The sequence below is a fragment of the Chryseobacterium oryzae genome, assembly GCF_022811665.1.
In the GTDB taxonomy this organism is placed as follows: Bacteria; Bacteroidota; Bacteroidia; order Flavobacteriales; family Weeksellaceae; genus Chryseobacterium; species Chryseobacterium oryzae.
On sequence record NZ_CP094529.1, the window covers coordinates 2,652,892 to 2,710,562 of the forward strand.

Below are 57,671 nucleotides of genomic sequence, written 5' to 3' on the forward strand. Positions count from 1 at the left end.
TATATTATAGATTTTTGAGAATTGATATTGATCATTAAGTATCTCCCATCTGTAGAGCCATCGAGAATATTATTAAACCCGGCATCTTTATTTCCGGTGAGATCTGTTTTAATATATGACATCGTTTGATGTGATGATGTAGTAACAGTATAAAATCCATCAGCCGGAGTACCTGTTGTGTAGGTGTGATCAACCACATAGGAGTCTGAAGTTGTTGTATTTCCAGTACCAAAGTCATTTTTGTAAACTGGAGTTAATTCGGTTGGACAACCTGATTGTGCATAGGCAAAACAGCCTAATAATATCATTAAAAGAATAGATATTTTTTTCACTTTTTTAAATTATATTAATAAGCATTAGACATTAAGTTCTTTAACAACTGAAAATGTATATTTATCGGTTATAATTAACATTTTAATTAATTATACTCTCACGATGTCTTAATAATATTTTTTCTCTGTTATTAGAAAAAACCTACATTAATCTTAAACAACAAACAAAAGACAATCTCTTATATCAACTTGAGCATAACATAAAATGCTTTACATTGTATTTTATTAAACTTTTTAAACAAAAGCTATGCAATGCACAAAATTAACAATTTAAAAATAATAAAGGCTATTTTTTGAAATTAAATTACTAAAATTAATATATGAAATGAGATACCACATCATATTTAAATAAAATTTAACTTATGAATAAAATAAATTTAATGATAAGATACAATCATTAAAAACATAAAGAAATAATATCTATAAATCATTTACGAAAAATGTGGTAGATAAATTTAAAATTAATTATCAATACAAGTTTTTTTATCATTATAATAAAAAATAACTTCATCGGTAGAAGAGTCCCAATTAATGATATGATGACGAAATGAATTTCTAAACAGACCATCTACAGAATTTTTAGTAGATGATTGTATTAACACCGGCCCATTCTCCTGAATTTGCTCCTTAGACAAATCCGAAGGCATTACCAAAGCGATATGACCAGGCTTATGGACATCCTGATTTTGGGCACAGACCACAACAACATATCCTTCATTGGCTCTTTGTTGTGCTTCATATAGGATATTTTCATTGATACGGTGCCATCCAAAATCACTTGCCTGTTCAGAATTTAACCATTTGAACTGTGCATTAGCCAATAACTCCTGTCTATGTTCAGGTGGTCTTAAAATATATATTCCGCGACGTTTGCATGCGGCAGCTACAAAAGCACTGCAATGTGTTCTTATCCCGGATACTGCATTGGGATCATCAGGCTCTCCAGTTAACCAATTTACATGTTGCCCCGACTGCCATTTATGAAGAACACCCATATTTAAATAAAAGGTCTTTAAATCTTTTCCACAACTACTTACTTTTAAACTGTCCTGACCAAAACAAACAAAAGAAATAAGAATTAAAACAGTATAGATTATTTTTTTCATGGAAATATTTTTTAGAGTAATCGTTAAAGACATAAAGACAAAACTGTTGTAGCTGTTTGATGAAAAATTACTACAACAGTTAAATATAGAACTAGCACATTCTGTTTTAAATAATTTGCTATTTATTATCCAAAAAAAATGCTATCCAAAAATGGATAGCATTTATATTAATTGCTGTAACAGTAATTATTTCAATTCTACTTCAGCACCAGCTTCTTCAAGTTGTTTTTTAAGAGCTTCTGCTTCGTCTTTAGAGATACCAGTTTTGATTGGAGCAGGAGCACCATCTACGATATCTTTAGCTTCTTTAAGACCAGCACCAGTTAAATCTTTTACCAATTTAACGATAGCTAATTTAGAAGCACCTGCAGACTTAAGAATTACATCGAATTCAGTTTTTTCTTCAGCAGCATCACCTGCACCACCTGCAGCAACTACTACAGCAGCAGCAGCTGGCTCAATTCCGTACTCATCCTTAAGGATAGCAGCTAATTCGTTTACGTCTTTTACTGTTAAGTTTACTAGCGTTTCAGCTAAATTTTTTAAATCTGACATTGTTGTAATGTTTTTTGTTGATTATTTATTTAATTTTTTGAGTGTAATTATTCAGCAGCTGGAGCTTCTCCTTCTACAGCTGGAGTTTCTTCTACCGCAGGAGCAGCTTCTTCAGCTTTAGCTTCTACAGTTTCAGATTTGTTTTGAAGAGCAGAAACAACTCTCTGAATTGGAGACTGAAGCAATCCGATGATTTCACCGATCATTTCTTCTCTAGACTTAATGTTTGCAAGTGCACCTAAGTTCTCGTCACCAACATAGAAAGTTTCCTGAAGATAAGCAGACTTCAATGCTGGTTTCTCTTCTTTCTTTCTGAATCCTTGAATTAATTTTGCAGGAGCGTTTGCTGTTTCAGAAATTAAAATAGCAGAGTTTCCTTTAAAAGTAGGGAACATTTCAGAGTAATCTACTCCTTCCATTTGTTCCATTGCTTTTTGCAAAAGTGTATTTTTTACTACTTTTACTTTGATATTTTGCTTGAAAGCCTGTCTTCTGAAGTCAGAAGATTTAGCAGCGTTCAAACCTTCTAGATCTGCTACGTAAACTACTTTTGCATCCTGAAGCAAATCTTTGATCTCTTGTATTGCTACAACTTTTTGGTCTTTTGTCATTGTCTTAGGATTTATAATTAGTTAACAGATTTAGTATCGATTGCAATACCAGGACTCATTGTAGAAGACAAATAAATAGACTTCACGTAAGTTCCTTTAGCTGCAGTTGGTTTCATTTTGATTAAAGTAGAAATCAATTCCTGAGCATTTTCTTTGATTTTAGCAGCATCGAAAGATACTTTACCAATACCAGCGTGGATAATACCGTATTTGTCTACTTTGAAATCTATTTTACCAGCTTTCACTTCAGTTACTGCTTTACCAATTTCCATTGTTACAGTACCTGATTTTGGGTTTGGCATTAAACCTCTTGGTCCTAATACTCTACCCAATGGTCCTAATTTACCCATAACAGCCGGCATAGTAACGATAACGTCAACATCTGTCCAACCATCTTTTATTTTTTGTAAATACTCATCAAGACCTACATAATCAGCACCAGCTTCTTTAGCTTCTGCTTCTTTATCTGGAGTTACTAAAGCCAAAACTTTAACATCTTTACCAGTTCCGTGAGGAAGAGATACAACACCTCTTACCATTTGGTTTGCTTTTCTTGGATCTACTCCTAATCTTACAGCGATATCTACAGAAGCATCAAACTTTGCAGTATTTACTTCTTTTACAAGAGCTGCACCTTCTTCAAGGTTATAGATTCTTCCTTTTTCTACTTTGCTTAAAGCTTCCTTTTGCTTCTTAGTTAATTTTGCCATTTCTTTAAGTTTTAAGCGTTAAAAGTTGGTTTAGTTCCTGTTACTCTTAATCCCATAGATCTTGCAGTACCTGCAACCATAGAAACAGCAGACTCCATAGTGAAGCAGTTTAGGTCACTCATTTTATCTTCAGCGATCTTTTTTACCTGATCCCAAGATACAGCACCTACTTTGTTTCTGTTTGGTTCTCCGGATCCACCCTTGATTTTAGCCGCATCCATCAACTGGATTGCTGCAGGAGGAGTTTTAATTACGAATTCAAAAGATTTGTCTTCGTACACTGTAATTACTACAGGTAAAACTTGTCCTGGCTTATCTTGAGTTCTTCCGTTAAATTGTTTACAAAACTCCATGATGTTCACACCTGCAGAACCCAAAGCTGGACCTACTGGTGGAGAAGGGTTAGCTGCGCCACCTTTCACCTGAAGCTTTACCATTTTAAAGACTTTTTTAGCCATTTTTTATTTTTTAAATTTGAATAATTAATGAGTTTGGAAGCATTATTATTCAGCAGGTTATCCATTCTCACATTAGATAATCCTACTTTTCGGACTGCAAAATTATAAAATATTTTTGAAATAGCAAACGGAATGAGTTGATTTTTAGAAAGATTTACTTTTTATTTTTTCATAAATTTACTTACCAAACAATAATTTATGAAACATTACTTTATATTTTTGATGTTCATCTTTTCTTCAACATCATTTTTGAAGGCTCAGAATGAATTCATCACAGTATGGAAACCAAGCAATACCGGCATTATACCATCACAAAGTACTTCTACCCAAATCTATTTTCCTGGTGTGGGAAATAACTATACAATTTATTGGGAGGAAGTGGGATATCCTGCGCATAATGCAACAATTAACAATGTAACTTCTGCTCTTAATGTACCTTTGCTCATTGATTTTGGGAATGCTTTAAATCCCATTCCCACAAATGCCACTTATGAACTAAAAGTTAGGCAGGGCAGCGGAAATTTCCACAGAATATGCTTCTATGCTCCTACTCTTATTTACAGAGGAGACAGCCATAAAATTATCAATATAAAACAATGGGGAGATATTGCATGGTCTAGTATGGAAAGGGCTTTTCATTTTTGTAATAATATGGATGTGACCGCTACAGATTTGCCTAACCTTACACAACTAAACAATATGAATGGGATGTTTTTCGACTGCAATTCTTTAGTTGGAAATATCACATTTGGAAATTGGAATGTTTCTAATGTAACCAATTTCTCTCAATGCTTTACAAACACCTATTTATTTAACCAGCCTGTTAATAATTGGAATATGTCTAATGCTGTAAATATTTCATATATGTTTGGCGGGTGTAATTCATTTAATCAACCTGTAGGAGTTTGGGACACCTCAAATGTTCAGGATATGTCGGGAGTATTTTTCAATAATCTTATATTTAACCAACCTTTATCTAATTGGAATACCTCTAGAGTTACCAATATGTCTGCACTTTTCTCTGATACAGAAGTTTTTAACCAACCTATTGAGAATTGGGATACTTCTAAGGTTACCAATATGAGTTATCTTTTTTCTAGTAGTAAAATGTTTAACCAACCAATTCAGAATTGGGATACATCTAAAGTTACCAATATGCAGGCTATGTTTCTCAACACAGAATCATTTAATCAACCCATCAACAACTGGAATACATCTTTGGTTACCGATATGTCTGCTATGTTTAGGGAAACCGACAGCTTCAATCAGCCGATTTCTAACTGGAATACTTCATTGGTTACCAACATGAAAGATATGTTTGCCAATGCCGCAAAGTTCAATCAACCCATAGGCAACTGGAATACTTCACTTGTTACCGACATGAGCCATATGTTTTTTGGAGCATTGCTTTTTAATCAACCCATAGGAAGTTGGAATACCTCTAACGTTACCAATATGTTTTCTATGTTTAGTAATGCACCGGTATTTAACAGACCATTAACGAATTGGAACACTTCTTCTGTAAACGATATGAGAATGATGTTTAAACAAGCATCATCTTTCAACCAAAATTTAGGTTTTTTAAACTTGAGCTCCGTAGTGCAACTTACTTCAATGCTTGATCTTTCTGGTTTATCTTGCAGCAATTATAACTCAACCCTTCAAGGATGGTCTGCAAACAATCTAACACCTTCTAATTTATCTTTAGGCGCTTCGGGACTGAAATATTCTACAACACAAGCAACTGCATCACGAAATAATCTTATAACCAATAAAAGCTGGATTATAACAGGTGATTATTTCGATGCGGAATGTGATCCTCTTTCTACATCTGAAAGCACAAAAACTCAATTATCCCTTTATCCAAATCCGGTTAAAAATAAACTATTTTTCTCTGAGAAACTAACTGATATCGCAATTTTCACAATAGAGGGCAGACTCTTAATTAAAAAAGATAATGGAAATGATATTAATCTTTCTGAGTTACCGAATGGAATATACATTTTGAAAGCAGAAACCCAGACGAAAGAAAAGATAGTGAGTAAGATTATCAAAGATTAATTAATAGCACGAGAATTCTATTGAGATTGAAAAATTTGTTTCTTTTAGGCTGAAATTTCTTTATTAAAATATAGTGGTTTATAACTATAGGAATAATGTATTTAACTTGAGTACTGGATAAGATAGATTTTAAATTACTGATTTTAAAATACGTAATCATTATTTAAACGCAAAGGTAAACGAAGCAATATTTACTTTATCAAAGCTCTTTGTTTAGCTCTGCGTTTTATAAATACTAGTCTTGAATTCACGTTTTTAACTGAACTTCAAAAACCATGAAATTCAAGCAATAAAAAAACCGTTCATATTCTGAACGGTTTTTCTATTATTTATAAGTAAAAGTTATACTTTTTCTACTTGCATATAGCTTAATTCCATTGGAGTTTTTCTTCCGAAAATTAAAACTGAAACTTCAATTTTCTTTTTATCCTCAAGAATTTTTTCTACAGTTCCGTTGAAGCCGTTGAAAGGTCCATCAACAACCTTAACATTTTCACCTACTATGAACGGAATTTCTGCATCTGTAGCAAATTCAGAAAGTTCATCCATTCTGCCCAGCATTCTGTTAACCTCAGATTTTCTCATCGGTACAGGATCTCCTCCTTTAGTAAGGCTTAAGAAAGAAATAACACCAGGAATATTCTTAATGATGTGAGGAATTTCTCCCATTAAATCTGCTTCTACCATTAGATAACCAGGATAATATGGCTTTTCTTTTGGCACTTTTTTCCCATTTCTAAGCTGAATAACCTTTTCCATAGGAATAACTACCTGAGTTACATACTGCTCAAACCCTAAACGTTTGATTTCTGTCTCAATATAGTTTTTCACTTTATTTTCCTGTCCGCTGATCGCTTTCAGCACATACCATTTCAATTCGCTCATTATGGAAAATATCTTTTATTAGTTGAAGCTGTTGATCAAAATTCCTATAATGTTGCTGATTGCTTTAGAAAACAATTCATCAACTCCGAAAGTAAAAAGAGACAAAATTACAGTAGCTACAGTTACTACGATTGTAGAAGACTGCAAATCTGCCCATTTTGGCCATTCAACTTTATGTCTGAATTCGTTATAAGAACCTTTTAAAAAATCGACAAATGAACTCATAATTTATATTTGCACGGGCACAAGGATTCGAACCCTGATCAACGGTGTTGGAGACCGGTATCCTACCATTGGACGATGCCCGTAGATTAAAAGCTTCCGTAAGACTTTCCTTACGGAAGCTTTTTGTATTTTAATTAATTACTCGATGATTTCAGTAACCTGACCAGCACCTACTGTTCTACCACCTTCTCTGATCGCGAATCTAAGACCCTCGTTAAGAGCGATTGGTTGTAACAATTCTACTGTAATAGTTAAGTTATCACCAGGCATTACCATTTCTACACCTTCTGGTAAGAAGATCTCACCTGTAACGTCAGTAGTTCTTACATAGAACTGAGGACGGTATTTGTTGTGGAATGGAGTGTGACGTCCACCTTCTTCTTTAGAAAGGATATAAACCTCAGCTTTGAATTTTTTGTGTGGTTTAACAGAATCTTTCTTAGCGATAACCATACCTCTCTTGATGTCAGTTTTTTCAATACCTCTCAACAATAGACCTACGTTATCACCAGCTTCACCTCTGTCTAGGATTTTTCTGAACATCTCAACCCCTGTAATTGTAGAAGTTAATTTTTCATCACCCATACCAACGATATCAACTGGATCACCAGTATTGATAACACCAGCCTCGATTCTACCTGTTGCTACAGTACCTCTACCTGTAATAGAGAATACGTCTTCAATTGGCATCAAGAATGGCTTATCCTGATCTCTTACAGGCTGCTCGATCCAAGTATCAACTGCATCCATTAATTCTTCAACAGTTTTGAACCACTTATCATCAGAGTTACCTTCAGTTGCTGCAGTAAGAGCACCAAGAGCAGACCCTTGGATTACTGGAGAGTTATCTCCATCATATTCGTAAGTAGATAATAAATCTCTAAGTTCTAATTCAACAAGCTCTAAAAGCTCAGCATCATCCACCATATCCACTTTGTTCATGAAAACAACGATTCTTGGTACGTTTACCTGACGGCAAAGAAGGATGTGCTCTCTAGTTTGAGGCATTGGTCCATCAGTTGCAGCACATACTAAGATAGCTCCATCCATCTGAGCAGCACCAGTTACCATGTTCTTTACGTAATCCGCGTGACCTGGACAGTCAACGTGAGCATAGTGTCTGTTAGCAGTTTCGTACTCGATGTGAGCAGTATTAATAGTGATACCTCTTTCTTTTTCTTCTGGAGCAGAGTCAATCGCAGAGAAGTCTTTTTTCTCAGCAAGACCCTTACTAGCTAATACAGCAGAAATAGCTGCAGTAAGTGTAGTTTTACCATGGTCAACGTGACCAATAGTACCAATGTTCAAGTGTGGTTTGTTACGATTAAACGTTTCCTTTGCCATGATTTAAATTATTTATTTTATTGTTTTATTCAAATTTTCGGTGTGCAAATATAATGAATTTTTATATACCAAAATCTTTTTATCGAAAAAAGTTTAATATTCAAACCCAGTAAAGTTACAAACCTCATCATTTCTGTAAACAGAACTGCAAATTTAAACAAAAAATATGATAAAAAAAATTGCAGTTCTAAAATCAGTAATGATTTTCTTCACTATATGTTCTAATTAACTTCATTTTAACGATAATAAAAAACGTTTTAATAAAAATAATTCTAACAGGCCTATTATAAAGTGGTGCGAAATGGATGTAACTGCACCCAGTTTTTATTAGTTAATTTCATCATTCTAAATAATTTCAGATTTTTTGCTGCGGTTAAAAATCCAGAAAATAACAGGAAAAATAAGAAGGGTAAGAACCGTAGCCGTAATCAGCCCACCAATAATTACAATTGCCAAAGGTTTTTGAGATTCTGAGCCAATTCCCGTAGATAATGCCGCCGGCATAAGCCCTATGGATGCCATTAATGCAGTCATAATAACTGGTCTCGTACGCGATTTCACTCCATTTAAAATCGAATTGTCCAGCGACAGACCATTTTTAACATTCTGATGAAACTCTGTGATGAGAATTACGCCATTCTGTATGCAGATTCCGAGTAAAGCAATCATTCCAACACCTGCAGAAATTCCAAAATTCATGTGGGTGATGTGAAGTGCGATAATTCCCCCTATGAGAGCAAAAGGTACGTTTGCCAATACCAAAAGAGAATCTTTCATGTTCCCGAAAAGAATGAACAACAGAAAAAATATTCCCAAAATACTTATTGGAACCACCTGAGTAAGTCTTTTTGTTGCCCTTTGCTGGTTTTCAAACTGACCCGTCCAGCCAATTTTGTATCCTTCTGGTAAAGTTATTTTATCAACTTCTTTCTGCGCATCGGAAATTGTCCCGCCCAAATCTCGATCTCGGATGGAAAATTTTACTCCAATATATCTTTTGATATCATCGCGGTAAATGAAAGCAGCCCCGTTATTTTTCTCAATATTGGCAACTTCTTTCAGGGGAATCATGGTTCCGTCCTGTGTCGGAATCATTAATGATGCAATATCATTTTCGTCTTTTCTGTACTCTTCAGAATATCTCAGTCTTATTGGAAATTTTCTTTCTCCGTCATACATTTCGGAAGCAGTCTTTCCTCCAAAAGCCATCTCCAGAACAGTTTGTGCATCTTCGGGCATCACGCCGTATGCCGCCATTTTATTTCTGTCCCAAACTACATTTACTTCTGGCTGACCGATATTTTTAATAATTCCCGCATCTCGTACTCCATCTACATTTTTTATTGATTTTAAAACTTTTTCGGCCAACTCATCTAATGTCTGAAGATTATCACCATATATTTTAATTCCGTTTTCAGCTTTAAAACCGGCAACTGCTTCTGCAACGTTATCTGAAATGGGCTGTGAATAATTGAACGTTATTCCCTGATAGTTTCTTAGCTTTTTATCAATATCCTCAATGAGCTGTTCGTAATTAATTTTACGTTTCCACTCGTTTTTAGGTTTCAAATTAACGGCAAACTGTACAAATCCAAATCCATTGGGATCGGTTCCGTCATTACTTCGTCCTGTTTGAGACAAAACATCGGTAACTTCGGGAACACTCATAATATCTTTTTTCAAAATATCGGCTGTTTTTAGAGATTCTTTTAATGAAGAACTCATCGGCATTTCGGCAGTAATCCAAAGTGAGCCTTCATTAAGCTGCGGTAAAAATTCAGTTCCTAAAAATTTAGCAGAAAAAAGACTTACCACCATAAAGCCAATTGCAACCATTAAGCTGAGCTTTTTATTTTTGAATGTAAACTGAAACCCTCTTAAAACAATTCTATCCCAAAAATTAACAAATGGATTATTTTTTTCCCTTACGTTTTTATTTAAAAGCAAATGAGTAAGTACAGGAACCAATGTGAGGGTAAAGATAAGGGCTCCCATTAATGCAAAACCGAGTGTAAATGCTAATGGAGAAAACATTTTACCTTCCACTTTCTGAAACGAAAAAATGGGAATCAGCGAAGTAATAATAATTAATTTCGAAAAGAAAATTGCTTTCCCTAAGCCTGTTCCTGTCTGCTTAATCCAACCTGCTTTAGCTAATTTATTGAATCTTTCTTCACCATATTTTTTAGCTTTATGATCGAGCATTACAAAAATCCCTTCAACCATGACGACCGCTCCATCAATAATAATCCCGAAATCTACAGCTCCTAGAGATAAAAGATTGGCACTCATCCCTGCCATTTTTAAGCATAAAAAAGCGAAAAGCAAAGAGAGAGGAATGATGATGGAAACAATAAGTGTTGTTCTCCAGTCTGCCATAAAAATTAACACGATTACGGTTACTAAAACAATTCCTTCCAGCAAATTATGCATTACCGTTTCGGTAGTAAAGTCCATAAGATTGTCTCGATCGTAAAAAGTGACCATTTTTACATCTTTAGGAAGAATTTTTTCATTCAGCTCCTTTATCTTATCTTTCACACCAACCAGAACTTCTCTTGGGTTCTCCCCTTTTCTCATTACAACGATACCTTCTACGGTATCTTCATGTTTATTAAGTCCCGCTTGTCCCACTCTTGGTAAAGAACTTTCGTGCACTTCCGCCACATTTTTTACCAAAATAGGATTTCCGTTATCGTTATGAATAGTAATATTGCCAATATCATCCGCAGACTGCACGAGCCCGATTCCTCTCACTACATACGCCTGTCCGTTTTTCTCAATAATATCTCCACCTACATTCAGATTGCTTTTGGTAACAGCTTCATATACTTCGAGAGGTGTTAAGCCATATTTATCCAATGCTCTCGGGTCGGTACTCAACTCAAAAACTTTTTCCTGACCTCCAAAAACATTAATATCTGCTACTCCGGGAACTCCCCGAAGAGCTCGGTCTACCACCCAGTTTTGCAACGTTAAAAGCTCCCGAGAATCTTTTGTTTTGCTTTCTAAGGTATATCTGAAAATTTCTCCGGTCGGTCCATAAGGCGGCTGAACTTCAGGATCTATACCTTCCGGAAGACTTACATTTCGAAGTTGGTTATTCACCATATTTCTGGCAAATGTATCGTCTACGCCGTCATCAAAAAGAATTTTCACAATCGAAAGTCCGAACATTGTTGTGCTTCTCACACTGGTTTTTTTCTGAACCGGACTCATCGCCAATTCTATGGGAGTGGTAACAAAACGTTCCACTTCCTCTGCACTTCTGCCTTCCCATTGGGTAATAATAACAATTTGGGTATTGGTTACATCCGGAAAAGCTTCAATGGGCATATTTTTGAAACTTATGAATCCCGCGATCGCCAAAATACCAACCCAAATAAATGTGAAAGCCTTATTTTTAAGTGAAAACGAGATGATATTTTTTATAAACTTATTCATTTGAAAGATGTTTGGTATCAGATTTTAGTTTTGTTTTAAAAACTGATATTAATTGTATCTAATGATTAAAAATCAAAAAGAAAATGAAATTTTAAGCTGAATTATTTAATTAAAACCATATAAAAAGGCATTACAATTGGTAAAATATTAATTTTTCAATGATCTGTAAATTAAAAGCTGATTATTGGTAATTACATTTTCTCCTTCTTGAACGCCCTCTGAAATATAGGTGATATCTCCAGCCTGTTTCAAAACCTGAATTTCTTTGATTCTTACATCTGTTCTGGATTTAAAAACAACTACGTAATTTCGGTCATCATCAAAAATAACAGCCTTAGACGGAATAGAAAGTGCCATTTTATTTTCAGATTTTGAAACTTTTATTGTTGCCTTACTGTCGGGAATCAGTAAACCATTGGCATTATCCAATACCACTCTGGCCTGCATTGCATTGGTTTTTGGATCTATAATTTTGAATATTTTATCAATTTTACCATCAAAAATTTTATCGGGATAAGAAAGTGTAGATACCTGAGCCGGCATTCCTAAACTGATTTTATCTATATCCGATTCGTTAACATTCATGATTGCCCAAACATTTGTAGTATTGGCAACATCAAAAATATTTTCGCTCCGGTCGCTTCTCAACTGCATATCTTTATTGATGTCTTTATGGACAATATATCCGCTAATAGGTGCTAAAACGCTATAAATATTGCCATTTTTAACATTATAAACCGTACTTACCGCGCTTGCTCTCTGCAACTGATCCTGTGCTTTCTGAAGCTGGCTTTTAGCTTCCAAAACTTCTCGTTCTGTAGTAAGCTTTCCTTCATACATTTCTTTGGCAACCCGAACATTATTTTTAGCAACTACAAGATCTGTTTTCGCATCGCTAACATCTTTCTGGATTTCTGCCAATTCTGTACTTCTTATTGTTGCCAAAACCTGTCCTTTTTTAACATAATCTCCCAGCTCTACATTTACACTCATCACATTTCCTCCAACCAAAGGATAAACATCAATGTAAGAATTGGCATCAGCGGCAATTTTTCCGTAAAAACTGTAAAAATCTTCTATTTGGCTTTTTTCTACTTTTGCGGTAGAAATAGATTCCAACATAGTATTACTGAGTTCAAAACCTTTTGGATCAGGCATTTTTGCAATTTCCGGTTTTGAGCATGACCATAACAATAATGCTGAAATTAAGGATATCATTATTTTTTTCATTGTAGATAATTATTTTAGACGCAATACGTCTTAATTTTAAATATTAATAGAAAATTTTGGTTTGCACTAATTGCTTAAGTTTTTCGGCAGCCTGAATCAGTTCATTTTTCATGTCATAAATCTGAAGTGCTGTCTGGCGGTAGCTTTCCATAAAATCTGTAAATTCTATAAGACTCACATTTCCGTTTCTGAAATTTTTCAGCATTCCGTTATAAACCAGATCAAGATTATCCAAGTCGGTAGATTTTATTTCAGCAAGCTGGTCGAACTGGTTTTTCCACATTTGGTATGCAGCCTGAACTTTGGTCTCCAAATCAAGTTTTTGGAATTCGGCATTTTTTTGATTTTGCTTAATGGCATATTTGGCTTTCTCTACATTGCCTCTGTTGCTTTTCCAAAGAGGCAGAGGAATTGCTACTTTTAAATTAATTTCATTGTTAAAAGTTCCTGAAGCCTGATCGTATTCGGCTCCCACAGTAAGATCGGGAACATTTAAAGATTTTTGCCATAAGGCATATAATTGAGAATTTTCAATCAGTTTCAATCCAAAAAGATAATCTGCGTTGTTTTCTATCGCTTTTCTTTTAAGATCTTCTTCGTTGCCGAAAGGTTGTGATGCAAGAATTTCTTTAGCTTCGTTCTCCGAAATTTCGGGTTCTACACCTTCAGAAATTCCGGTAAGAACTTTCAGGTTCTGTTCGAATTCAAGAATATTTTTATTGATTTCAACTTTATCATTATTCAACTGAATCACAATACTTTGTAACCGAACCTCATCTTTCAGAGAAACATTTCCTTTTGCAGACTGAATTTTATACGCTTTCAGCAAATCATTCATATACCCAAGCTGCTTGTTGATATTTTCAAGTTTGAGTTTTTCGTAATAAAGATTATAATAATTCGTACGAAGCTGTGTACGCAATTCTACAAGAAGCTGAGAAAACTGAAGCTGTGCTAATTCTTTATTAGATTTTGCGAAGGCAATTTCATTCTTTTTTTTGCCTCCCATATAGATGAGCTGGCTCACTTCCAGTCCTTTTGCTTTATTAACATTTAAAAAACGTTTTCCTTCAGGGTTATATCCGTTGATGTAACCACTTATTTGGGGAAGTTCCCATATTTTAGCCTGCAAAACATCGGCATCTGCCATATTTATGCTGTACTGTTCCGCCAAAAGCTGAAGATTGTTTTGCTGAAAGGCATTTTCACACTCCAAAAGTGACATTTGCTGCTGTGCTGAAAACAAGGAAGATATCACCACCAACAGTCCTGCAATTTTGTTCATTTCTCTAAATTTTGAGACAAAAATGCCGTTATACGATTAAAAGCAACTTAAATGAACCTTAAAAAAATATTAAATTCTAAGATAAAGAACCATTGATGATTAGGTTTCTTTGGAAAAGTAAAAGATAATGCAGCAATTATAAAACTACTTATTGAAAACTATACTGAACTCGTTTTGATTGTCTGAAGGCGAAGTGTAAGTAATATCTGCACCGTGATATTCTAAAATTCTTTTTACAATTCTTAAACCCAAGCCGGAACCGGAAATATTCTGAGAATTATTTCCACGCATAAAGGCTTCGAAAAGTTTCGGCTGTTCTTCTTTAGAAATTGTCTTTCCTTCTGAATTTACCTGAATAAAAATTTGAGTATCTGTTTCTGTAATTAGAATTTTCGCTTCTGCATTGTCCGAATAAACGGCTGCATTTTTAAGCAAATTGATAAATACGATGGTGAGCAAAGAAGGAACTCCATTAATGGTTAAGAAAGCATTTTCTTCATTATTTTCAGAAATAAGGAAGTCCATTTTAAGCTCTGAATAGCTTTTTTTAACGGTTTCGAAAGACTCAAAAATAACTTCATCTATTCGTACTTCTTCATAAATGCTCTGTATATTTTCTTTATCGAATTTTGTAAGCAGCATTAAAGAATTGGTAAGATCGGAAAGCTGATAAACATCTTTCAGCATCTGTTTAAGAGAAGAAACTGTTTGCGGAGAATGCTCGCCAAATTTAATAAGATTTTCGAGCTGAAATGCCATTCTGGTAATGGGTGTACGAATTTCGTGAGAAGCACTTGCCGTAAAATCTTTCTGCGACTGAAAAACATCATTCAGTCTTACAATCATGGTATTAAAAGATTGTGCTAAAATGCTTATTTCATCATTCGACTGCTCTACGGGGATTTGAGTGGTTAGTTTATGAGCTGTAACTTCAGAAATTTCTTTATTCAAATCTTCCAAAGGCTGAAGAAATTTACCCATAAAATAATATGAGAAGAACCCGATAAGCAAGGTACATGTTATAAAGGCAGTAATTAAAAGATATTTAAGATACTCCAGTTTAGATTTCCCATTGGTATCGTAAGCACTCGTAAGAATATAATAATTTTCTCCATTTATTTTTTTCAGAGATGCATATACTTCGGGAATAGATTCTTCGGTGTAAATATCTTTTTTCTGGTCTAATTCTGTAAGCAGATTCTTATCCCAGGTTACTTTCTGATCTTTTATGGTACTGTAAATAAGCTCTTTATCACCATTAAAAATAAGAATCGTTTCATTTAAAAGAAAGTTATCTGAATTTTCATTAAAAAAGATAGGGGCTTCTTGTTCGAAATTTTTAGATTTCGAAATAAAATTGGTAGTAAATCCTAATCGTCTTACAAATCTTTCCTTGAATTCTTCCCTGCGGAAATCGTTGAAAGATATATAAATAATAATAAGTACAACCCCAAATAGCAACGAAAACGATACACTTAACGTAAGTGCAATCTTTCTTTTTAAAGACATTTACAACGGGTTTAAGTAATATCCAAATCCAGAACGTGTATGTATGAGTTTTACTTTATATTCTCTGTCTATTTTTTTTCGTAGAAAATTTATGTAAACCTCCACTGTATTGGTATTGGTATTAAAATTATGTTCCCAAACATTTTCTGTAATTTGCTGCTTAGAAACCGTTCTGCCCTGTGCTTCTGCAAGATATACCAAAAGCTGAAATTCTTTTAATGTTAAAGCAATCTCATTTCCTGAACGGAAAACTTTTTGCTCCGTTTTATTAATTATCAAATCATCAATCCTTATAATATCGGCATCCACACTTTCGGAAGGAACTTTTCTTCTTAATAAAGAATTAATGCGTAAAAGCAATTCTTCAAACTGAAAAGGCTTCACCAGATAATCGTCTGCAAGTCTTGTGAAAGCATCTTTCTTATCAGAAATATCTCCGTAAGCCGAAATAATAATGATGGGCGTATTTTTATCGAACGAACGAATGGTTTGGCAAACATCCAGCCCATTCATTTTGGGAACATTAATATCCAGTAAATACAAATCGTAAGAATTGTTTTTTATCTGCCGAAGAAAAGTTTCCCCATCATAAATTTTATCACAATTGAAATTATTGGATTCTAAAAACTTACTCAGTTCCGCGGAGAGAATTAAATCGTCTTCCAGTAAAAGAATATTCATGAATGAATTATTTATGACGAATTTACTGAATTTTAAATTGAATTTCCGAAATTTTAAATCTGATGAATGACATATATGTTTTCTAAAATCAAGCGTAATGCTGATATTCATCTAAAAATGTCTGAAAAATATCAGAACAAATATATGATTTTAAACATATTTTGTGCATATTTTAAGTAAATTATATTGAAAATAAGCTGTAGAATTAACTTGATATAAACAAAAAAAACATACTGAAAATCAGTATGTTAATTATTGAGCCAACTACGGGACTTGAACCCGTGACCTCTTCCTTACCAAGGAAGCACTCTACCGCTGAGCTAAGTCGGCAAAAACAAGAAAATCACACTAATTAGCGTGATTTTTGTTGAGCGGAAGACGGGGGTCGAACCCGCGACATTCAGCTTGGAAGGCTGACGCTCTACCAACTGAGCTACTTCCGCAATTTTGTTTCCAAAATTATTGGTAACGCTGTGCAAATTTAGGAAAATTCCTTTATTTATGCAACTTTTAAATAATATAAAATGTGGGGAGAGCAGGATTCGAACCTACGAAGCCGAAGCAACTGAGTTACAGTCAGTCCCATTTAGCCACTCTGGAATCTCCCCAGACATAATATATTAAATTGAGCTTCCAGAGGGATTCGAACCCACGACCCCGAGATTACAAATCACGTGCTCTGGCCAACTGAGCTATGGAAGCAATTTAACACTGTGAACTGAGGCTGTAAGAGAAATTCTACTCTACGCTACATCAGTAGTTAAAAAAATCACACTTTAAAATGTGATTTTTGAGCGGAAGACGGGGGTCGAACCCGCGACATTCAGCTTGGAAGGCTGACGCTCTACCAACTGAGCTACTTCCGCAATTTTGTTTCCAAAATTATTGGTAACGCTGTGCAAATTTAGGAAAATTCCTTTATTTATGCAACTTTTAAATAATATAAAATGTGGGGAGAGCAGGATTCGAACCTACGAAGCCGAAGCAACTGAGTTACAGTCAGTCCCATTTAGCCACTCTGGAATCTCCCCAGACATAATATATTAAATTGAGCTTCCAGAGGGATTCGAACCCACGACCCCGAGATTACAAATCACGTGCTCTGGCCAACTGAGCTATGGAAGCAATTTAAAAAAAAGAATTCAAAAGATCGCTGTTCCTTTTTTGCGTGTGCAAATATAGAACGGATTTTTTGAATTCTCAAACTTTTTATGAAGTTTTTTTACATTTTTTATGAAGCTAATTCTTTTTTCTTGATTAACAGTTTCTTAGCGGTATCTACACATAGATCTAAGCTCTCTTCGAAACTCGCACTAGTCTTTTTTACTACCATATCCTCTCCCGGAACCACCAAAATAAGCTCGGTTGTCTTATTGGCTTTATCTGTATTGTTTTCTACTTTTAAGAAAACTTTACACTCAATAATTTTATCATAAAATGTATCAAGTTTACTTACTTTTTTATCAACATGTGACTCAAGCGGTTCGTGTGGAGTTAAGCCGATTGCTTGTACTGAAATCTTCATAATTCTTCTTTTTTACTTGCTCTTGGATGAGCTTGATTAAACACTTTTTTCAACTGTTCAATATTGGCATTGGTATACACTTGTGTGCTTGCAAGACTTGAATGACCCAATATTTCTTTTACTTTTGATATCTCTGCCCCATTGTCTAAAACATGCGTCGCGAAGCTGTGTCTTAAAATATGAGGACTTTTTTTCTCTTTAGAAGTAACAAGACTAAGATACTTATTAACCACTACATAAACAAATTTTTCGGTGAGTTTTTTGCCCAGCCTGTTTACAAAAAATAAACTTTGGTATTCTTCCTTAGGCTTTCTTATTTGTAGATAAGACTTTAAGAGATTACTCAGCTTTTCTGAAATTGGCACATACCGTTCTTTGTTACCCTTTCCAATGATCTTCAACTCGTTTTTGTATAGATCTACACTCTCAAATTTCAAGCCACAAAGCTCTGCTTTTCTCATTCCGGTCTGGTAAAGCATCTCAATAATGCACTCATCCAGCAAGTTAGAAATAGAAAGAATATCATTACTCAGCATACTCATTTCATCCTGAGAAATAGGAATTTGTTTTTCTGGATAAAACTTTAACGAATTGATGGTTTCTAAAGGCGAAATTTCTATTTCACCAAGCCTCAAAAGGAAGGCATAAAAACTGCGAAGCGTAGATAATTTTCTATTGACAGTACGTTTTGAAACTCCTTTCTCATTAAGATCGACAATAAAATTTCTGATGATTTTCTTATCTGCTTTAATAATATTGTCTGATGATTCTGTTCTGAGATTAAACAAAATAAAATCATCCAAATCCCGACCATAACTTGTAACCGTATTTACAGAGTATCTTTTCTCGAACTGCAAATAATCTAAGAATTTATCTCGCATACTGTAAATATAAAACAAAAATCACTTCTTAAATAAATTATTTAAGAAGTGATTGTATAATTTGAAAAAAGAAATTTTAAGCCTGTTCTTCTTTGCTAAGATTTCTTTGCTTGTGAGCAGCTTTCAATCTAGCTTGTCTTAAAGTTACTGAAGGCTTGATAAACTGTTGTCTAGCTCTTAACTGACGAACTGTACCAGTTTTATCAAATTTTCTTTTATATTTTTTTAAAGCTCTGTCGATAGACTCTCCGTCTTTTACTGGAATTATTAACATATATTACATCTCATTTTGGATTGCAAAAATAAAAAATTAATTTGAAACTGCAAATATTATTTCAACAAAATAACAGTTATTAAATTTACAAATCTCAAATAGAGACTCCAAGAGTCTTTGCAAAGCTTAATTTTGAGGGATAATAAATGAAGTAATTTTTATATTTTATATTCTATAATTTATTTAGATTTGCAATTATTTTAAAATACTAAAAACCAAACCAATAAACCTAAAAACTTCATGAAAAAAAACACAATAACTTCCACTGTATTGAAGTGTTTTCACATTTAAAGACTTTACAATCAACCAGAAAATATTATATGTATTTCTCTAATTTCCATACCAGAAGAGAGATACATAGAGAAAATCAATACCTTAACAATCAACAAAAACAATATCCATGATGAAAAAACTACTTTCTTCCTTATTCATCATACTCAATCTTTTTATTTTCGCACAGGAAGACTGTGTTTCGGCAATTGCTGTCTGTGGGAATTCAAATATTAATTACACCCCATCGGGAATAGGAAATATCAATGAGTCTCTTGGCGGATGCCTTTCATACGAGAACCATTCTGTTTGGTACAAATTTACTATTGCAACCAGCGGAACGCTTACTTTTGACTTAATTCCAACAGGTCCTGTGGATTATGACTGGGCAATTTACGGTCCGAATGTCACCTGCAACAACAGAGGAACACCGATAAGATGTAATGCTTCGGCTGCGCTTACCAGCACGGGAATGAATATGACCAATACGAATACTTCGTCAGCCGCAGGAAGTACCAGTCCGTACTGTAAATACATGGATGTTGTTGCAGGGCAGACTTATTATTTATATGTAGATAACTGGTCTACAACTGTATATACATTTAATTTAACTTGGGGAGGAACAGCAACTTTCGTATCCCCTTTCACTAACCCCGCGATGGCACCCAATCCATTTATTCCGCCCGGCTCTCCCGGACCTAATGCGAATTCTCCAAGAGAAATTAATATCTGCGGAAACAATACTACATTTAATTTCAGCACATTAACTCCTGGAATTTTAAATAACAATCCTAATTTTATAGTTTACTATTACAATAGTGCCAACAATGCAGCAACCGGAACTAATCCTATAACAGCACCAACAACAGTAAATACTTCTACAACCTACTATTACACTATTAGTTATCAGGACATCAACAACCCTATAACTGCTGCAAATTCTTGTAAGCAGACTAATGCAATTATTTTTAAAGATAAGAGTTTAACTACTTCTATAACAGCTTCATCTACAAAACTATGCCCCGGAGGAAATATTACTTTAACCTCAAGTAACCCAACCGGAAATACTTGGTCTACAGGTGCAACCACTCCATCTATTAATGTAACTTCTCCAGGAACATATACTTTAACTTCAAGCAATGGTATTTGTACAAGCCCGCAAGCTTCAGTTGTTATTACACAGGATACCGATCCGAATCCTCAGATTTCGGGAAATTTAACTTTATGTGAAGCAACTTCAACAATTCTTACAGCTTCTTCAACAGGAACCGGGAATACATACACTTGGTCTAATGGCGCTACAACACCTTCCATAACAGTAACTACACCTGGAACATATAGTGTAATTGTAAAAACTCCCGCAAATTGCAGTTACACAAAATCTGTAACCGTAGTACAAGGTAATGTACCGGTGGTTCAAAACGCGAGTTTAACAATGTGTTCCAACAGTTCTTCAGCTATATTCGATCTTACTGCAGCTCAACCGCAAATGAGTTCAACCTCCGGAATAAATTTTTCATATTACCTTAATCAATCGGATGCTAATGCAGGAAATTCAAATACAATTTCTAATCCTACAGCTTATTCATCTGGAAACGGAGTTGTATATGTGAGAATCAGTACTTCTACTTGTGCTAAAGTCGCTCAAATTCAACTTAATATTACTCAATTAAGCACGCCAACCATAACAGCTTCTTCATCGAAGATATGTTTGGGAGGAAGCGTTATTTTAACTTCAAGCCAAGCAACGGGAAATGTTTGGTCCACAGGAGCAACAACCCAATCGATTACTGTTACTTCACCGGGAACTTATACCTTAACTTCAAACAGTGGAACATGCACAAGTCAGCCCGCTACGGTTAATATTACAGCAGATGCTGATCCCAATGTGCAAATTACAGGAAATCTTGTATTATGCGACTCACCCAACACGCTATTAACAGCATCTTCAACAGGCACGGGAAATACGTACACATGGTCTAATGCCGCTACAACACCATCGATAACAGTAACTACACCTGGAACATATACTGTAGTTGTAAAAACTCCCGCAAATTGCAATTACACAAAAACTGTAACCGTAGTACAGGGTAACGTACCTGTAGTTCAAAACTCATCTTTGAACATTTGTTCTGATTCTCCAATTGGTATATTTGATTTAACTTCTGCTCAGACAAGTATTAGTTCAACACCTGGAGTAAGTTTTTCATATTACTTAAATCAGGCAGATGCATTGGCTCAAAATAATAATACTATTGCAAATCCAGCGGCATATTCCTCGGGAAGCAATACAATCTATGTGCTTGTAAAATCTACATCTTGTTCTAAGATTGCTTCTTTGCAGCTCATGGTGAATATTAAACCAATTGTTGTTATTACCAAATCAGCGAATTCCATTTGCAACAATACACCGGTAATACTTACTTCTAATTTCCCTACCGGAAATCTATGGTCGAATGGCTCTACATCGCAATCGATAACTATAACAAATCCCGGAACTTATTCATTAACCAATAATAACGGAACTTGTACTAGTGAACCAGTTTCAGTGAATATTGTACAAGAAGCAGATCCTAATCTTCAGATATCTGGACAGTTAACTTTTTGTGAAGGCACCTCTACAATACTAACAGCTACAGCAGCCGGAACGGGAAATACATATAATTGGTCTAATGGATCTACAACTGCCACAACAACAGTTAATACAGGAGGAAATTACAGCGTTACTGTTACCACTGCTAATGGATGCCAATATACCAAAGCCGTAAATGTTGTAATGGATCCTCTAATTGTAGTAAATATTAATACTCCGGGCGAAATTAATTGTACTACTTCTCAGATAACTCTAAATGCAACCTCTTCGGTTTATCAATCGGGAGCAACTTTTTTGTGGACAGCAACTACAGGAGGAGTTATTGTTTCAGGAGCCAATACTTTAACCCCTGTTGTTTCTAATTCCGGAACATATACTCTTACTATTACCAGTGCTACAACGAATGGATGTATTAAGCAAGCATCGGTAAATGTGATTAAAAATACAACACCTCCGATTATCACAATTTCAACTTCAAAGTTAAAAATTTGCAAAGGCGAAACCATTACCCTCGTAGCCAATGGAGCAAATACATACACTTGGACTGGCTTATCCGGAACCGGGAACACACAAGTTGTAAGCCCAAGCTCAACAACGGTTTACAGCGTTACGGGAGTTGGATCCAATGGCTGTGCCGCTTCATCTCCCGCCACGATCACTATAACAGTTGTTCCTGAAATTGTTTCCACAATTTCGAATATTGAATTTTGTAAAGGAGACAAAGGTATCTTAGATGCAGGAACAGGTCCAAACTATACTTATCTTTGGAGTACAGGAGAAACAACACAGACAATAAGCACTTCGACAGCAGGAACTTATTCGGTAACAATAAATAACGGTGCATGCTCAAGAACATTTACCGCATTAGCCAAATACATCCCAATTCCTGAGATTACAGATATTATTTATGATAATAAGACCATAACAATCAATGTTAAAAAAACAGGGACCCAGCCTTTAGAATACTCTATTGATAATGGTGTAACGTGGCAATCCTCTAATGTTTTCAGTGTGTACCGAAACAATTTATATACTGTAAAAGTTAGATTTAGAGGAGCTGATTGCGAAACTTCTACAGAATTCTATACTTTTTCGATGAATAATGTGATAACCCCAAATGCAGATGGAAAAAATGATGTAATCGATTTTAGTGAAATTAGTAAGTACGGAAAATTTGAAGGTGGAATTTTTGATCGATACGGAAAAAATATTTTTAAAATTTCTTCTGCTACACCTATTTGGAACGGCAAGGAATTAGGAAGACCTCTTCCTACCGAAACCTATTGGTATAAACTTTTTTGGGAAGACCGAATAACTAAAAAACCAGTACAAACGTCAGGCTGGATTTTATTGAAAAACAGAGACTAAGTAACAGAGCGTCGAAAAATATTCCGACGCTCTGTTTATTTTTAATTAGTCATGAAAACGATAATATCTATCCAGTAATAAAAAAAGTTATATATTTGTTCACTTTTTTATGGGGTTGACTGGTTTCGACAGCAAGACCAATGGATAAGTAAGCATGCAGAGAACCGTAGCGCGATCTCTTAAATCCCTTGCTACAAAATTTTAACTGGCAACGAAGAGTTCGCTCTTGCAGCTTAATATCGAAGTATAGTAGATCAAGCGTTTTCCCGAAGATTTTAGTAAGGAAGCAAGATATCTCACAAATGCTCTGTTCTGCGGCGTTTGGTTCTGAGATATAGGAATGCGGAAATAAGGTTTTAGACGCTTCGGCTAAAACTCGAAAACCTAAGAAGATAAGCTGGAAGTTGGGTGTTTGCTCTCTGCTTTCAGTCGAAAACCAATAGTAAAATAAGCATGTAGAAATCTTATGTATTGCTTGTTTGGACGAGGGTTCGAATCCCTCCAACTCCACAAACACAAAATTAACGCCCTGATTGTTCAGGGTGTTTTTTTTTGCAAATAACTAAAAACAGAAAAATGCACAAATCAATTCTTTTGAAAACCTTATATATTTTTAAAATTCACAAAAAATATACATTAAACACTATAATTGTAGTTGTTGTATAATTACATGAAAAGACGAAACTTTGTCTATCTTTAAAAGAAATTTTAGAACATAAAAATACAAACGAGATTTTTCAACTTCGTTAAGTGAAAAATTCTTAGTATAATTTTAATTAGGTCTAATTTTTGCAAATAAAATTTCTAACTCAAATGAATTATTTTAAATTTCTATGACAAAAAAAACAATTATTAAGTCATTTTACTTTTTACTTTTTACATTATTTGTTTTTTCATGTAAAAAAGAAGAATCGGTTAATTCAGAAAATCAAAAACCATCTGCTTCTGAAGCAATTTCGCAAAGTGAGCCTCATCCTGATTCTATTAAAACAAATCCTGTAAAAGAATCTGCAGCCCCAATGATTCAGGAAAATGGTTTTTATAACGCATTCGCTATACCGAAAGATTCTAAAAAAAGAGATTCCTTATATGCTATTTTCAGCAAAAAATACAGCGAAAGAGAGCGTTATGCTATTTTAGCTTTAAACAGATTAGATTCTAAAAGCAAATGGAACTCCGACACTCTCGTTGTTCCTGCAAAAATAGATACTACTTTAATGGCTTATTCGCCTTTTCCACTACAACTTGATATATTGACTGATGTGAAAAAGTTTGTTATTTTTTCTTATCCAATTCAGGCATACGCAGTATATTCTAATGGTACTCTCGTAAAATGGGGACCTACAAGTATGGGAAAAAAAACGGCTCAAACAGACAGAGGTTTAATGTTTGCGAACTGGAAAAAGAAACTTGCTATTTCTACGGTGAAGAGCGAGTGGAAATTACCTTATAATTTTAATATTCATAATACCCACGGAATTGGATGGCATCAATATGATCTTCCGGGATATCCTGCATCACACTCTTGTCTTAGGCTTTTAATGAAAGATGCTATATGGCTTTACAGTTATGCAGATACATGGATTCTTAATCCTGGCGGAGCTACTACGAAAGCAAAAGGAACTCCGGTAATTGTATTTGGAGATTATCCTTGGGGAAAAAGAAAACCGTGGAGAAAACTATTGGAAGATCCCAATGCCAACAATATTTCTGTGGAAGAAATGAATAGAATTATTCAGCCACATGTAGAAAAAATGATTTCTGAACAAACGAACAGAGAAAAAGTTGCAGATTCCATTAAAACAGCAAAAGCTTCAGAAGCTGCTTTAAAGGAAACAACATCTACAGAAAACTAATTATTTTTCGAACTTCAAAGTAGATTCTTCGGCAAATCTCCTGAGTTTCGTCATTTCATTTTTAGCTTTATACTGTCCGAATCTTGCTGCAGCATACGTTGCAGCAATACCTATTATCATTGCAAAAGAAGCATTTAACGCCCAAGGAAATTCATCACTACTGATTTGAGATTCCACATAATGCATGGTAAAAAAAGTCATCCATAGAATAGAAAAAAGAAAATACATAAACATAAAGAAAGTCCATACTGCGGAACTTGGTCCAAAAACCCCTCTTACAACAGTGACACCTTCATCCTTTTCTGTTCGGAGGGAAAGACACGGTTTCCAGTAATTATCATCCTCTGCAAAAACCGTAATGGTTGCCACTTCTTTATTGATGTTTCCACGAAATTCATCTTTATGATTTTCCAGATACTTTTTAAGATTTTCGGCATACTCTTCTTTGGTAAGATGAGTAAGCATTTTAAATCTCGGACGGTTTCTTATTTTATCTAATGTTGATTCTTCAGCTTCCATAGTCATATAATAAATTAATATTTTAAGAAGTAAAATTTATTCCATTTCAGATAACGAAAGTTTAATGGAGATTGAATCAATTAAAATATTTCAAAAATCATCAATCTTCCAACAACCTTTCTTACTTCTCTTCGATGAAATTAGTAAATTATTTCCAATAAAAAAGTAAAGCATCCTTATTAAGAATGCTTTGTAAATTTATTTTGAAAAAAAATCCATCAGATCTATATAATTTTTCTGATTGACTCCATGACCGCTCATATATTCTCTAAAAGAAAAATAACAACTGAGATCATACAAAAGATCTGCAGCCTTTCTACCCCATTCTAAAGGAATAATAGCATCATCCGTACCATGAGAAATGAAAAATCTTAAATTTGCCAACTTCTTTTTATCCTTTACAATATCCGTTAACAGTTTTTCTTCCGGATAAGAACTGAGACAAGCTACACGATTAAAAAGTTCGGGATACTTCAAGGCTAAAGCATAACATAAAATACCTCCTTGGCTAAAACCGCAAAGATGTGTTTTGCCATCAGTAAGACCATACTTATTAACTATTGATAATATATGTTCTAGAACTGCCTGAAGCGATTCATTAGCCTGATCAACATCTACAAAACGTTCAGGATTATTAAAATCTATATCATACCATGAAAAACCTTCAAATTCTGTAGTTTTTGGCGCTCTGAAGCTTACGATAATCCAATCTTCCGGAAGATTTTCCCTAAAACTGAAAAGATCCTCCTCATTACTGCCGTACCCATGAAGCATAAATAAAATGGGAGTACTGGAAGTGATATTTTCCGGTTCTCGTACAATGTAATTCAAATTCATACAGCAAATATAAATATAATTACATTTTGACTTACAAATTTTTATCGCATGCTGTTCGCAGACAAATTATCAAATGAAAAAACTTTTATTGATTTAATATTAATTAGAAATCATTGTTGGAAATTTTTCATAAAAATTATTTTTATATTGATAAAAAACCTATATTTGAAACATTAAAAATCTATTTGGAGAAATGAAGAAATTTTACAACGCAAAAAATTTATTTAAACTTTCATTTTTAGCAGTTTTATTACTATCTCTAGCTACTGTATTTAATTCTTGTAAAGATGATAAAGAAGATGAGTATCAGGATCACTTAGTGCAGTTTGAAGCAAAAATAGTTCCTGGTGGAACCACTGCTCCAACTCCTCCAATTATGCTTTTTAAAAGCGTTGTGACTCAGGTAGGAACTAAACAGGAAACAATATTCGATCCGATAGGTCTTACTTGGACAAGCGGAGACTTCTTTGTTAATTCAAGCCAGTCGCAGTTGAATTTTTCAGCTAACGCAACACTTTTGCATCCAGATGCATCGCTTACTGTTATAATTTATGTAGATGGTGAAGTTGCCAAAAAAGTTACGGTAACAGGTACTGGTGAAAAAAGTGCTTCCGTAGCACACAGTTTCTTAGAACTATAAAAAAATAATTTTATACAATCAAAAAACCGCCTTTGGGCGGTTTTTTTCATTTATTATCATATTGTAAAACAGATAATTAAATAGCTTTTACAATAAAATAGTTTTTCTTCCCTTTCTGCAACAATAAAAATTTACCATCAATAAGATCGCTTTCGTGGGCAACAAATTCATCATTTACTTTTTCTTTGTTCACAGAGATTGCATTTCCTTTCATTTCTCTTTGTGCTTCGCTTTTAGATTTAAGGAAATTGGTTTTTTCTGAAAGTAAATCTATAATATTACATCCTAAAACTTCATTTTTATTGATTTCTTTTTGCGGGACACCTTCAAAAATTTCCAAGAAAATATCTTCATTAAGACTAACCAAATCTTCCGCAGTAGATTTTCCGAAAAGAATTTCTGAGGCTTTTACTGCTCTTTCGTACTCTTCTCTGCCATGAACCCAAACGGTAACTTCTTCTGCAAGTTTCTTCTGAAGTTTTCTTTCGTGTGGAGCAGTCTGGTGTTCGTTTATTAAAGTTTCAATCTCATCTTTTGGTAGAAATGTATAGAATTTTATAAATCTTTCTGCATCTGTATCGGTAGCATTCAGCCAAAATTGATAAAATTTATACGGAGAAGTTTTCTTTTTATCGAGCCAGTAATTTTCTCCACTTTCAGATTTACCAAACTTAGAACCGTCTGCTTTTGTGATTAAAGGAACTGTTAACGCGAAAGCTTCGCCCTGAGCTTTTCTACGGATAAGCTCGGTTCCTGTGGTAATATTCCCCCATTGGTCTGAACCTCCCATCTGAAGCTTAACATTATTGTTCTGATACAAGTGTAAAAAATCGTACCCTTGAATTAACTGATAGGTAAACTCCGTAAAACTCATTCCTTCAGCTCCGGCTTCTCCAGAAAATCTTTTCTTTACAGAATCTTTTGCCATCATGTAATTTACGGTGATATTTTTCCCAACATTTTTAGCAAAATCCAGGAAAGAAATCTTTTTCATCCAATCGTAATTGTTCACCAATTCTGCCTTGTTATTTTCATTTCCTTCAAAATTTAAGAATCTCGAAAGCTGGTTTTGAAGACAGTCTACATAATGAAGAAGAGTTTCTTCATCCAGAAGATTTCTCTCGGCAGATTTCCCAGAAGGATCGCCAATCATACCGGTTGCACCACCCACCAATGCAATAGGTTTATGCCCGTGCTGCTGAAAATGAGCAAGAATTTTAATCTGAATAAGACTTCCGATATGCAAAGAATCTGCAGTAGGATCGAATCCGATATAGGCAGTTGTCATTTCTTTATCCAGTTGTTCATCCGTTCCCGGCATCATATCGGCAAAAAGACCACGCCATTTCAGTTCTTCAATAAAAGAGTTCATTATTTTTACAGTTTAAAATTAAGTTGCAAAGATAGTAAACCTTTAAGAATTTAAGACTCAATTAAATTCAGCAATAAAATTTTTAAAATACATTTCGCACTTTGCAATATGAGTTCCGTACCATGAAAAAGCCTCGCCATCTACAATCATTATTTTTTTATCGGGGTATATTTCCTTAATTTCCGAAATATGATTTTCTTTAAACGGAAATGGCTCTGAAGAAAGCATGATAACTTCTGCTTCCTTTAAATCTTCCAATTCAATTATCGGATATCTTTTGTCGTTTTTAAAAATATTATCAAAACCAAATTCAGATAAAACGTGATGAATAAATGTATCTGAACCCACCGTCATGTAAGGATTTTTCCAGATAAGATAAGCAGCTTTTACTTTACATTTTAACTTTACCTGATTGAAAATTTCGTAAATCTTGAGGTTAAAAAGTTGTGCTTTTTCTTCTAAATTAAAAAGTAAGCCTAGATTTTTTAAAAGGTAATAATTATCTTCAAGAGTTTCTGTATTGCTTACGATTACTTTAAAATCTTTCATTAATTCTTCTACCTGATCTTTTACATTTTCTTCCTTATTGGCAAGAATTACATCAGGTTGAAGATTTTTGATTCTTTTGATATTAAGATTTTTTGTACCGCCAATAATTTGAACATTTTTCACTTTTTCGGCAGGATGAATGCAGAATTTCGTGCGTCCGATTACTTCATTTTCGGTTAAACCCAGATCGAATAAAGCCTCCGTAATAGAAGGTACCAGAGAGATAACTTTCATAATTGTTTAGACTTTTGCCTAAAATTACAAAAGTTTTCCCGTTAAGAAAATTCCTGCTACTGTAAAATAAATAATAAGTCCCGTAACATCCACCAAAGTAGCAACGAATGGGGCGGAAGACGTTGCTGGATCGAGTTTTAATTTTTTTAAGACAAAAGGAATCATAGAACCGGAAAGTGTTCCCCAAAGCACAATCATCACCAAAGAAACTCCTACACTAAGCCCTACGAAAGGCCAATAAACCCCATAGTTGAAAAGCCCAATCTCATGCCAGAGCATAATTCGGAAAAAACCGATAACTCCTAAAATCCCTCCAAGCAATAAACCGGTAAAAATCTCTTTTTTCATGACGTACCACCAGTCTTTCAATCCAATTTCCTGTAGCGCCATTGCCCTGATAATAAGTGTTGCAGCCTGAGAGCCGGAATTTCCGCCACTGGAAATAATCAGCGGGACAAACAAAGCCAATACCACCGCTTTCTGAATTTCATCTTCAAAATATCCCATAGCAGAAGCGGTAAGCATTTCAGAAAAGAAAAGGATAACCAGCCACGTTGCTCTTTTTTTTATCATTTCAAGAAGAGAAGTCTGGGTATAGGGCAGATCTAAAGCTTCTAATCCCCCAAATTTCTGAATATCTTCGGTATTTTGTTGCTCAATCTGGTCTAGAATATCATCAATAGTAACAATTCCTACCAAAACGCCTGCTTCGGTAATGATGGGAAGTGCTGTTCTATCGTATTTCTCAAAATACTGTACTGCATCTTCCTTTGATGTAGTTGTGGTAATTGCCACAAAATGATTATCGGTAAGTTCTGAAACCAATGTATCTTCTTCTACCAAAAGTAAACTCCCAAGCTGAAGATCGTCTATTAAACGATTTCTTTCATCTACAACATAAAGATGATTAATGGTTTCTACTCTTTTCCCTACTTTTTTTATTTGCTGAAGACATCTTTTTACCGTCCATTCTTTTCTGATCTGAATGTAATAAGGCGTCATTAAACGTGCAATAGAGTCGGAATTATAGCCTAAAAGTTTAAGTGCAATTCTTCTCTCCTGCGGGTTCAGATGATTGATGGAATATTTAATGAGTTCATCCGGAAAATCTTCAAAAAGAGCAGTTCTGTCATCAGGAGTCATTGCATTGAGGATTTCAGAAACCTCATCGCTGCCGATGCTTCGGATGGTTTCTTCCTGAAAATCGGGATCGAGGTGCGAAAAAACTTCAGCTTTATATTCTTTAGGAACCTTTAGAAATGCCAATAGTCTTTCATCAGCAGGAAGTTCGCTGAGTCTTTCGGCAATGTCGGCTGGATTAAAGATAAATTCGTCAATAGAATTCAAAATCTGAATATTTTTTTGCTCTGCAAAAATAATTCAAATTTTTATAATGGGAGAACGATAGGAGAAATTTAAGGTTTATTTAAAATTCGGTATCAGAGGATTTTCTCATTTTTTTCAGTTGCTTCAGAATGCTTTTTAAAGCACCATTTGTTCCAATTTTTATGGAGTTTTCAGCCGAACCTAAAAGTCTCATATTTTTACGATACGTATCATAATCGGAAGAAACAATAAAATTCCCCTGCGCATCAAAAAGTTTCATGCTTACAATAACCTGATTAGAAAACACATATTTACCAAGACCTACTTTAAAATATTTTACTTTGGGAACAATGGCAAAATCGGCATCGTTATTTTTACAGTATTCGGAAATAGTTTGCGGATCTATATTTTCGTAAGGAATATTAGTTTCGGAACGCATCATTCTATTCTTGCGGACAGTACTCATCTTATCGGACACAGTGGTAAAAAAAGCATTATTAGTAGGCTCTTTTATCTCCTCAATATCTGGCTCAACCTCCGGATTAAAGTACAAAATATTTGTTTCTTCGCTCTGAGCAGAAATTTTCTGTGCTGTTGCAGAATTCACAATGCCCATAAAAACAGTGACAACTGCTGTAAAAAATAATATTTTTTTCATCTCTATTCAAGATGTAAAATTACTGTCTTTTAGTGACGTAACATAATTTAATGATTACTTTTTTTAAACATATTTTTTTAAATAATTACATGGACATTTGCCCAAGTATTGTCGCACATAAAAAAAAGTTGTACTTTTGCAGCCGTTACATAATAATCATTAAACAATATTGGAATGTACTTAACATCAGAAAAAAAAGCAGAAATCTTCGCAAAACACGGAAAATCTGCACAAGACACAGGGAGCGCTGAAGGACAGGTAGCTCTATTTACTTACAGAATTAACCACTTATCTCAGCATTTGAAGGCAAATCGTCACGATTTCAATACTGAAAGATCTTTGGTAAAATTAGTAGGTAAAAGAAAAAGCTTATTAGATTATCTTAAGAAAAAAGATATTACAAGATACAGAGCAATTATTGCTGAACTTGGTCTAAGAAAATAATCTGAAAAGATTTTAAAAATGAAGCAACTTCGAAAGAGGTTGCTTTTTTCTTTTAATACCACAAAACCTCATCTAAAATTTACTAATCTTTAAAGAAATCGTTTAAATTTGTTTTCCTAAAACTTTAATCTACTGACTTGAAACAGTTTTATCTCTATATCTTCATTTTAATTTCAGGATTTTGCAATGCTCAGGAATCAGATACAATTTCAAAATCCAATTTGCAAACTTCTGTAAGTCTGCAATTAGGAAAATTTTTAGACACTAACGATTATCTTAAAAAACTCAAACAGAAAGAATTTATTGGAGCTTCCGCAGAACTGAAAGTACAAACAGACGGAAGCAAAGAATGGCACAGAAGATTTGGCAGACCTTATTACGGAGGAGGAATTGTAGCTTTCGATTTTTTGAAAAACAGTGAAATGGGAAAACCATTTGCCATCTACGGGACTTTTGGCGGTGTTATTAAAGAAACCCCTACTCATTCCTGGAACTATGAAACCAGCGGCGGTTTTGCATTCAATTGGACACCCTATGATTTGGAGAAAGGTTATAAAAATCAAACATTTGGCTCGTCTGTAAGTGTTTACATTAATTTAGGAGCTAATTACACCTATTATTTAGGAAAACATTTTGACTTAGGACTAGGTTTAAATTTCAATCATTTTTCAAATGGAGCTCTTAAACTCCCCAACAAAGGAATGAATACCTTATCTACAAAATTATCTTTAACCTATCATTTCGAGGAAAGAAAATTTGCTCCAAAAGATTCTTTAACCTCTTTTGATAAATATTCTACACTCGATGTAAATGCTTTCGGAGCGGTAAGACATTCTATTTTTTACGGTGTAGATTCCGGATTTAAAGAATCTGATGTGGATATGATTCAGAAATTTAAAGGCAGATATTATCAAAACTGGGGAATAGAAACTATTTATCATAGACAAATAAGTTATAAATCTTCATTGGGTTTGGGAGTTGGACTCATGTATGATGCAGACTATAACCATAAATTTTATCAGGATGAAACGGGAGCAATTCAGGTAACAAAAAGATTTAAAAACGATCAGCTTTTACTCAATATTATCCCGTCCTACCGTCTCACTGTCTCAAGATTTGCAATTCTTGTACAACCGGGATTTTATCTTTTCAAAAAATCTATTGATAAAAGATATGACAAAACCATGTTTTACCAAAGACTTGGCTTTCAATATACTATAGGAAAGAATCTGCTTATAGGAATTGGTTTGCGTTCGTATCTCTTTCACAAAGCAGACTACATCGAATGGAGAGTTGGGTACAGGATTTTCAACAAGAAAAACTCTTAAAAGATGAAGAAAAAATGATAAAATTCAGCCTAAATAAGATACATCATTTCATTTAAAACAAAAACACTAAATTTGCAGACGAAATTTAGACGAAATAATTAATTTAAAAGCACTCAATACGGAGTGCATCACAAACAAATTTATGAGTGTACCTCAAGCAATTACAGAGCTGATTACTCTTGCAGACGGCAGAGAAATCACAATTGAAACAGGGAAATTAGCAAAACAAGCCGATGGATCTGTAGTCGTAAAAATGGGCGGAACAATGCTTTTAGCAACCGTTGTAGCCAACAAAGAAGCCAATCCTGGTGTCGATTTTTTACCTTTAACAGTAGATTACAGAGAAAAATTCTATGCAGGCGGTAAAATCCCCGGAAACTTTTTCAGAAGAGAAGCTAGACCATCTGACCAGGAAATCCTGACGATGCGTTTGGTAGACAGAGTTTTGAGACCATTGTTCCCGGAAGATTTCCATGCGGAAGTTCAGGTGATGATCTCGTTGATCTCTTATGACGGACAGTCGATTCCTGATGATTTGGCGGGTCTTGCAGCATCTTCGGCAATCGCCATTACAGATATCCCTTTCAACGGACCAATGTCTGAAGTGAGAGTGGTAAGAATTGATGGAAAACTTTCTATCAATCCAAAATTTGAAGATCTTGCAAAATCTGACCTTGATATTATGGTTGGAGCAACTAAAGATTCTATCGTAATGGTAGAAGGTGAGATGAAAGAAATTACGGAAGCAGAAATGCTTGAAGCGATTACTTTTGCTCACGAAGAAATTAAAAAACAGGTAGAAGCTCAGGAAAGATTGGCTGCAAAAGTTGGAAAATCTTTACCTAAAAGAGAATACAACCACGAAACTCACGATGAAGCGATCCGTGAAAAAGTTTGGAAAGAAACCTATGATAAAGTTTACGAAGTAGCAAAAACCCCTTCCAGCAAAGAAGAAAGAGGCGAAAAATTCAAAGCGGTACGTGATGAGTTTTTAGCTCAATACGTGGAAAATCCAGAAGAACTGGAAAGAGTAACGCCTTTCGTAAAAGTATATTACCACGATGTGGAAAAAGAAGCGATGCGTCAGATGATTTTGAATGACAAAATTAGACTTGATGGTCGTGATCCTCAAACGATTCGTCCAATCTGGAGCGAAATAGATTATTTACCGGGAGCTCACGGTTCTGCAATCTTCACAAGAGGAGAAACTCAGTCTTTAACAGCTGTAACTTTAGGTTCTGTGAAAGATGCGAATATGGTGGACAGTGTTATGGTAAATTATGACGAAAGATTTTTCCTTCATTATAACTTCCCTCCATTCTCTACAGGTGAAGCTCGTCCTTTGAGAGGAACTTCAAGAAGAGAAGTAGGACATGGAAACCTTGCTCAAAGAGCTTTGGCAAATATGATTCCTGAAGAAAATCCTTATACCATCCGTGTAGTTTCTGATATTTTAGAATCGAACGGATCATCTTCTATGGCGACTGTCTGTGCAGGAACTTTAGCTTTGATGGATGCAGGAGTTCAAATCAAAAAACCAGTTTCAGGTATTGCAATGGGATTGGTTACAGACGTAAAATCTGGTAAATTCACGGTACTTTCTGATATCTTAGGAGACGAAGATCACTTGGGTGACATGGACTTCAAAGTGACGGGAACTGCAGACGGAATTACTGCTTGCCAAATGGATATCAAAATCCAGGGACTTTCTATGGACATTATGGAGAAGGCACTTTTACAAGCTAAAGAAGGAAGACTTCATATCCTGAACAAAATCACCGAAACTATTGCTGAACCAAGAGAAGATGTGAAACCTCACGCTCCGAAAATGGTAATGATGGAAATCCCTAAAGATTTCATTGGAGCTGTAATCGGACCTGGTGGAAAAATCATTCAGCAAATGCAGAAAGATACGGACACTGTTATTGCTATCGAAGAAATTGGAGAAATCGGAAGAATCGAGATTTCTGGTGTGAGCAGAGAGAAAATAAACGAGGCGATTGCGAAAATCAACGAAATCACTTTTGTCCCTGTTGTAGGCGAAGTTTACCAAGGTAAAGTAGTGAAAGTAATGGATTTCGGAGCTTTCGTAGCGATTGCTAAAGGTACTGAAGGTCTTCTTCACATTTCTGAAATCGAGTGGGCTAGACTTGATAAAGTTCCTTACAAAGAAGGTGACGAGGTTGAGGTTAAATTTATGGGTTATGATGACCGTAAGAAAATGAAACTTTCAAGAAAAGTTTTGTTGCCAAGACCGCCAAGACCAGAGAAAAAAGAAGGTGAACAAAGAGGTCCAAGACCGGAAGGAAAACCAAATACTGAAGGAAAAGATAAGCCGGAACAACAAGCTTAATATTTTCTTTAAATATATTAATCCCTCGAATTTTCGGGGGATTTTTTGTTAGATTCTGGAAATTTTATTTGAGTATAAAAGACTTCTTTCATCCGAATTTTAAAGAAGCTGCTGTCTTGTATATTCATTATAAAATTCAAAAATATTAAGAGCTTTCTGACACGAAACATAAGTTATTGAAAACTAAAATATTAACACAACATCTATTTACAATAATATTTGTTGTATATTTGCAGAAGCAATTAATAGAAAGGTTTTCAGCTTTTACATCCAAGTAAAGTTCAAAATAATTATTTTTCTCTCAGTTTCACATTTCAGATGCCTCCGTTTATCATTAAAATACTTGTGCGGGCAATCTTTTATCCATTACTGAAAAACAATAGTCTACCTTTCGGATTTAATCGGAAAATGTTTTTGGGTAGAGCAGGTAGACTTCAAAGAGGAGTTTTATCTTTAACAACAGCACGTAACAAATAAATTTTTACATATATATGGCGGATTCTTTCTCTAAAAAAGAAAATTTTAAGAAAAAATTACAGAAAGCAAAAGAAAAAGCTCAGAAAAGAGAAGAGCGTAAAACAAGCAACAATAAAGGCAAAAGCCTTGATGACATGATTATGTATGTGGATGCAAACGGTCAGCTAACCAGCACTCCACCAGACAAGAATAATGATGAGGATTTCGACATCAACAACATTCAGCTTGGAGCAGCTCCTATTGAGGCTGAAGAAACAGTTAAAACAGGAATTGTAACATTTTTTAGCGAAAAAGGTTATGGTTTTATTACAGAAGACGGTTCTAAGGAAAATGTATTTTTCCACAGCAATAACTGCATGGAACCTATTAAAAAAGGAAACAAAGTTTCTTTTGAAAAAGAAAAATCTCCTAAAGGCTTCGTTGCCGTTGAGATTAGAATGGTGAAATAATATTTGAAAGATAATCCTTTCAGATTCTTTATAAAAAATCCGCTTCAGTATAAAATGAAGCGGATTTTTTTATGATTTAAATTTTAAATAATTATTTTTTAGCTTCTCTTCTCTGAGCATCCAAAACTGCTACTGTTGCCAAATTTACGATTTCATCTACACTAGAACGCATCTGTAAAACATGTACAGGCTGTTTCAATCCCATCAAAATAGGTCCGATAACCTGAGCAACCTTCATTCCTCTTATAATTTTGTAAGAAAGGTTTGCAGATTCCAGGTTAGGAAATATAAATGTATTTGCAGGAGTTTGTCCTAATTTAGAAAACGGATAATCGCTTAAATGATCTGCGTTCATAGCAAAATCCGGCTGAATTTCTCCATCAACAATCATTTTAGGATATTTTTCGTGAAGCATACTTACTGCTTTCGCCACTTTTTTAGAAGTTTCGGAGATCGCAGCAAAATTTTCGAATCCAAGCATAGCAATTCTTGGTTCTATGGCAAAAGATTTTACTGTAAACTCTGCCATTTTAGCGATGTTTACCAAATCTTCAGCCGTAGGATTTTGATTGATGGAAGTATCGGCAAAGAAAATAGGTTTCTTTTCAGATAAAATCATCATCATCGCAGCCACTTTATCTACTCCTTTATCTTTTTCTATAATTTCCAGAACAGGACGAAGAACAGAAGTATAATTTTTAGAAAAACCTACAATTAAACCGTCTGTATCACCATGTTTTAGCATTAAAGGTCCGAAATAATCTCTTTGGCGTACAAATCTTTTTGCTTTGTATTCGTTCATTCCTTTTCTCTGACGAAGCTTCCAAAGAGTTTCTCTGTACTTTTTACGGTTTTCTTTTTGGTCATCATCGCTTGGATCTACAATTGGTAAATCTAACTGAATTCCGAAACGCTCCATCTGCTTCTTGATATATTTTTTGTCACCCATAAGAATAGGATGTGCAATTCCTTCTTCGTATAATATCTGAGCAGCTTTCAGTACATTGTATTCCTCGGCATTCCCTAAAGTAATTCTCTTAGGATTTGCTTTAGCGCGGTTCTGCATCATTCTAATCAGCTTTTCATCTCTGCCCATTCTGTCGAGAAGCTGGTTTTCGTACTCGTCGAAATCGGAAATTGTTTTTCTTGCAACCCCACTTTCTATCGCTGCTTTGGCAACTGCACTAGAAACTTTGGTAATCAATCGGTTATCAAACGGTTTCGGAATAAAATATTCTCTACCGAATTGTAAATTCTTTAAATTATAAGCTAAAACAACCGCTTCCGGAACAGGCTCTTTTGCCAAATCGGCAATGGCATGAACAGCGGCAAGCTTCATTTCTTCGTTAATTCCTCTTGACTGAACGTCCAAAGCTCCACGGAAAATATAAGGAAAACCTAAAACATTGTTTACCTGATTAGGAAAATCGCTTCTTCCCGTTGCCATAATAACGTCTTTTCTTGTAGCAACAGCCAAATCGTAAGAAATTTCCGGATCCGGATTTGCCAATGCAAAGACGATAGGATTTTCGTTCATACTGCTGATCATTTCAGCCGTCATGATATTTCCTTTAGACAAGCCAATAAAAACATCGGAACCTTTTAAGGCTTCTTCAAGAGTATCGATATCTGTCTGAGCAATAAAATCTATTTTCTCTGGCGTAAGGTTTTCTCTTTTATGATTAATAACTCCTTTGCTATCGCACATTAAAACATTCTCTCTTTTCAGACCTAAAGAAATATAAAGATTAGTACAAGCAATGGCTGCAGCTCCTGCTCCATTTACCACCATTTTTACTTCTTCAATTTTTTTATTGGCAATCTGAAGTGCATTAATGAGTGCCGCTGCAGAAATAATAGCGGTACCGTGCTGGTCGTCGTGCATTAAAGGAATATCTAATTCCTCCTTCAATTTTTGTTCTATATAAAAAGCTTCTGGTGCTTTAATATCTTCTAGGTTGATTCCTCCGAAAGTGGGAGCAATACCTTTAACAATCTGTATAAATTTATCTGGATCTTTTTCGTTGATTTCAATATCGAAAACGTTGATATCTGCAAAAATTTTAAATAGAAGTCCTTTTCCTTCCATTACGGGCTTTGAAGCTTCCGCACCGATGTCTCCCAACCCTAAAACAGCTGTTCCGTTAGAAATAACTGCCACCAAATTGCCTTTTCCAGTATAATCATATACTGTTTCCGGCTTATCGTGGATTTCCATACAAGGTACAGCCACACCCGGAGAATATGCCAAAGATAAATCTCTTTGTGATGAATGGGGTTTGGAAGGAATAACCTCTATCTTACCTTTTGGTTCTGCTTTATGATAATCTAACGCTGCCTGATTAAATTTTGCTTCGTCGCGATTGTTTTTGCTTGCCATAAATTTTTTCTTTTTTTAAAGTATATATTGTATGTGGTAATTCACAAGACTTTCGATAGGCTTCTGAACAATTTGTCCCACATTAAGATGAAGTTCTGATGCTGCAGAACGTAAAATATCTTCGTAATAATAGGCGATAGATCCTATAAAATTGATTTCCGCAGTTTGCGATTCTTCATAAGAAAGCACATGATAATCGAAAAAATTCTTCATTTCTTCTAAAATCATCTGTCTGAAATAAGGATGTTCTTTTCTTTCTACCACAAATTTATTGAAATCTGCCAAATATGCGTTGGGTCTAGAACCGTGGTACATATTTTTCAAGGCTTCTTCTATGGTTAAATGATAGGTATTTTCGAACTCAGAATGTAAATCGGAAGGAAGTTTCTGCATAAAAAACCTTCTTACCACCTGTTTTCCTATCGCACTTCCGCTACCTTCATCACCCATGAGAAAACCCAGTGAAGGAAGTTTTATTTTCACTTTCTTCCCATCAAAAAAACAAGAATTAGAACCCGTGCCCAGAATACAGACAATAGCAGGGTTGCCTCTGTAAGCTGCATAGGCTGCTGCGGTAAGATCTTCCTTAACAATAAGATTTTCTGCTTTGTGAAAGAATTTTCTCAGTTCCCTTTCAATCGTTGCACAATTTTCTGCCACACCACAACCAGATCCGTAGAAAAAAATTTTTGTAATAGAATTTCTTACAGAGCATAAGTTAATATTTTTTTCGATCTCCGGAACAATGAGATCTGCAGCAATATTATTGGGATTGAAGCCTATTGTTTCTGTTTTAAGGAAGATTTTATTGAAATCGTCTAAAATAACCCAATCGCACTTGGTGGAGCCTCCATCAACAATCGCAACCATATTCTGTTTTTTTAAGAGGGCTAAATTATGAAATTTATCTTTATTAAACTTTAGAAACAGGGTTCGGAGTAAGTATTTATGATTAAGTTCAGTTTTTAAGCCTGAGTATTGTTGTGATTGAATTGTACAAGCCAGTCGTTGATTTCCTCTTCAAGATAAGAAGCCTGTAAATTGATTGCTTCAAGAAAATCATCGGTAACAGAATTTCCTTCTGAATTCTCTAAATTCCAAATATCATCGGAAATATTTTCGTATTCAGAATACACTCTTCTGAAACGTGAATTTTCTTTCTCGAGAGCCTCAATATTTTTTTGATGAAGCTGAAATTTTCTGTACTTGTTTTGAGATTTCATACAAATATTAGATTATCGGGTTGTGTAAAAATGATATAAACGATTCTCAATCATCCATTACAAGATAGAAAGACCATCAACAGAAAATGTTGAAAATGAATTTTTTATCAGATGTAATTCCTTCGGTTCTGAAAATTAAAATTATAAATTATTTTCATTCAAAAAAAAATTTTAACAAGTTTTTTCACTGTTTAACATATAGTTATAAATTTGCGTATTATAAAAATAAATGAGAGCATTATTATTACGCCACAAACAAGTATTGTTATTTATCATTGCAGGCGGACTGAGTGCTGTAGTAGAAATCGGAAGTTTTAAACTATTCAGTATTTATCTTCCGCACATTATTCTTCAGGAACAGGATTTCCATGGGATTCATTATCCGTTCAGTAATATTCTTTCTACTACATGCGGGATTTTATTCAATTATTTCCTAAGCATCTGGTTTGTTTTTGAAAGAGGGAAGCATTCTAAGAAGAAAGAGTTTGTGTATTTTATGATTGTTTCATTTATTTCAACTCTTTTAAGCCTTACTTTTTTTCAGGTTTTTTACAGTTTTGTATTTAAATCGAACATCAATTTAATTTTTTATACCTTGAGTCCGGAAATGATTAGTAAAATTGCAGCTATTGTACTGGTTTCCATACTTAATTATTCAGTAAAGAAAAAAGTAATATTTAACGGTTGATGGTGAAAAAGATTTTAAATTATCTGTGGAGAGCTTGGCTTATTATTCTCGCATTTTTCCTAACGATTATTCTGGGAATTCCGGTTTACATCTTATCCTATCGAAAAAAAAATTACAAATACGCCTATAAATTCATCCGTCTCTGGTGTATTGGAATGTTTTACGGTATGGGGATGAGATATGAACTCATTAATCTCACCCATAAAAAAGTTGATAAAAACAGGCAGTATGTTGTTATTTCTAACCATACCTCTATAATGGATATTATGCTTCCCTGCATTTTATTTCCCAATCATCCATTATGCTACGTAGGAAAAAAAGAGCTTGAAAAAATCCCTATTTTCGGAACAATTTATAAAAGAATCTGCGTGATGGTAGACCGAAGTAGTGCAAGAAGCCGTGCAGATGTTTACAGAAGATGTGCCGAGAAGATGGAAGAAGGAAACAGCATTGTAATCTTCCCTGAAGGTGGGGTTCCGGATGATACTACTATAGTTTTGGACGATTTTAAGGACGGAGCTTTTACACTTTCCTCAAAGCATAACTCTCCTATTGCAGTTTTCACCTTCATTGGTCTAAAGGAAATGTTTCCGTTCGACAACTCCAAAGGATATCCCGGAAAAGTAAAAGTCTTTTTTAATGATATCCTTGAGCCTACAGAATCTCCCAAAGACCTAAAAACAAAGGCCTTTGAGACGATAAAAAAAACCTTATCAGAACACCGTTAATCAAAGAAAACAATTATATTTGTCCTTTAATTTTAATATATGAGCTCAAATACACAACAGACCAAGTGGTCGCAGTTTCTCTCGCTAATTGTCGTATTTTTTTTCTGGGGTTTTGTTGCAGCAAATAATGATATCCTCATCCCGGTTTTCAAAAAATGGTTTGTGCTTTCGCAGGTTCAGAGCCAGCTTGTAGCGTGGGCATTTTATGTTGCGTATTTTGTAGGATCTGTTATATTTTTCATCATATCTTTAAAAAGTGACATTCTTCAAAAATTTGGCTACAAAAAAACACTTGCCGTAGGATTGTGTCTTTCCGCATTAGGAGCATTCATGTTTGTACCGGCAGCATTGTCTGCAAACTTCTGGTTTTTCTTATCTGCTTTGTTTATCGTAGGTTTAGGCTTTTCTGTTCAGCAGATCGTAGCAAATCCTCTTGCCATTAAGATGGGAAGCCCGGAAACGGGAGCACACCGTTTAACCCTTGCAGGCGGAATCAACTCTCTTGGGACGACCATTGGACCTATCCTTTTAGGAATTATTCTTTTCGGAATGGGAAACAAAGAAGAATCTCAGCCCAAAGCAAAGAATTTATCTAAAATTGAAATAGTAAAATCTGAATATTTAACTCACAAAGAAGAGTTGTCTAAAAATATTCTTGAACTTCAAAAAGACAATCAGGATGATGCAACCGAAGTAAAAAAGGTAATTGCCACCGTAGAACAACACATTTCTTCTTTAGACACAGAAATTCAGTCGATTGAACAAAATTTATCTGCCAATGATTCTCAAATTGATGAATATTCTAAAAAACTGGGTAAGATTAAGGAAAAGTCTGTAAGCATACAGTATCCTATAGGTTTTGTGAAAGATCATCTTAAAGAGGTAAAAATGCCTTTCATTGGTTTAGGAATCGCTTTTATTCTTGTTGCTATTTTCATGCTGTTTTCTAAAATTGAAGATCCTGCAAAAGAAGAAGAGGCAGAAATTGAGGAAGGCTCGGCTAACTTCAGTATTTTCAGATATCCACAACTTTATTTAGGAATGCTTGCAATCTTTATTTATGTTGGTGTAGAAGTTACCATCATCAGTAATCTCCCTGCTTTGCTTCACACTAAAGAATTTGGAGGAATTTTAGAACACAATATTGCTCCTTTCGTGTCATTATACTGGGGAAGTTTAATGATTGGTAGATGGAGCGGTAGCGTAAATGTATTCAATATGTCTAAAACCATGAATACGGCAATGAAGTTTATTATTCCATTTATAGCTTTTGCCATTATTATTTTTGCCAACGAACTGAGTGGTAAAGACGTTTCCAGCTTTTATGTGTATGCATTCTGGATTCTTGCATTTATCATCATGAGTTTTATCGGAGGGAAAATGGCAGGAAGAACATTAATGATCTTCGGAATGGCAGGTGTTATTATGATGTTTTTAGGCTTAGTTTATCCAGATAAAGAAATGGCTAAATATTTCTTTATATTAGGAGGTCTTTTCTGCTCTATCATGTGGCCTTCTATTTTCGATCTTGCGATTGCAGGACTTGGCAAAAACACCGGTAAAGCATCTTCTTTCTTAGTAATGATGATTTTAGGAGGCGGAATTATTCCTCTTATACAAGGGTATATTTGTGATTTTGACAAAACAAGCCCTGAAGGCGTAATGGGAATTACCTGGACTCACTTTTCTTATGTAATCCCAATAATCTGTTTTGCTTATATAGCATTCTATGGTTTTATAACGCCAAAACTTTTGAAGAAACAGGGAATTGTAATGGGAGAAACTACATCAGGAGGACATTAATATGACGACTAAAACATATCATAAAAAAAAGAGAATTTGGGCAGCTATTTTAGTTGTCCAATTTCTTTTGTTCTATGCTTTTTCAAAAATAAGTTTCTTAATTTCTTTTTTTGAAAGTTTTTTTGAATTTCAGAGAAAATTTCACCTCCTTCTCTTTTCGTGGATACCCTGTTCTTTCGGAGACATTGTGTATACGGTTTTAGGAATTGTTTTTTTGATTTTAATGATTCAATTATTGCGAAAAAAAACACGAAGTAACGCTTTTTTAAAAATACTTATAACTGTAAACATTTTTTACTTTTTATATCAGATTTTTTGGGGAATGCTTTATTTTCAGACACCTATAGCCGCCAAACTTCCTAAAATAGAAATCACACTAGAAGCAAGAAAGAAACTGGCTCTTGAATATCTTGAAAAAGCCAAAGCTACCCGAAAACTTATAAACGAAGACCCCAATGGCATTTTTATAATTAAGGATTTACAATCTGTTCAAACCGAAATATTAAGCAGACAAACTATACTTCCTGCCTTTATTACGAACAAAAAAGCCTTACCCGTAAATTCTATTAAGAAAAGTTTATATTCGAAACTGATGAGCTTTACCGGAATTTTAGGATATTACAATCCTTTTACGGCTGAAGCACAGTACAACTCTAATTTGCCTTCATCTTATCTTCCTTTTACCATTGCACACGAAAGTTCTCATCAGTTGGGTTTTGCCAGAGAACAAGAAGCCAATTTTATAGGATATCTAATAGGTGTAGAATCTACAAATAACGATCTAAAATACAGTACAGAATATTTTACTTTAAAAAGCCTTCTCAATTCAATTGTTCAGGAAGACGAAAATTTTGTGAAAAGTATGCTAAATAATTATTCCGATGGGATGAAAAGAGACAGAAGCTACGAGAAGAAGTTTATAAAAGAACACGAAGGCTTGGTTACCGACTTTTTTGGCTTTACCAATAATCTTTTTTTAAAAAGCAATCAGCAGGAAGGTTCGGTTACCTATTCATACTTTATCGATTTGTTGGTACGATATAAAAGCATGGAAGCTAAATAAAAAAGAACCGTATCTTACGATACGATTCTAAAAACACAAATGATGAAAAAAAATTTATTACCTTGATTTGTTCCCTCATTCAAGGCGGTGTAAAAGTACAACATTTTTTCTAAATTCAAAATTATGTTGCTAAAAAAATAAACATTTTAGTAAAAGTTTATGATTTTAAATTTTATTAACAAATATCTTTTCCCTATAAAATGATTTAACAAGTCTTTCAAAATCCCTGATAGCAACAAATTATCAGGATTCGAAAGTGAATTATAATTTTTATTCTATCCAAATCCTTATCATTAATTCCGGACAACTTTATTTCTTTATAATAATTAATTCAGAAAATGATTTATCCTAATTAAAAATGGTAAGATAATTTTGATTTTTGAAATGTCTTTTTACAAAAGCCTCAGATTTAAGTTCATAGAAAACACTTTGTTCAAACGCTTCCACTTCTTTAAGTCTAAAATCTATGAAATCTACAATTTTTGTAACAGAATTATAAAATATCCTGTAAAGAGACATACTCACCGTATTTCCTGCTGAGGAAAGAAAAGCGTTTAAAAAAGGTAGTTTTTTCTGATGTTGTATCGAATCAATATAAAAACCAAAGCTTCTCTTTTCACAGATTATATAAGAATTATGAAGGTAGGCTGAAATAGTTTCGTTCTCTTTCATGGTAATTTTATTTTTGCTTAAATAATCGTGGATAGAGTCTAAAATATGTTGAGCATATTCCATCATAGATATGGTTTTCTTTTCTGCAACAGGAGTAAATTTTGCATTGCCTCCCAATTCTGCACCAAAAGACAATCCGTATTTTTCATAATTAGGAAAAACATAATTTTGCAATTCTACACTCGCCTCAGGAACAAGCTTATCCTCAGAAAAACTGTAACAAACATATTCTTTGTACATGTCTTTTATATATAAAAGAAAATCGGTTTCGGAAGTGTTTCCCTGATTTTCAAACCATTTTTCCAGATTATCATAATAATCGGCTTCGAAATCTTTAAAATTTAAATAAAACGGAACTTTCATTGCTTAAATATTTTCAAAGCAAAACTAAACCTGTGTCGCGACAAAAGTTGTCGTCTTATATTTCATTTAAGATATTATTTCAAAAAAAATTCGGCACTGAAAAAATCAGCACCGAATTTCTATTGAATAATTTTTGATAAAGAGTTCTACTTCCAGCCACCTCCAAGACTCTTGTAAATATCTACAACAGTACTCAGCTGTTTTTGTTTTGCTTCCACCAGTTCCATTTTTGCATCTAAAGCATCTCTCTGATTCAGAAGAACTTCCAGATAATCTGCTCTTGAATTTTTGAATAACTGATTTGCAATATCTATAGATTTTTCTAAAGCCTGAGTTTCTTCAGACTTCAGCTGATAATAATGATCGATGTTTTTTACTTTAGACATTAAATTAGCAACATCTAAATATGCATTCAGGATCGTTTTATCATATTCATATAAAGCCTGAATTTGCTTTGCGTCTGCAGACTGAAAATTGGCTTTAATAGCACTTTTATTAATTAATGGACCTGCCAATTCTCCCGCCAAACTTGCCGCCATAGATTCTGGTAACTTTACAAGATAAGAAGGTTTGAAAGCTTCTAAACCTAAAGTTGCCGAAATTTCTAAACTTGGATAAAATTCTTTTCTTGCAGCTTCTACATCGAGTTTTGCAGACTTCAATTCTAGTTCAGCCTGTTTAATGTCCGGACGGTTTGCCAATAATTGAGATGGAATACCTGTGTAAACCGTCTGAGGAATCATCGACATAAAGTCTCCTTTAGATCTTACAATCGGTTGTGGGAAACGTCCGCAAAGTGCATTAATTTCATTTTCCTTTTCGATGATTTGTTGGCGAATAGTATATTCGGTTGCCTTAGACTTTGCCAGTTCTGCTTCGAATTTTTTTACAGCCAATTCGGTTGCTGCAGCCGCTTCTTTCTGAATTTTAGAGATTTCTAACGCTTTCTGCTGAAGCTTTGTATACTGCTGAATAATATCCAACTGATTATCTAAAGCAAGCAATTCGTAATAACTATTGGCAACCTCTTCTATTAAATTAGAAAGAACGAAGTTTTTACCTTCTACAGTAGAAAGGTAATGAGCAACAGCAGATTCTTTTTCAGTTCTTAATTTTTTCCAGATATCTACTTCCCAGTTTGCCATTAAACCTCCCTCGAAATTTCCGAGTGGATCCGGCATTGCTTTTCCTGATTCTATTTCTGTAGTGGCATCTCCGGCTCCTTCGCTTGTATATCGCCCTGCTTTTCTTACTCCGGCTCCTCCTCCTGCAGTTACTGTAGGAGTTAATCTTCCTTTTTTAGCTAAAACACCGCTTTTTGCAATTTCAATTTCCTGTAAAGTAATCAGTAATTCCTGATTATTCTTCAGAGAAGTTTCTATTAAAGCAACTAAGTTAGGATCTGTAAAAAACTGTCTCCAAGGAGTAGTTCCGCTGTTATTATTAGCATCCGCCTGATCTTCCTGATTGAAATTCTGAGGAACATTTTCTTTGACCTCGTCTTTTATTACAGTCGCCATTGGCGCCTTACAACTTGCTAAAACAAGCGATAAGGCAACAGCAGCTATAAATTTTTTATTATTATAAATCTTCATGTTTATCATCGTGTTGATAAGGTTCTGTTTGTTCTGTTAACGGGTTTTCTTCTTCATATTTAGACAATCTCGATTTTTCTGCAATGGTTCCGAAAATATAATACAATCCCGGAATAATCATCAATCCGAAAATAGTTCCTATTAACATCCCTCCTGCTGCTGCAGTACCAATCGTTCTGTTACCAATTGCTCCCGGACCCGTTGCCATTACCAAAGGTATTAAACCTGCAATAAATGCAAAAGAGGTCATCAAAATAGGGCGGAAACGTATTGCAGCTCCTTCAATTGCTGCTTTCGCCACAGGTATACCTTCTTCCGCTTTCTTCTGAACGGCAAATTCTACAATTAATACTGCATTTTTACCGAGTAAACCAATCAACATGACCATCGCAACCTGAGCATAAATATTATTTTCTAAACCTAATAATTTCAGACATAAGAAAGCTCCGAAAATACCCGTTGGTAAAGATAAAATTACCGGCAACGGAAGAATAAAGCTCTCATACTGTGCAGAAAGAATAAGATATACAAACCCTAAACATACAAGGAAAATATAAACAGCTTCGTTACCACGATTTACTTCATCTTTAGAAATACCCGCCCAATCGATACCGAAACCTCTAGGAAGCGTTTTGTCCGCCACTTCCTGAATTGCTTTAATCGCTTGACCAGAACTGTAACCCGGAGCCGGAGTACCACTTACCTGTGCAGAATTATACATATTATGTCTAGTCATTTCCGATAAACCATATACTTTTTCCATCCTCATAAAATCGGAATATGGAACCATTTGTCCCTTATCATTTTTCACATACAATTTTAAAAGGTCTGTCGGCAAAGCACGATATTGCGCACCGGCCTGAACAATTACTTTATAAGGCCTGTCGAAACGGATAAAACTTGTTTCGTAATTGGAACCAATTAAGGTAGACAAATTATCCATTGCATTTTCAATGGTAACTCCTTTTTGTTCTGCAAGATCATTATCAATTCTCAACATATATTGAGGGAAACTTGCAGAGTAGAATGTAAACGCAGAACCCAGTTCGGGTCTTTTATTCAATTCTTTCACAAAATCGTTACTTACCTGCTCCATTTTATGATAATCGCCACTTCCCGCTTTGTCGAGCAAACGAAGCTCAAAACCTCCTGCAGCTCCATATCCTGGAACAGATGGCGGCTGGAAGAATTCTATATTGGCTCCTGCAATATTTTTAGCCTTTTCTTCAAGCTTTTCTATAATTTCTGAGGCAGATTCTTTACGTTCATCCCAACTTTTCAGGTTAATTAAACAAGTTCCTGAGTTCGAACCTGTACCTTCAGATAAAATCTCATAACCCGCCAATGAGGAAACAGACTGTACACCATCAATTCCTTCTGCCTCTTTCAACAATTCTCTGGCGATCTGATTAGTTCTTTCTAAAGTTGAGCCTGGTGGAGTTTGAATAATCGCATAAATCATCCCCTGATCTTCTGCCGGAATAAACCCAGACGGAATCGAGTTGCTGAGGAAGAAAGTACATGCACAGAATGCTAATAACAACGGTAATGTAACGGTTTTCTTCTTCACCGTTTTATTCAGCAATTTTTCATACTTCCCTGCTCCTTTGGTAAATAAATTATTGAATTTATCTAAGAAAATTGTTATCGGAGTTCTTTTTTTAGCCTTTCCGTGATTATTTTTCAGGATTAAAGCACATAAAGCCGGAGTTAATGTTAAAGCTACAACCCCTGAAAGGATAATAGCAGAAGCCATTGTAATTGAAAACTGACGATAGAAAACCCCAACCGGACCAGACATAAACGCAATTGGAATAAATACGGATGCCATAACCAAAGTAATCGCAATAATTGCCCCACTAATTTCGTGCATTGCTTCTTCGGTCGCCTTTAGCGGAGATAAATGCTTTTCTTCCATCTTTGCGTGAACGGCTTCAATTACCACAATTGCATCATCCACTACTACTCCAATCGCCATTACAAGTGCAAAGAGTGAAATCATGTTGAGCGTAATTCCGAATGCAGACATCACCGCAAAAGTACCAATTAAAGATACCGGAACTGCAATTGCAGGAATTAAGGTAGAACGCCAATCTCCCAAGAATAAAAATACCACAATCGCTACCAAAATAAATGCTTCAAACAAGGTATGAACCACTTTTTCGATAGATGCATCTAAGAATCTGGAAACGTCGTAACTGATATCATAATGCATTCCTTTAGGGAAGGTTGTTTTCTGCAGTTCTGCCATCATCGATTTAACGTTTTTGATAACATCACTTGCATTAGAACCATAAGATTGCTTCACCGTGATTGCGGCAGAAGGTTTTCCGTTTAATGTAGAATAAATATCGTACATCGAAGAACCAAATTCCACATCTGCAACATCTTTTAAACGGATATATTCTCCATCTGGTTTAGCTTTAAGAATAATATTTCCGTAATCTTTTTCATTATTGAAACGTCCCGGATATTTTAAAATATACTCAAATGACTGAGATCTTTTCCCAGAACTTTCACCAGTTTTACCCGGAGAAGCCTCCAAACTCTGCTCATTTAAGGCTTGCATTACTTCATCTGCTGAAATACTGTAAGCTGTAAGCCTATCTGGTTTCAGCCAAATACGCATTGCATATTCTCTTGTTCCTAAAATATCTGCAAAACCAACCCCGCTTACCCTTCTTAATTCCGACATTACGTTGATATCGGCATAGTTGAAGAGGAATTTCTGATCTGCTTTAGGATCGTCACTATACAAGTTAATGTACATTAACATATTAGGTTCTTCACGGGTAATTTTCACCCCTTCTCGAACTACCAATGGTGGTAATTTATTAACAACCGAAGATACACGGTTCTGAACGTTTACTGCTGCAACATTAGGATCGGTTCCCAAATCGAAAACCACCTGAATGGAAGCTTCACCGTCATTTCCGGCATTGGAAGTCATATATTTCATTCCCGGAACACCATTTAACCCTCTTTCCAGCGGAATAACTACGGATTTAATCAACAATTCGTTGTTGGCTCCGGGATATTCTGCGGTGATATTTACTTTTGGCGGTGAGATAGACGGAAACTGTGTAACCGGCAATTTGGTGAGAGATAAAACTCCCATAAATACGATAATCAAAGAGATTACGATAGACAGAACTGGTCTGCGAATGAATTTCTTAAACATATAAATAATGATAAACTATTAATGAATTTGATAAATGATTATTTTGAACACATAATATGCTCATTAATCAGCTATCGGTTATCGTATCTCTACTCTGCTTTTAATTTTAATGACTGAAGAACTTTTTTAGGATCCTGAGCTTTGGTTTTCACTTTTTGATCGTCTTTCACTTTCTGTACACCTTCCAGTAAAATTTTATCTGATGTGGAAACACCCGAAGCTACTACGTACAAATCCGGAAGTTCATAGGCAATTTTAATATTTTTAGATTTTACCACACCATTTTTGTCTACTACGAAAACATATTTCTGATCCTGAATTTCGTAAGTTGCTTTTTGCGGAATAATTAAAGCATTCTTCAATGGTAAGCTCATTCTTACTTTTCCGGTTTCGCCGTTTCTTAACAGTTTATCCGGGTTTGGAAATTTTGCTCTGAAGGCAATATTTCCAGTTTCACTATCGAATTCTCCTTCAATAGTCTGAATTTGACCTTTTTGAGGAAAAATATCACCGTTTGCCATAATCAGGTCTACTGTATTACTTCCTCTAGAAGCTACATTTCTCTGATAATTAAGATATTCTGGCTCAGAAACATTGAAATAGGTGAAAATATCGTTGTTATCGGAAAGTGAAGTTAATAAATCACCTTCATCTACTAGACTTCCTAATTTTAAAGGAATTCTGTCTATAATTCCGGAAAAAGGAGCTTTAATATCTGTAAAAGATAAATGAATTTGCGCTAATTTAGCTTCTGCATTGGCTGCATCCAACTTAGCTTTAGCCATTGCTCTTTCGTTTTTGGACACAATATTATTGTTGGCTAATGTGCTTGCGTTTTTAAGTTCAATGGTTGCTTGTGCTACTTCTGCCTGAGCTTTTAAAAGTTCTGCCTGATACAGTTTTGGCATAATTCGGAATAAGGTTTGTCCTTGTCGTACAAACTGACCTTCATCTACGAAGATTTTTTCTAGGAAACCTTTTCCTTGTGCCCGAACTTCAATGTTTTTTACAGACCTGATCTGCGCAACATATTCTTTGTTAATCACCGTATCCATAACTATCGGTGTGGTTACAGGATAAATTGCAGCTTCTTCTTTTTCTTCTTTTTTATTGTTACATCCAGTGAACAATAAGATACTGCTTAGCGTAATTCCTGCGACAACTCTTTTCATCATAATTTAGAGTTTATATAAATCGTTAATGTTTAAAAAAGGGAATGGTAATGGGAGAATGGCATTATAAGAGATTACCGACAATTATATGCACAATTTCAGAACTGAAACAGATTTTTAAATTCTTATTGAACGAATGAGAATAAATCGTTTAACCGAAAAAATATCTGCAATAAATCGAAAGGGATTTCCTTTAACCCGATTGCCAAAATGTAAGGCAAACAAATAAATTATAAGGAAAATACTAACCGTAAAAGCAATTAAAGTTCCAGAGTTTGAATAAGAATAATCGGATTCTTCTACTTCTGAAGACATTTTTACGTTATCCAACTTATGCTGAGTAGAAATTTTTTCTAAAGTCTGATTGAGACGATTCGCTTTCTTTGGTAAATTCTGAGATGAATGAGAAAAATAATCATTACGCAATGTATGTAAACTTAGCCTGCTTTCGACTACGAATAGCAAAAACAAAGCGGTAAAAAAATATATAAATGCGTTTTTCATTTGAAGCAACAAATGTAAGCTTAGATTTATAAAAACTAAAATCAATTAACAATATTTAACTGTAATTTAAAATTGCTGAACCCACGATTATCATTAGCAAATCTACTTTAATTATGCTAATTTTTACAATAAAAATAATATTTTAATAAAATTTAACATTTATTTACGGCAAAAACCTTAATTTTACCCCATCCAAAATATTATATTGAAACAATTTAAAACTCACAATTGAAATGAAAACAAAATTATTAATTTTAATAGTATTATCCGCTATTACTGGGTGTACGCATTCTGCAAAAGAATCTGAAAGCAACTTGGCAAATAATTCCAAATTGGAAGCCAGTAAAGATGAAACTTCGCAACAAGTATTTACTGATCGCTACGGTGAGAAGATGGAAATCACAAGAAATCTCACTAAAAATACTATTGCGCTAAAACTGGATGGTAAATCTTACAGTCTTCATAAAAACCACGAGAACAACGGATATTCTACTTCAGATAACAAATATCAGTTGATAGAAAACAAAAAGACTGTTACCTTTTTGAAGAAAGATGTTGATATGGTCTTATTTCAGAGTGAAAAAGATTCTAACAGTGAGAAAATTGCTAATCAGTAATTAGAAGATTTTTTTAATTATTGAAATCTATTCAGTTGAATTTCTTCGGTTAAAGGATAATTTTTATCGATAAAATCAAATAATATTTTTGAGAAAAAGCATCCATTTAAGATTCCTCTTGCTCCTAATCCATTAAAAACATAAAGATTTTCATGCAGAGAATGTCTGCCAATAAGTGGACGTCTGTCTTTTACCGTTGGTCTGAAACCAAAATGCACTTCTTTAGTTTCAAATTCATTTTCATAAAATTCTGACAGTCCGTTTTCCAGTTGCTTAACGGCAGATTCATCAATATTTTCATGAATTTGATCTCTATCATACGTACCTCCGTAAAAGTAAAGCTCATCATCCAGCGGAAATAAAAAATGTTTCTTCTTAATGGTAATGTTAGAATCTAAAGTTTCTGAAAGTTTAATTCTTATGTGGTGCCCTTTATTGGGCTGCACAGGCAATTCCGCAAAAAAAGGGTTGAATTTCACTCCCATTCCTTCACAGAAAACAATGTGTTTAAATGAAAATTCTCTGTATTTATTTTCTTGATTATCTAATTGATGATAATTGAAACGTTCCTGAATCCATTTATTTTGTTGGATTAAAAAATGTTTCATACCATCAAAAAAATGTTTCACATTGAGTCTTGCAGACTGATTCACTTTTCCAGATTTAAAGTTATTTTTCACCCCCTCTATCTTTGTGAAATTCTGATCAAGAAAATCAGTCAACTCCTCTTTATTAGATTTATTAAGCCATAGTTTTTGCTCATTTTCATCATGAAAAATACGATGAATAGGTGCCTCTATCAAATAGTTTTCTTGTGTATAAAGGCTTATTTCATTTAAAGTTTTATGCAAAAAATCAATTTGCTCCTGAGCTTTCCAAAAAGTAGTAAATTTCTTTAAAACAACGGGATTAATAATTCCCGCAGAAATTTGCGAAGCACTTTTCTTTCCTTCCGAAAAAATAACAAAAGACTTATTATTTAAAATAAGCTGATGAGCAAAGAAAAGAGCAGCGTACCCGTCTCCAACTATAATATAATCTACATTTTGCATAATAAAAAAACCTGAGTAAAAGTACTCAGGTTTTTTATAAATATCAAGCGAAATATTAATAATTCCACAGATCGTTCTCCATTTGAAGAATCTGTTCTTTAATTCTGTCGCTTTCAGCTAACTGCTCTTCGGCATTTCTTGGGATATAATCTTTGATTGTACCATCACCAAGACCGTTAGATGACTTATAGATGATTGAAGAAAATCTTCTTGCATTGATTACATCATCAAAAGACAAATCTGCAGATGAATTAGCTCTATTAAAAACATAATTATTTGCTAAAATCTCTCTTGCTTTAGGGTAATAAATCCAGAAAAGATCAACCAAATCATTTGCTCCTTCCATTAATTTACCCTGCGCATCAAGTCTACCAATAGAAGTTGGATCTGGGCCCATTGCAGCAATACCAAGAGGTCTGTATTTCATCATTCCATCTCTTTTATCGATGAACCACATTCCCATAATTTTCAAGACTTTAACTTTATCTGTTGTCGTTCTGATATGGTCAACAAGTCTTTTTTTCTCATCTTCTGTAAGTGGTCTCCCTGAATTTAGAATATCAATAGCTTCCTCATCCATTCTAACACTTTCCAGTTTTTTTTGTAAAGCTTCTTTACTTAGCTTAGTAGTAAAATTCTCATCATCATAAACCTCATCAATTTTACCATCCATAGCAGCATCTAGAAGAATTTGGTATAGAGATCTTGTAGTTTTAGACAAAAGTGCATCAGGATTATCATAATAAAACGGCTGATTAATTTTGTCGTTCATATCGATAACTTCCCAAACTGTCATGCTTTTAAGAATGTCTTTCTCATCCACAAAACCATATTCTAAAGGAGTAATTTTGTTACTCACCACTGTATCTCCTACTTTCTTCATATTTTCAGACCTCATTTGTCTGAATTCTTCCGGAGAAGAGGCATTTAGAATAGTCTGAGAAAATGCAAACCCAGAAGCTATTACTAAAAGACTGCTTATATATTTTTTCATAATATGAATTTACAAATTAATCTTATTGAACATTTATTGTTACTGGTGAAATTTCTTTCAACCTTTGATTACCTAAACCAGTAGCAGTCGCTTGGATATCATAGATTTGAACAACATCTCCCGATCTAAGATTTTTTAATAGACCTTCCGCAGATGACAATCCACTTCCTTGTATCATAGTACCTGCTCTACCTGGCAATTTCAATATAAAGCTATTAACTGTAAATGAAACAGGGAAATCGAAATCCGGTAAAGTTGCAGTCACAATTTGATTAGGAATAGAGCTTGCCGGCATAAAATTAACAGCTTTACCTCTAATCTGACCTTGTGGTCTAGGAATACCTTTAATTCTATATTCAAAAACCTGTGATACAGTTTTTCCGCTTGGCTCTCTTCCAGAAAGTGTTAACTGAATAACATTTCCAGATTGAGGTGTTACATTCCATTTTCCATTACCAGTACCTTTAACAATAGCTCCTCCAGAAGCAGATAAAGAAAGTTTAGCATTATCGGCGCCTAGAATAGAACCAGATACAGGGTTTTCTAAACCTCTATACATAACATTCATTTTATCTGCAGAAAGCAATAATCCTTTTTCAAGCTTAACTTCCTGTGGACCCGCAATTACATTATAAGTATGAGTGAAAGGGAATTGTTGAGCTTTACCAGAAGCATCTGTAAGCGTAATAACTCCACCAATTTTCTTTTCTCCAATTCCTGAAGTATTCAACGGTAAGAAGCCTTTTCCATTTTCCTGTCTGCTCACGCCACTCATAGTAATTTTGCTACTATTAGAATAGTTACCCAACATTACCACTGCTTCAGCTTTTTTACCCACCTGAACGTCAGTAGGTGCAGAAACAATTGCTTCATAGCTTGTAAATTTAATGCTCGCATCTACTTTCTCAGAAAGCATTAATGCTAATGCATCAGATTGTACGTTTCTTGCATCATTCTGAATAATTTCTAAATTAGAAATTGCTGCAATTAATGGCTGATGATAAAACTTATTCTGAAACCATGTCTTTCCATTTGGAGATTTTCCTTGCGGATACTCAGTAGTTATAGACTTAGTAGCTCTGCTAACCAAATCTGCTAACTGTGGGTTGTTACCAAATGTACTTGTAATATAGTTTCTTACATCGTCCATTTTAGCTTTAAGTTCCATAGCACCTTTAGAAGGGCTATTTTCATCTCCATCTTTAAAGAAAAACTCTGTTGTTGCCTCATTATTGTTCAACGCAGAGAAATTCTCACTTACATCCATGTCCTTACCCTTTTCATCTTTGTCGTGAAACTCAGATTTTTTCTTCAGATCAACTTTTACATCTTCTGCAAATTTCACCAAAGCATCAATCTTTGTTTTCAAAACATTGTATTGGCTCCATGGTTGGGCGTAAGTATCCGGTACTTGTTGAGCTTTCGCTTCAAGTGTCTTTTCGAATATTTTTTCGTTTTTATGCTCCGTTAAACTTCTTGTTTCATTAAGAGCTCTTGTAGAATCGTAATACGATCTGATGATTTCAACATCAATATTTAGGGCCATCATCGCGATGAACACCAAATACATTAGGTTGATCATCTTCTGACGTGGAGTCTGTTTTCCTTTTGCCATTCTTTTTTCTTTAAGTTTTTATTAAATTAATGGTTCGGAATTAAGACTTCATAGCAGTTAACATACCTCCATAAACTCTGTTTAAGTTATTTAAGTTAGATGTTAAACCTTGTAATTCTTGGTTAAACTTTTCAGATTGTTCCGCAGATTTTTGCATATCAGCAACATATTGCTTAGCAAAGTCTGCCTGCTTTTGACCATTTTCTAACTGTATAGCATAAAGAGCATTCATACTTTCCATGTGCTGAGCAGCTTTATTTAACTGATCATTATATTTGTGTGTAGAAGCAGAAACATCAACAGTTTGGTTAATTTGATCTACAGAACTAGAAAATTTATCGATACCGCTTCTCAATCTGTCAAATAACTGTACATCAAGTTTAGCATCCTGAAGCATTTTATCCAATTTACTAGAAAGAGAGTTTTCTAACTCTGCAAACTGAGTTGCATTGGCATTTCTTGCACTAACGTTAGAATGTAAAGGGTTAGGGTTTGCATGCTTATCTAACAATTCAGGATAAACATTTTCCCAAGCATAAGACTCTTCTGTTTTAGGAGGGTCGAAAGCAAAGATGATAAAAATAATTGCTTCTGTAACCAATCCTACAGTTAGAGCTATATTCCCGTTAATAGGTCCCAAGGTAATGTGAGTAATTTTAAGCCAAGCTCCAAGAATTACAATTGCAGCACCGAATGAATAAAAGAAGTTCATCCAAGCATCTTTAGTCTTAAACATATAAGTTAGTTTTTTTTAGTTTTAAAATTAATTGAAATAAAATAATTTATCTAGGTTATCTGTTGACTCTTTTAGCTTTAACAGCTGCATCAGAAATATCTTGTACAGTTCTGAAACCGATATAACTTCTAGCAGAATCTTTGTGTTCCCAATCTCTTGCACCAGTCATCAACATATATCCTACATCTTTCCAAGAACCACCTCTTACAGATTTTTTGTTTCCTGATTTATCTTTTACCGCAGGATTAAGAGTTGATGAGAACTGATAATCTGAATTATTGTAAGCAGAAATTGTCCATTCAGCTACGTTTCCTGCCATATCAAATAATCCGAAAGAATTTTTTCTAAATTTCTTAACAGGAGCAGTATAGGTATAAGTTCCTTTCTTTTCATCCTCCATATAACTACCTCTTTTTGGTTTGAAGTTAGCCAAATAACAACCTCTGTCATCCATTAAATAAGGACCTCCCCAAGGATAAGTAGCATTTTCTTTACCTCCTCTAGCTGCATATTCCCACTCAATTTCTGTAGGAAGACGGAATTGCATTGGTCTTTGTTTCTTTCTTTTTAAACTTTCGTTATAATCAGACTTTAATTTAGTTCTAAAATTACAATAAGCTCTAGCCTGATCCCAAGTAACTCCTACAACAGGATAATCTTTATAAGCTTTGTGCCAGAAATACTGTTCGAATAAAGGCTCATTATAAGTAAAGTGGAAATCGTTTACCCAAACGGTTGTATCAGGATAAATTGCAATGCTTTCACTTCTAAGAAAGTTAATACCTCTCTCATTGTCTGCTATTGCAGCATCCATATCTCCCCACTTATAGGTATATTTCAATTTACTAACATCTATAATTCTTTCATTACCTACTCTTGATGAAGCCGGTAAATAC

At 34.5% G+C, this 57,671-nt stretch carries 48 protein-coding genes, 8 tRNA genes and 1 other RNA gene (1 of these 57 running past the window's edge); 14 read left to right on the forward strand and 43 right to left on the reverse strand.

Features of this window, described 5'->3' with window-relative positions:
- Positions 1-793: 793 nt before the first annotated feature.
- From MTP08_RS12025 to rplK, 5 genes are all read right to left on the reverse strand, one after another.
- Positions 794-1,438 (reverse strand): hypothetical protein, encoded by a 645-nt coding sequence (locus tag MTP08_RS12025; RefSeq protein ID WP_243576160.1) that lies wholly within the window; start codon positions 1,436-1,438, stop codon positions 794-796.
- A gap of 186 nt (positions 1,439-1,624) precedes the next feature.
- Positions 1,625-1,993 carry a 50S ribosomal protein L7/L12 gene (gene rplL, locus MTP08_RS12030; RefSeq protein ID WP_062697387.1) on the reverse strand — a complete coding sequence of 123 codons (369 nt, stop codon included), beginning with the start codon at positions 1,991-1,993 and terminating at the stop codon, positions 1,625-1,627.
- A gap of 47 nt (positions 1,994-2,040) precedes the next feature.
- Positions 2,041-2,604, reverse strand: a complete 564-nt coding sequence (gene rplJ, locus MTP08_RS12035; protein ID WP_243576161.1) for a 50S ribosomal protein L10 — start codon at positions 2,602-2,604, stop codon at positions 2,041-2,043.
- Between the two features lie 17 nt (positions 2,605-2,621).
- Positions 2,622-3,314, reverse strand: a complete 693-nt coding sequence (gene rplA, locus MTP08_RS12040) for a 50S ribosomal protein L1 (protein ID WP_243576162.1) — start codon at positions 3,312-3,314, stop codon at positions 2,622-2,624.
- A gap of 11 nt (positions 3,315-3,325) precedes the next feature.
- Positions 3,326-3,772, reverse strand: coding sequence for a 50S ribosomal protein L11 (rplK, locus tag MTP08_RS12045; RefSeq protein WP_066437433.1), 447 nt, complete (start codon positions 3,770-3,772; stop codon positions 3,326-3,328).
- Between the two features lie 198 nt (positions 3,773-3,970).
- Between rplK and MTP08_RS12050 the strand changes: the two genes are divergently transcribed.
- Positions 3,971-5,833: a BspA family leucine-rich repeat surface protein gene (locus MTP08_RS12050; RefSeq protein ID WP_243576163.1), complete on the forward strand. Its 1,863-nt coding sequence runs from the start codon at positions 3,971-3,973 to the stop codon at positions 5,831-5,833.
- Positions 5,834-6,175: 342 nt separating this feature from the next.
- On the opposite strand, the gene nusG is transcribed toward MTP08_RS12050, so the two are convergent.
- The 19 genes from nusG to rpsU form a co-directional block, all read right to left on the reverse strand.
- Positions 6,176-6,718 carry a transcription termination/antitermination protein NusG gene (nusG, locus tag MTP08_RS12055; RefSeq protein WP_209390827.1) on the reverse strand — a complete coding sequence of 181 codons (543 nt, stop codon included), beginning with the start codon at positions 6,716-6,718 and terminating at the stop codon, positions 6,176-6,178.
- Positions 6,719-6,736: 18 nt separating this feature from the next.
- Entirely contained in the window at positions 6,737-6,943 is a 207-nt protein-coding gene (gene secE / locus MTP08_RS12060; protein WP_089745513.1) for a preprotein translocase subunit SecE, read from the reverse strand.
- Between the two features lie 12 nt (positions 6,944-6,955).
- Positions 6,956-7,026, reverse strand: a tRNA-Trp gene (locus MTP08_RS12065).
- Positions 7,027-7,081: 55 nt separating this feature from the next.
- Positions 7,082-8,287 carry an elongation factor Tu gene (gene tuf, locus MTP08_RS12070; protein WP_209390828.1) on the reverse strand — a complete coding sequence of 402 codons (1,206 nt, stop codon included), beginning with the start codon at positions 8,285-8,287 and terminating at the stop codon, positions 7,082-7,084.
- A 345-nt stretch (positions 8,288-8,632) separates the two neighbouring features.
- Positions 8,633-11,731: an efflux RND transporter permease subunit gene (locus tag MTP08_RS12075; RefSeq protein ID WP_243576164.1), complete on the reverse strand. Its 3,099-nt coding sequence runs from the start codon at positions 11,729-11,731 to the stop codon at positions 8,633-8,635.
- Between the two features lie 147 nt (positions 11,732-11,878).
- Positions 11,879-12,961: an efflux RND transporter periplasmic adaptor subunit gene (locus tag MTP08_RS12080; RefSeq protein ID WP_209390830.1), complete on the reverse strand. Its 1,083-nt coding sequence runs from the start codon at positions 12,959-12,961 to the stop codon at positions 11,879-11,881.
- Between the two features lie 43 nt (positions 12,962-13,004).
- Entirely contained in the window at positions 13,005-14,246 is a 1,242-nt protein-coding gene (locus MTP08_RS12085; protein ID WP_243576165.1) for a TolC family protein, read from the reverse strand.
- 144 nt (positions 14,247-14,390) lie between these two features.
- Positions 14,391-15,755 carry an ATP-binding protein gene (locus tag MTP08_RS12090; RefSeq protein ID WP_243576166.1) on the reverse strand — a complete coding sequence of 455 codons (1,365 nt, stop codon included), beginning with the start codon at positions 15,753-15,755 and terminating at the stop codon, positions 14,391-14,393.
- Positions 15,756-16,436, reverse strand: coding sequence for a response regulator transcription factor (locus tag MTP08_RS12095; protein WP_243576167.1), 681 nt, complete (start codon positions 16,434-16,436; stop codon positions 15,756-15,758). It abuts the gene before it with no gap.
- Positions 16,437-16,694: 258 nt separating this feature from the next.
- A tRNA-Thr gene (locus MTP08_RS12100) sits at positions 16,695-16,766 on the reverse strand.
- A 40-nt stretch (positions 16,767-16,806) separates the two neighbouring features.
- Positions 16,807-16,879: transfer RNA gene (locus MTP08_RS12105), tRNA-Gly, on the reverse strand.
- Positions 16,880-16,963: 84 nt separating this feature from the next.
- A tRNA-Tyr gene (locus MTP08_RS12110) sits at positions 16,964-17,044 on the reverse strand.
- Between the two features lie 20 nt (positions 17,045-17,064).
- Positions 17,065-17,138 (reverse strand) — tRNA-Thr (locus tag MTP08_RS12115).
- Between the two features lie 91 nt (positions 17,139-17,229).
- Positions 17,230-17,302, reverse strand: a tRNA-Gly gene (locus tag MTP08_RS12120).
- An 84-nt stretch (positions 17,303-17,386) separates the two neighbouring features.
- Positions 17,387-17,467, reverse strand: a tRNA-Tyr gene (locus MTP08_RS12125).
- A gap of 20 nt (positions 17,468-17,487) precedes the next feature.
- Positions 17,488-17,561: transfer RNA gene (locus MTP08_RS12130), tRNA-Thr, on the reverse strand.
- 106 nt (positions 17,562-17,667) lie between these two features.
- Positions 17,668-17,961 carry an HPF/RaiA family ribosome-associated protein gene (locus MTP08_RS12135; protein ID WP_243576168.1) on the reverse strand — a complete coding sequence of 98 codons (294 nt, stop codon included), beginning with the start codon at positions 17,959-17,961 and terminating at the stop codon, positions 17,668-17,670.
- Positions 17,958-18,842 carry a tyrosine-type recombinase/integrase gene (locus MTP08_RS12140; protein WP_243576169.1) on the reverse strand — a complete coding sequence of 295 codons (885 nt, stop codon included), beginning with the start codon at positions 18,840-18,842 and terminating at the stop codon, positions 17,958-17,960. The genes MTP08_RS12135 and MTP08_RS12140 overlap by 4 nt, the downstream gene beginning before the upstream one ends.
- Positions 18,843-18,918: 76 nt before the next feature.
- Entirely contained in the window at positions 18,919-19,116 is a 198-nt protein-coding gene (rpsU, locus tag MTP08_RS12145; RefSeq protein WP_062697349.1) for a 30S ribosomal protein S21, read from the reverse strand.
- Positions 19,117-19,516: 400 nt separating this feature from the next.
- Between rpsU and MTP08_RS12150 the strand changes: the two genes are divergently transcribed.
- The 3 genes from MTP08_RS12150 (at position 19,517) to MTP08_RS12160 (ending at position 25,203) form a co-directional block, all read left to right on the forward strand.
- Positions 19,517-23,347, forward strand: coding sequence for a T9SS type B sorting domain-containing protein (locus MTP08_RS12150; RefSeq protein WP_243576170.1), 3,831 nt, complete (start codon positions 19,517-19,519; stop codon positions 23,345-23,347).
- 111 nt (positions 23,348-23,458) lie between these two features.
- Positions 23,459-23,860, forward strand: a transfer-messenger RNA (tmRNA) gene (ssrA, locus tag MTP08_RS12155).
- 320 nt (positions 23,861-24,180) lie between these two features.
- Positions 24,181-25,203, forward strand: coding sequence for a L,D-transpeptidase (locus MTP08_RS12160; protein WP_243576171.1), 1,023 nt, complete (start codon positions 24,181-24,183; stop codon positions 25,201-25,203).
- On the opposite strand, the gene MTP08_RS12165 is transcribed toward MTP08_RS12160, so the two are convergent.
- Together MTP08_RS12165 and MTP08_RS12170 are read right to left on the reverse strand one after the other, a co-directional pair.
- Positions 25,204-25,722 (reverse strand): hypothetical protein, encoded by a 519-nt coding sequence (locus MTP08_RS12165; RefSeq protein ID WP_243576172.1) that lies wholly within the window; start codon positions 25,720-25,722, stop codon positions 25,204-25,206. It abuts the gene before it with no gap.
- Between the two features lie 198 nt (positions 25,723-25,920).
- A complete protein-coding gene (locus MTP08_RS12170; protein WP_243576173.1) occupies positions 25,921-26,559 on the reverse strand; it encodes an alpha/beta hydrolase in 639 nt (212 codons plus the stop codon).
- A 193-nt stretch (positions 26,560-26,752) separates the two neighbouring features.
- Here MTP08_RS12170 and MTP08_RS12175 point away from each other — a divergent pair, with 193 nt between their 5' ends.
- Positions 26,753-27,199: a hypothetical protein gene (locus MTP08_RS12175; protein WP_243576174.1), complete on the forward strand. Its 447-nt coding sequence runs from the start codon at positions 26,753-26,755 to the stop codon at positions 27,197-27,199.
- Between the two features lie 76 nt (positions 27,200-27,275).
- Here MTP08_RS12175 and tyrS read toward each other — a convergent pair whose 3' ends face one another.
- The 4 genes from tyrS to MTP08_RS12195 all read right to left on the reverse strand — a co-directional run bounded on the left by tyrS (position 27,276) and on the right by MTP08_RS12195 (position 31,338).
- Positions 27,276-28,571: a tyrosine--tRNA ligase gene (gene tyrS / locus MTP08_RS12180; RefSeq protein ID WP_243576175.1), complete on the reverse strand. Its 1,296-nt coding sequence runs from the start codon at positions 28,569-28,571 to the stop codon at positions 27,276-27,278.
- 57 nt (positions 28,572-28,628) lie between these two features.
- On the reverse strand, positions 28,629-29,354 hold the full coding sequence (locus tag MTP08_RS12185; protein ID WP_243576176.1) for an ABC transporter substrate-binding protein: 726 nt from the start codon (positions 29,352-29,354) through the stop codon (positions 28,629-28,631).
- Positions 29,355-29,378: 24 nt separating this feature from the next.
- Entirely contained in the window at positions 29,379-30,701 is a 1,323-nt protein-coding gene (mgtE, locus tag MTP08_RS12190; RefSeq protein WP_209390738.1) for a magnesium transporter, read from the reverse strand.
- A 79-nt stretch (positions 30,702-30,780) separates the two neighbouring features.
- Positions 30,781-31,338, reverse strand: a complete 558-nt coding sequence (locus MTP08_RS12195; protein ID WP_243576177.1) for a pyruvate decarboxylase — start codon at positions 31,336-31,338, stop codon at positions 30,781-30,783.
- Positions 31,339-31,512: 174 nt separating this feature from the next.
- Here MTP08_RS12195 and rpsO point away from each other — a divergent pair, with 174 nt between their 5' ends.
- The 4 genes from rpsO to MTP08_RS12215 all read left to right on the forward strand — a co-directional run bounded on the left by rpsO (position 31,513) and on the right by MTP08_RS12215 (position 36,389).
- Positions 31,513-31,782, forward strand: coding sequence for a 30S ribosomal protein S15 (gene rpsO, locus MTP08_RS12200; protein WP_089745669.1), 270 nt, complete (start codon positions 31,513-31,515; stop codon positions 31,780-31,782).
- 137 nt (positions 31,783-31,919) lie between these two features.
- A complete protein-coding gene (locus tag MTP08_RS12205) occupies positions 31,920-33,110 on the forward strand; it encodes an acyloxyacyl hydrolase (protein ID WP_243576178.1) in 1,191 nt (396 codons plus the stop codon).
- Positions 33,111-33,252: 142 nt separating this feature from the next.
- On the forward strand, positions 33,253-35,463 hold the full coding sequence (locus MTP08_RS12210; protein WP_209388847.1) for a polyribonucleotide nucleotidyltransferase: 2,211 nt from the start codon (positions 33,253-33,255) through the stop codon (positions 35,461-35,463).
- A gap of 491 nt (positions 35,464-35,954) precedes the next feature.
- Positions 35,955-36,389: a cold-shock protein gene (locus tag MTP08_RS12215; RefSeq protein WP_209388846.1), complete on the forward strand. Its 435-nt coding sequence runs from the start codon at positions 35,955-35,957 to the stop codon at positions 36,387-36,389.
- A gap of 91 nt (positions 36,390-36,480) precedes the next feature.
- Here the strand turns inward: MTP08_RS12215 and MTP08_RS12220 are convergent, their stop codons facing one another.
- The 3 genes from MTP08_RS12220 to MTP08_RS12230 all read right to left on the reverse strand — a co-directional run bounded on the left by MTP08_RS12220 (position 36,481) and on the right by MTP08_RS12230 (position 39,992).
- Positions 36,481-38,769 carry an NADP-dependent malic enzyme gene (locus MTP08_RS12220; protein WP_243576179.1) on the reverse strand — a complete coding sequence of 763 codons (2,289 nt, stop codon included), beginning with the start codon at positions 38,767-38,769 and terminating at the stop codon, positions 36,481-36,483.
- 15 nt (positions 38,770-38,784) lie between these two features.
- Complete coding sequence (locus tag MTP08_RS12225) at positions 38,785-39,639, reverse strand: BadF/BadG/BcrA/BcrD ATPase family protein (RefSeq protein ID WP_243576180.1); 855 nt, start codon at positions 39,637-39,639, stop codon at positions 38,785-38,787.
- A gap of 95 nt (positions 39,640-39,734) precedes the next feature.
- Positions 39,735-39,992, reverse strand: a complete 258-nt coding sequence (locus MTP08_RS12230; RefSeq protein ID WP_209388843.1) for a hypothetical protein — start codon at positions 39,990-39,992, stop codon at positions 39,735-39,737.
- 229 nt (positions 39,993-40,221) lie between these two features.
- Between MTP08_RS12230 and MTP08_RS12235 the strand changes: the two genes are divergently transcribed.
- Genes MTP08_RS12235 through MTP08_RS12250 form a run of 4 tightly spaced genes read left to right on the forward strand, consistent with a single transcriptional unit; the run spans position 40,222 to position 44,274 of the window.
- Positions 40,222-40,680: a GtrA family protein gene (locus tag MTP08_RS12235; protein WP_243576181.1), complete on the forward strand. Its 459-nt coding sequence runs from the start codon at positions 40,222-40,224 to the stop codon at positions 40,678-40,680.
- On the forward strand, positions 40,680-41,408 hold the full coding sequence (locus tag MTP08_RS12240; RefSeq protein WP_243576182.1) for a lysophospholipid acyltransferase family protein: 729 nt from the start codon (positions 40,680-40,682) through the stop codon (positions 41,406-41,408). The genes MTP08_RS12235 and MTP08_RS12240 overlap by 1 nt, the downstream gene beginning before the upstream one ends.
- Before the next feature lie 39 nt (positions 41,409-41,447).
- The gene (locus MTP08_RS12245; RefSeq protein ID WP_243576183.1) at positions 41,448-43,211 is read left to right on the forward strand and encodes an MFS transporter; all 1,764 of its coding nucleotides are present in this window, start codon (positions 41,448-41,450) and stop codon (positions 43,209-43,211) included.
- A 1-nt stretch (position 43,212) separates the two neighbouring features.
- Positions 43,213-44,274: a DUF3810 domain-containing protein gene (locus MTP08_RS12250; protein ID WP_243576184.1), complete on the forward strand. Its 1,062-nt coding sequence runs from the start codon at positions 43,213-43,215 to the stop codon at positions 44,272-44,274.
- Positions 44,275-44,622: 348 nt separating this feature from the next.
- Here MTP08_RS12250 and MTP08_RS12255 read toward each other — a convergent pair whose 3' ends face one another.
- The 5 genes from MTP08_RS12255 to MTP08_RS12275 form a co-directional block, all read right to left on the reverse strand.
- Positions 44,623-45,309 carry a hypothetical protein gene (locus MTP08_RS12255; RefSeq protein ID WP_243576185.1) on the reverse strand — a complete coding sequence of 229 codons (687 nt, stop codon included), beginning with the start codon at positions 45,307-45,309 and terminating at the stop codon, positions 44,623-44,625.
- A gap of 146 nt (positions 45,310-45,455) precedes the next feature.
- Complete coding sequence (locus MTP08_RS12260; RefSeq protein ID WP_243576186.1) at positions 45,456-46,904, reverse strand: TolC family protein; 1,449 nt, start codon at positions 46,902-46,904, stop codon at positions 45,456-45,458.
- On the reverse strand, positions 46,891-50,085 hold the full coding sequence (locus tag MTP08_RS12265) for an efflux RND transporter permease subunit (protein ID WP_243576187.1): 3,195 nt from the start codon (positions 50,083-50,085) through the stop codon (positions 46,891-46,893). The genes MTP08_RS12260 and MTP08_RS12265 overlap by 14 nt, the downstream gene beginning before the upstream one ends.
- A gap of 89 nt (positions 50,086-50,174) precedes the next feature.
- Positions 50,175-51,257 (reverse strand): efflux RND transporter periplasmic adaptor subunit, encoded by a 1,083-nt coding sequence (locus tag MTP08_RS12270; RefSeq protein WP_243577756.1) that lies wholly within the window; start codon positions 51,255-51,257, stop codon positions 50,175-50,177.
- A gap of 117 nt (positions 51,258-51,374) precedes the next feature.
- A complete protein-coding gene (locus MTP08_RS12275) occupies positions 51,375-51,761 on the reverse strand; it encodes a hypothetical protein (RefSeq protein ID WP_243576188.1) in 387 nt (128 codons plus the stop codon).
- Between the two features lie 233 nt (positions 51,762-51,994).
- Here MTP08_RS12275 and MTP08_RS12280 point away from each other — a divergent pair, with 233 nt between their 5' ends.
- Positions 51,995-52,378, forward strand: coding sequence for a hypothetical protein (locus MTP08_RS12280; RefSeq protein WP_243576189.1), 384 nt, complete (start codon positions 51,995-51,997; stop codon positions 52,376-52,378).
- A gap of 17 nt (positions 52,379-52,395) precedes the next feature.
- Here MTP08_RS12280 and MTP08_RS12285 read toward each other — a convergent pair whose 3' ends face one another.
- The 5 genes in view from MTP08_RS12285 to porK are tightly spaced (at most 55 nt apart) and all read right to left on the reverse strand, a layout consistent with a single transcriptional unit that may run on beyond the window.
- Positions 52,396-53,430, reverse strand: a complete 1,035-nt coding sequence (locus MTP08_RS12285) for an FAD-dependent oxidoreductase (protein WP_243576190.1) — start codon at positions 53,428-53,430, stop codon at positions 52,396-52,398.
- A gap of 55 nt (positions 53,431-53,485) precedes the next feature.
- Entirely contained in the window at positions 53,486-54,424 is a 939-nt protein-coding gene (gene porN / locus MTP08_RS12290; protein ID WP_243576191.1) for a type IX secretion system ring subunit PorN/GldN, read from the reverse strand.
- 22 nt (positions 54,425-54,446) lie between these two features.
- Entirely contained in the window at positions 54,447-56,039 is a 1,593-nt protein-coding gene (porM, locus tag MTP08_RS12295) for a type IX secretion system motor protein PorM/GldM (RefSeq protein ID WP_243576192.1), read from the reverse strand.
- Positions 56,040-56,079: 40 nt separating this feature from the next.
- Complete coding sequence (gene porL / locus MTP08_RS12300) at positions 56,080-56,775, reverse strand: type IX secretion system motor protein PorL/GldL (RefSeq protein ID WP_243576193.1); 696 nt, start codon at positions 56,773-56,775, stop codon at positions 56,080-56,082.
- A gap of 55 nt (positions 56,776-56,830) precedes the next feature.
- A protein-coding gene (gene porK / locus MTP08_RS12305; RefSeq protein ID WP_209388830.1) for a T9SS ring complex lipoprotein PorK/GldK crosses the window boundary here: on the reverse strand, positions 56,831-57,671 show its 3' portion. It continues 578 nt past the right edge of the window; the window shows 841 of its 1,419 coding nt (coding positions 579-1,419); its start codon lies beyond the right edge, outside the window; it ends in the stop codon at positions 56,831-56,833.

Bases quoted from the DNA above. Each gene is read 5' to 3' on its own strand.
- porM (WP_243576192.1), bottom strand. From the start codon at position 56,039: ATGGCAAAAGGAAAACAGACTCCACGTCAGAAGATGATCAACCTAATG.
- rpsU (WP_062697349.1), bottom strand. From the start codon at position 19,116: ATGTTAATAATTCCAGTAAAAGACGGAGAGTCTATCGACAGAGCTTTA.
- MTP08_RS12250 (WP_243576184.1), top strand. From the start codon at position 43,213: ATGACGACTAAAACATATCATAAAAAAAAGAGAATTTGGGCAGCTATT.
- MTP08_RS12075 (WP_243576164.1), bottom strand. From the start codon at position 11,731: ATGAATAAGTTTATAAAAAATATCATCTCGTTTTCACTTAAAAATAAG.
- rplJ (WP_243576161.1), bottom strand. From the start codon at position 2,604: ATGACAAAAGACCAAAAAGTTGTAGCAATACAAGAGATCAAAGATTTG.
- MTP08_RS12090 (WP_243576166.1), bottom strand. From the start codon at position 15,755: ATGTCTTTAAAAAGAAAGATTGCACTTACGTTAAGTGTATCGTTTTCG.
- MTP08_RS12140 (WP_243576169.1), bottom strand. From the start codon at position 18,842: ATGCGAGATAAATTCTTAGATTATTTGCAGTTCGAGAAAAGATACTCT.
- MTP08_RS12050 (WP_243576163.1), top strand. From the start codon at position 3,971: ATGAAACATTACTTTATATTTTTGATGTTCATCTTTTCTTCAACATCA.
- MTP08_RS12210 (WP_209388847.1), top strand. From the start codon at position 33,253: ATGAGTGTACCTCAAGCAATTACAGAGCTGATTACTCTTGCAGACGGC.
- MTP08_RS12240 (WP_243576182.1), top strand. From the start codon at position 40,680: ATGGTGAAAAAGATTTTAAATTATCTGTGGAGAGCTTGGCTTATTATT.
- MTP08_RS12135 (WP_243576168.1), bottom strand. From the start codon at position 17,961: ATGAAGATTTCAGTACAAGCAATCGGCTTAACTCCACACGAACCGCTT.
- MTP08_RS12160 (WP_243576171.1), top strand. From the start codon at position 24,181: ATGACAAAAAAAACAATTATTAAGTCATTTTACTTTTTACTTTTTACA.
- MTP08_RS12175 (WP_243576174.1), top strand. From the start codon at position 26,753: ATGAAGAAATTTTACAACGCAAAAAATTTATTTAAACTTTCATTTTTA.
- MTP08_RS12255 (WP_243576185.1), bottom strand. From the start codon at position 45,309: ATGAAAGTTCCGTTTTATTTAAATTTTAAAGATTTCGAAGCCGATTAT.
- MTP08_RS12235 (WP_243576181.1), top strand. From the start codon at position 40,222: ATGAGAGCATTATTATTACGCCACAAACAAGTATTGTTATTTATCATT.
- rplA (WP_243576162.1), bottom strand. From the start codon at position 3,314: ATGGCAAAATTAACTAAGAAGCAAAAGGAAGCTTTAAGCAAAGTAGAA.
- MTP08_RS12260 (WP_243576186.1), bottom strand. From the start codon at position 46,904: ATGAAGATTTATAATAATAAAAAATTTATAGCTGCTGTTGCCTTATCG.
- MTP08_RS12195 (WP_243576177.1), bottom strand. From the start codon at position 31,338: ATGAAAAAAATATTATTTTTTACAGCAGTTGTCACTGTTTTTATGGGC.
- nusG (WP_209390827.1), bottom strand. From the start codon at position 6,718: ATGAGCGAATTGAAATGGTATGTGCTGAAAGCGATCAGCGGACAGGAA.
- rplL (WP_062697387.1), bottom strand. From the start codon at position 1,993: ATGTCAGATTTAAAAAATTTAGCTGAAACGCTAGTAAACTTAACAGTA.
- MTP08_RS12215 (WP_209388846.1), top strand. From the start codon at position 35,955: ATGGCGGATTCTTTCTCTAAAAAAGAAAATTTTAAGAAAAAATTACAG.
- MTP08_RS12230 (WP_209388843.1), bottom strand. From the start codon at position 39,992: ATGAAATCTCAAAACAAGTACAGAAAATTTCAGCTTCATCAAAAAAAT.
- MTP08_RS12095 (WP_243576167.1), bottom strand. From the start codon at position 16,436: ATGAATATTCTTTTACTGGAAGACGATTTAATTCTCTCCGCGGAACTG.
- tuf (WP_209390828.1), bottom strand. From the start codon at position 8,287: ATGGCAAAGGAAACGTTTAATCGTAACAAACCACACTTGAACATTGGT.
- MTP08_RS12285 (WP_243576190.1), bottom strand. From the start codon at position 53,430: ATGCAAAATGTAGATTATATTATAGTTGGAGACGGGTACGCTGCTCTT.
- MTP08_RS12025 (WP_243576160.1), bottom strand. From the start codon at position 1,438: ATGAAAAAAATAATCTATACTGTTTTAATTCTTATTTCTTTTGTTTGT.
- MTP08_RS12220 (WP_243576179.1), bottom strand. From the start codon at position 38,769: ATGGCAAGCAAAAACAATCGCGACGAAGCAAAATTTAATCAGGCAGCG.
- rpsO (WP_089745669.1), top strand. From the start codon at position 31,513: ATGTACTTAACATCAGAAAAAAAAGCAGAAATCTTCGCAAAACACGGA.
- rplK (WP_066437433.1), bottom strand. From the start codon at position 3,772: ATGGCTAAAAAAGTCTTTAAAATGGTAAAGCTTCAGGTGAAAGGTGGC.
- MTP08_RS12245 (WP_243576183.1), top strand. From the start codon at position 41,448: ATGAGCTCAAATACACAACAGACCAAGTGGTCGCAGTTTCTCTCGCTA.
- MTP08_RS12265 (WP_243576187.1), bottom strand. From the start codon at position 50,085: ATGTTTAAGAAATTCATTCGCAGACCAGTTCTGTCTATCGTAATCTCT.
- MTP08_RS12165 (WP_243576172.1), bottom strand. From the start codon at position 25,722: ATGGAAGCTGAAGAATCAACATTAGATAAAATAAGAAACCGTCCGAGA.
- MTP08_RS12280 (WP_243576189.1), top strand. From the start codon at position 51,995: ATGAAAACAAAATTATTAATTTTAATAGTATTATCCGCTATTACTGGG.
- MTP08_RS12270 (WP_243577756.1), bottom strand. From the start codon at position 51,257: ATGAAAAGAGTTGTCGCAGGAATTACGCTAAGCAGTATCTTATTGTTC.
- MTP08_RS12085 (WP_243576165.1), bottom strand. From the start codon at position 14,246: ATGAACAAAATTGCAGGACTGTTGGTGGTGATATCTTCCTTGTTTTCA.
- porN (WP_243576191.1), bottom strand. From the start codon at position 54,424: ATGAAAAAATATATAAGCAGTCTTTTAGTAATAGCTTCTGGGTTTGCA.
- MTP08_RS12225 (WP_243576180.1), bottom strand. From the start codon at position 39,639: ATGGTTGCGATTGTTGATGGAGGCTCCACCAAGTGCGATTGGGTTATT.
- MTP08_RS12170 (WP_243576173.1), bottom strand. From the start codon at position 26,559: ATGAATTTGAATTACATTGTACGAGAACCGGAAAATATCACTTCCAGT.
- porL (WP_243576193.1), bottom strand. From the start codon at position 56,775: ATGTTTAAGACTAAAGATGCTTGGATGAACTTCTTTTATTCATTCGGT.
- MTP08_RS12185 (WP_243576176.1), bottom strand. From the start codon at position 29,354: ATGAAAGTTATCTCTCTGGTACCTTCTATTACGGAGGCTTTATTCGAT.
- MTP08_RS12080 (WP_209390830.1), bottom strand. From the start codon at position 12,961: ATGAAAAAAATAATGATATCCTTAATTTCAGCATTATTGTTATGGTCA.
- MTP08_RS12275 (WP_243576188.1), bottom strand. From the start codon at position 51,761: ATGAAAAACGCATTTATATATTTTTTTACCGCTTTGTTTTTGCTATTC.
- secE (WP_089745513.1), bottom strand. From the start codon at position 6,943: ATGAGTTCATTTGTCGATTTTTTAAAAGGTTCTTATAACGAATTCAGA.
- MTP08_RS12150 (WP_243576170.1), top strand. From the start codon at position 19,517: ATGATGAAAAAACTACTTTCTTCCTTATTCATCATACTCAATCTTTTT.
- tyrS (WP_243576175.1), bottom strand. From the start codon at position 28,571: ATGAACTCTTTTATTGAAGAACTGAAATGGCGTGGTCTTTTTGCCGAT.